Source organism: Achromobacter sp. JCM 18799, from assembly GCF_055395645.1.
Window position 1 is genome coordinate 276,841 of the sequence record NZ_AP043866.1, and the last position, 54,727, is coordinate 331,567.

The window sequence follows — 54,727 nt, forward strand, 5'->3', positions numbered from 1 at the left end:
GGCGAACAATTGCTGCGCCGGCAGGCCCAGGACCGATTCGATCCGCGGCGCGGCCGGCGGCCAAGTCGTGCTGGTGGCGGACTGCATCGTGTCGAGCATGGGGAAACTCCACTGCCGGGGCCTTGAAGGCTTTGATAGTAAAGCTGCGCCGGACAGGGCGGACTGGTGGAAAACCCGTCCAGAGGCAGGGGGCGCTATCCGTTTTTTGCGGCGGCTGTCCGGTGTGCGCAGAAAAACAGTCGAGATTTATATTGACAACCAGTTTCCATAGTTGGAAACTGGTTGTCAATTAAACCGAAAGACCGGGAGGCCAGCAATGAATCCAACCAAGGAAGAACGGCTCACCGGGGTGATCCTGACCTTGTTCCAGTTGAACGGCGCGCTGCTCGATTGGGGCGATGCCTTCGTCGCGCCGCAGGCGCTGACCAGCGCGCGCTGGCAGATGCTGGGCGCCCTGGCGTTGGCGGGACAGCCTCTGAGCGCGCCGCAGGTCGCCGCCGCCATGGGCGTGACGCGCCAGGGCGCGCAGAAGCAGCTCAACCTGCTGTCCGAGGCGCAACTGGTGGAGGTCCGCCCCAATCCGCAACACAAGCGCTCGCCGCTGTACCGGCTGACCGATGAGGGGCGGCGCGTCTATGGCGCCATCGACGCGCGCTGGAAGGAGCGCGCGCGCCAACTGGCCGGCGGCTTCAGCGCCGCTGAACTGGAAACGGCGGGGAGGGTGCTGGCGGGCCTGCTGGCCGCGCACGTTCCCGCGCACGGGGAGCAAGGTCATGAAACATAGAATCCATGCCGCTGCCGCCATGTCGACGCTGCTGTTTCTGGCGGCGTTCTGGATTTCGACGGTGGTGTCCGAACTGTTCCTGACCGCGTCCGCGGTGGCCCAGGTCAAGCTTGCCATCGCGTATGCGCTGTTGGGTTTCGTGCCCGTCATGATGCTGACCGCCGCCAGCGGTTTCCTGATGGGCGGCAAGGGCAGGCATCCGCTGCTGTTGGCCAAGCGCAAACGCATGCCTTTCATCGCGGCCAATGGTTTGCTGATTCTGGTTCCCGCGGCGGTGTTCCTGGCGCTGCGCGCGCAGGCGGGCTTGCTGGATGGGGTGTTCTACGGGGTGCAGGCGGTGGAGCTGGCGGCAGGCGCGGCCAACCTGACGCTGATCGGATTGAACATCCGCGACGGCCTCAGGCTGGGCCGCTTGCGGCGGGGCGCGCGAGAGCAGGGCCGGTCCTAGCCTCCCGTCCCGCTGTGCGGGGCGAGAGGCCAGCCGGCCCTGTTGCCTCAGTGCATCTTGCCGTAGCGGCCGGCGTTGAAGTCCTGGATCGCTTCAACGATCTCCGCCTGCGTGTTCATCACGAAGGGGCCGTAGCCGACCACTGGCTCGTCGATGGGCTCGCCGCTCAACACCAGGAACACCGCGTCGTTGTTGGCTTCGACGGTGATGTCCTCGCCCTCCAGGGAGAACAGCGCCAGCTGCGCATCGCGCGCCACGGTTTCGCCGTTGACCAGCACCGTGCCGCGCAGCACCACCAGCATGCTGTTGCGGCCCTCGGCGACGGGGAAGGTCGCCGACTTGCCGGCGGCCAGCCTCACGTCCCACACGTCCATCGGCGTGAAGGTGCGCGCCGGTCCCGCGTGGCCCGCGTAATTGCCCGCGATCACGCGCAGCGTGCCCGCGCCGTCAGGCAGTTCCACCGCCGGGATGTCCGCGTCGAGGATGCCCTGGTAGCCGGCCGGCGCCATCTTGTCCTTGGCGGGCAGGTTGACCCAGAGCTGCACCATTTCCAGCTCGCCGCCCTTGCGGGTGAAGGCGTGGGAATGGAATTCCTCATGCAGGATGCCGGAGGCCGCCGTCATCCATTGCACGTCGCCGGGACCGATGACGCCGCCGTTGCCGGTGGAATCGCGGTGCTCGACTTCGCCGCTATAGACGATGGTCACGGTTTCAAAGCCGCGGTGCGGATGCTGCCCGACGCCGCGCGGATGCTCGGCCGGCTCGAACTGCGCCGGTCCGGCGTAGTCCAGCAGCAGGAACGGGCTGGTGTTCTTGCCTTTGTCGTTGTAGGAGAACATGGAGCGCACCGGGAAGCCGTCGCCCACCCAGTGGGGACGGGGGCTGGCATGCAATCCGAGGATCTTCTTCATGGTCGTATTTCCTGTTGCGCGGCCCCATCGGGGCCGTTCGTCATGATTAATAAGATAAGGGCGCCACCTCTTCGGCGGTAGTCCCCGGCATTGATAAGCACTGTTCCATGAATCGGACAGTGGGGCCGGAACTCGCGGCTGGCGTATCCTTCGGGCATGGAAGACGGCATGAATACGGCCCTGGCGGGCGGCAACAACGATCAGGTCCAAGGCTTTGCCCCGGTGGCGGGGGCTGGCGCGCGCGTGCTGGTGCTGGGTTCGATGCCTGGCGTGGCGTCGCTGCGGCAGGGCCGCTATTACGCGCATCCGCGCAACGCCTTCTGGCCCATCGCGGCCAGCGTCTTCGGCTTCGATCCCGGCCTGGACTATGCGCAGCGCTTGCAGGCCCTGCAAGCCGCTGGCGTCGCCTTGTGGGACGTGCTGCAAGCCTGCGAGCGTCCCGGCAGCCTGGACGCCGATATCCGCGGCGACACCCTGGTCGCCAACGACTTCGCCGCATTCCTGGAACGCCACCCCGGCATCGTCCGGGTCTGCTTCAACGGCGCCAAGGCCGCGGCGCTGTACCGGCGCCACGTGCTGCCCGGGCTGGCCGCCCCGTTGGAATACATGGACCTGCCGTCGACCAGCCCGGCGCATGCGGCGGCGTCGTTCGAGCACAAGTTGGCTGCCTGGGGCCGGGCGCTCAAGATCGAGGATTGACGGGTTGGGCCGCAGACCGGCTCCGGGTTTACACTTATCCGTCCCCGGTTTGATACTTATCAAGCCCCTATATAACTCCAAGTGATAAGTTAATTCCTGTAACAGAATTAACGCTTGGAGAAGCACTATGAGTACCCCCGCCAGCCCCCCGGAACCGCCACTCCCGGGTAAACGTGGCTTCCTGAAGGGCTTATTGGGGTTGGGGGCCGCGGCCACCGTCATACCCATCCGCGCCGAGGCCGCCGGCATCAACGGCCAGCCGCCGCGCCGCCCCGGCATGGCGGGCAAGCGCTACGGCATGGTCGTGGACATGCGCAAGTGCATCGGCTGCCAGTCCTGTACGGTCAGCTGTTCCATGGAGAACCTGCCTCCGATCGGGCAGTTCCGCACCACCGTCCTGCAATACGAAGTCCTGCCCGACGCCGGCGGCCCCGCCTCCATGGTGATGCTGCCGCGCCTGTGCAACCACTGCGACAACCCGCCTTGCGTGCCCGTCTGTCCGGTGCAGGCCACCTTCCAGCGCGAAGACGGCATCGTGCTGGTCGACAACGAGCGCTGCGTGGGCTGCGCCTATTGCGTGCAGGCCTGTCCCTACGACGCCCGCTTCATCAACCACGAAACGCAGACCGCCGACAAATGCACCTTCTGCGAGCACCGCCTGGAAGCGGGGCTGCTGCCGGCCTGCGTGGAAAGCTGCGTGGGCGGCGCGCGCGTCATCGGCGACATGAACGATCCCGACAGCGCGATTTCCAGGCTGCTGGTCGAGCACAAGCAGGACATCAAGGTGCTCAAGCCCGAAATGAAGACCGATCCCCACGTCTATTACATCGGCCTGCCCGATGCGTTCGTCCATCAGGTCGACGGCCAGGCCGGCGTGCGGCTGGCTGGCGGCCATTGAGCCATTGAAGGGGATGAGCATGCAGATCTCTGAATTGTTGACGCCGGTCTACGACGCCGCCTGGCTGCCGTGGGCCGTGCAGTACTTCTTCCTCATCGGCATCAGCGCCACCACCGCGCTGACCGCCGCGTTTGCGGCCTTTGGCAGCGCGGGCTCGCCTGCCCGCCGCCTGCTGCCCGCGGCCGTGACGGTGCTGCTGGTCAGCGCCATCGCCGCGCCCGTGTCGCTGTTGGCGGACCTGCACCAGCCGGGCCGCTTCTGGCACTTCTACGCGCATGTCACGCCCTGGTCCTGGATGTGGCTGGGCGCCTTGCTGCTGCCGGTGTTCGTGACCCTGGCGCTGCTGTTCTGCGCCGCCTGGTGGTGGGGCCGCATCGGCTGGGTGCGCGTGCTGGGCATGGCGCTGGCGGTGTCGGCGCTGTCCATCCTGGTCTATACCGGCGCGGAAGTGATGGTGCTGCGTTCGCGGCCGTTGTGGCACACGGTGTTCCTGCCGGTGAACTTCGCGTTGACCGCCTGGCTGGGCGCGTTGGGGGCCATGTTCCTGGTGGGCCGCTGGCTGCGCGGCGGTACGCAGGCCATGCCGGTGGAACTGTTGCGCAGCCTGAGCGTGACCGCGGTGGTGATGATGGCGCTGGGCGCCGGCGCCTGGGCGCTGCTGGGCCTCTTGGGCATGGATCCTTCGTTCGACGCCGCGCTGCGGCTGTTCGCGGAGTTTCCGATCTGGCGCGTCAGCCTGGCGGGTGCGGTGGCGACCGGCTTCTGCATGATCGCGCTGTTGCAGCGTCCGGCGCGCACGCTGGCCGCGCCGCTGCCTTCAGCCGCGCTGGCGCTGACCATGCTGGCGGCCGCGTGGATCTTCCGCTGGGTGGTCTTCATGAGCGTGCAGGGCGTGCCGAAGTACGGCGCCGGCCTCTATCTGTACGACATGCCCTGGGGCAGCGATGGACTGCTGGGCATGGTGGGCGTGTTGGGCCTGTGCGTGGCGCTGATCGCCGCCGTGACCTACGCGCTGGAGCTGTTTCCGGCGCGCACGCGCGGCCTGGCGGCCTGAGCGCCGCCGCCTGGGCCTGTGTGTGCACAGGTCCTAGACGAAAGAACATGGAATGAAAGCAATGGACAAGCAACACGAAGACGACAAGCGCGGCGCCCCGCCGGACGAGGCCGCCGATCAACCGCGCGACGAGGCGCGGCGCAAGATGATGGTGCGCGGCGGCGTGGTCGCCGGCGGCATGGCGGCGTTCGCGGCGGGCTACGGCGAGACCGTGGTCCGGGCCGTGAAGGGCCTGGCGCAAGGCACGGCGGGCGTGCCCACGGCGCATGCCGTGCGCGGCAATTCGCTGACGCCGGAATTCCGCATCGATCCCTTGACCGGCGTGCTCAGCGCGCAGCCGGGCCAGACGGTCAGCCCCTCCAGCTGCCTGGGCTGCTGGACCCAGTGCGGCGTGCGCCTGCGCGTGGATACGCGGGAAAACCGCATCCTGCGCGTGGCCGGCAACCCTTACCATCCGCTGGCCACGACCCGGCCGGCCGCGATGGAAGCGCCGGTGCGCGAGGTCTACGCGCAACTGGGCGGCGACAACGGCCTGGAAGGGCGCGCCACGTCCTGCGCGCGCGGTTCGGCCATGCTGGAGCAGATGAACAGCCCGTTCCGCGTGCTGCAGCCGCTCAAGCGCGTGGGCAAGCGCGGCGAGGGCAAGTGGCAGACGATCTCGTTCGAACAGCTGGTGCAGGAAGTCTGCGAAGGCGGCGACCTGTTCGGCGAAGGCCAGGTGGACGGCCTGCGCGCCATCTTCGACCGCGAGACGCCGCTGGACCCGCAGAATCCCGAGTACGGCGCCAAGGTCAACCAGTTCCTGTTCACCGATGCATCCAACGAAGGCCGCACCCCGCTGATCCAGCGCTTTGCCGGGCAATCGTTCGGCACGGTCAACTTCAGCAACCACGGTTCCTATTGCGGCCAGAGCTTCCGCGTGGGAGCGGGCGCCGCATTGGGCGACCTGAAGGGGATGCCTCACGGCAAGCCAGATTGGGACAACGCGCGCTTCGGCCTGTTCATCGGCGCGGCGCCGGCGCAGGCCGGCAACCCGTTCCAGCGCCAGGCCCGCCAATTGGCCGAGGCCCGCGTGCGGCCGGAAGAGACTGGTTTCACCTACGTGGTCGTGTCGCCGATGCTGCCGGCCTCGTCCAGCCTGTCGGCCGGATCGGGCAATGAGTGGGTGCCGGTCAATCCGGCCGGCGACCTGGGCCTGGCCATGGGCCTGATCCGCTGGATCCTGGATAACGAGCGCTACGATGCCCGCGCGCTGGCGCAGCCCGGCCCAGCGGCCATGAAGGCCGCGGGCGAGGCGGCCTGGACCAACGCCACCCATCTGGTGGTGGCGGAACCCGGCCATCCGCGTCTGGGCAGTTTCCTGCGCGGCGCCGACCTGGGCTGGCCGCGCCCGGCCGATGCCGGCGAGAAGTGGGAAGACGTGTACGTCGTGCGCCTCGAAGACGGCACGCTGGCGCCGCATACCGCGGCCGCGCCCGCCACGCTGTTCGTGGACGACACGGTCGCCGCGCCCGGCATGGACGGCGCGCCGCAAGCGCTGCGCGTGCGCAGTTCGCTGTCGCTGCTGCGCGAGGAAGCGCGCCGCAAGACGCTGGACGAATACGCGGAACTGAGCGGCGTGCCGGCCGCCAAGATCGCGTCGCTGGCCGAGCGTTTCACCAGCTACGGCAAGCGCGCCGTGGCCGACGCGCACGGCGGCACCATGAGCGGCTCGGGTTTCTATACGGCCTATGCCATCGCCATGCTGAACACGCTGGTGGGGAACCTCAACGTCGAAGGCGGCCTGGTGCTGGACGCCGGCCCGTTCCCGCCCTACGGGCAGGGGCCGCGCTACAACATCGCCGGCTTCGCCAACCGCGCCACGCCCAAGGGCGTGGGCCTGTCGCGCAACCGTTTTCCATACGAGAAGTCCAGCGAGTTCAAGCGCAAGAAGGCCGCCGGCCAGCCGGCTTATCCGGCCGCCGCACCCTGGTATCCGGCCACCGGCGGGCTCAGTTCGGAAATGCTGGCGTCCGCGCTGGCGGGCTATCCGTACCATGCCAAGGTCTGGTTCAACCACATGAGCAACCCGATCTACGGCATCGCCGGCTTGAAGAGCGTCATCATCGACAAGATGAAGGATCCGCGCCTCTTGCCGCTGTCGGTATCGATCAACCCCTTCATCAACGAGACCAACGCGTTGGCCGACTACATCGTGCCGGACACGGTGACCTACGAAAGCTGGGGCGTCTCGGCGCCCTGGGCGGACGTGGTGGCCAAGGCGTCCACCGTGCGCTGGCCTGCCGTGCAGCCGCGCGTGGCCCGCACGGCCACGGGCGAGCCGGTCAGCCTGGAAACCTTCCTGATCGCCTGCGCCAAGCGGCTGGGCATGCCGGGCTTCGGCGCGGGCGCCATCTCCGACAAGGACGGCGTCAAGTACGCGCTGGACACGCCGGAGGACTTCTTCCTGCGCGGCATCGCCAACATCGCCTTCGCGGCCGGCAAGCCGGTGCCGGAGGCCAGCGATGACGACATGGCGCTCACCGGCGTGGACCGCTACGGTCCGTTGTTGCAGCAGAAGCTCAAGCCGGGCGAATGGCGCCAGGTGGCCATGGTGATGAGCCGTGGCGGGCGCTTCGACAAGATGCAGGACGCCTGGGTGGAAGAGGGCGGGACGCGCCAGACGCGCGCCGCCTACGCCAAGCCGCTGCAGGTCTGGAGCGAGGAACTGGCGGGTTTTCGCCATTCCATGACGGGCGAGCGCTATAGCGGCTGTCCAACCTGGTACCCGACGCGGCTGGCCGACGGCAGTGATATGCGCGCGCAATACACGCGGCAGGACTGGCCCTTCCTGCTCAGCTCGTTCAAGTCCAACCTGATGAGCTCCATGTCCATCGGCGTGAACCGCCTGCGCCAGGTGCATCCGCACAACCCGGTGTCGATCAACCGGCAGGACGGCGAACGCCTGGGCATCCGCAACGGCGATGCGGTGCGCATCGTGACGCCGGGCGGCGCGGTGACCGGGCTGGCGCTGCTGCGCGACGGCATCCAGCCGGGCGCGGTGGGCATCGAGCACGGCTACGGCCACACCGAGCTGGGCGCGCGCGCCCACGTGGTGGATGGCAAGCCCATGGCGCACGATCCGGCGCTGGCCGCGGGCGTGAACCTGAACGACCTGGGATTCGGCGACGCCACGCGCGGCGAGCATGCCAACGTCTGGATCGATTGGGTGTCCGGCGCGGCGGTGCGCCAGGGGCTGCCGGCGCGGATCGAGCGAGTCTGAGGGCGCAGGCGGCCGGTATCGTGTGCCTCAGGGCACGACGGTATCGGCCACCAGCGTCAGTCCGTTCGCGTGGACGCCGATGCCGGATAGCGCGCCGCCCAGGTCGCCCGCCCGCGCGGCCGCCGTGCCGGACTTGCTGACGCGGATCTCCACCCGCACCTTGCTGGCACGCGACAAGGTCGCGTCCGGCGACATGGCGCTGCTATCGTCCAGCACGAAATCCCGCGGCAGGTCCGAGACCTGCATGCGCAGGATGGCCAGCGGCATGCGCGATCCCTCCTCGGGACGCGCCAGGATGAACACGGTATCGGAGGGCTGGACCCGGCCGCGCAGCGCGTCGGCGATGCTGGCGCGTCCGCTGATGCGGGCGGCGGTGACTGCGGGCGTAGTCGCTGCGCCAGCGGCAGGAGCCGACGCCGAGACGGGGGCGGATCCGGGGGCCGAGGCCGTGGCAGTTGCACTGGCAGGCGCGCCCGCCATGGCGCGCGCCTGCGCGATGTTGGACTGGATCTGGCGCGCGGCCTCCGAGTCCGGCGGCAATTGCGCCTGCAGCCGTTCCCAATGCGCCAGCGCCTCGGCCGCGTCGCCGCGGCGCAACGCCATCATGCCGGCCAAGGCCAGGGCCTTGGGCTGGTCCGGCTGCGCGGCCAGGGCTTGCGCCACCGCCGCGATGGAGGCGTCGTCGGGGTTGCCCTGGTTGGCCGATAGCAGCGCGTCGGCCAGGTCGGCCAGTACCGCGGGCTGGCCAGGAACCAATCGCAGCACCTGTTGGTAAGCCGCTACCGCATCGGTATAGCGTCCCAGGGTTTCATACGAACGCGCCAGCATGTACCAGCCGTCGGCGTCATCGGGCGCGGTCCGCAGCCGCTGGGCCAGGGCATTGATGGCCAGCGTCATGTCGTTGCCGGCGTCCGCCGCATGCGGTTCGGCGGGTTGGCCCGCGCTGGCGCTGGCCGCCGCGCGCGGGTTGCCCAATTGGCCGTACAGCAGCACGGCCGCCACCGGAATCAGCACGGTCAGCAGGCAGGCGGCGGTGATCCCGGCGCGTTGTCCAGCCCAGGGCGCGCTGCGGCCGCGCCGCAAGTCCAGGTCCTGCAACAGGTCGCGCTGCAGCTCTTCCTCCGCGCGCATGCCGGCGGCGGCAGTGAGGCTGCCGTTGTCCATGTCCCGCCGCAATTGCTCGCGCTGCGCCAGATAGAACGCGCGCACATTGGCCTCGGACGCGGGTTGTGCGGCGGGCGCGCGCCGCAGCAAGGGCGGAATCAGGCAGAGCAGGGTCGCCAGCAGCAGGAGCACCACGATGATCCAGAGTGCGGTCATGAGCCGGTATCCAGGAAGCGCGCCGCGCGCGCGCGTTCGTCGGCGGTCAGGGGCGCGCGCGCGCCGGCGCGGCGCTTCAAGGTGCGTACCAGCACCACGAAGCCCAACGCCAGCAGCGCGAACGGCCCCAGCCATAGCAGCCAGGTGATGGGTTTGAAGGGCGGGTCGTAGCGCACGAAGTCGCCATAGCGGTCTTCGAAGAAGCGCATGATCTGCGCGTCGCTGCGGCCTTCGGCCAATTGATCGCGGATCAGCTTGCGCATGTCCTGGGCCAACGGCGCGTTCGACTCGGCCAGGGTCTGGTTCTGGCATACCAGGCAGCGCAGTCCGTGGGCCAGCTTGTCGGCGCGTTGTTCCAGGACAGGGGGCAAGGGCTGCGCGGCGCCGGCGTGGACCTGGGCGCGCGCGGCAGCGGTCAAGGCCAGCGCCAGCAGCAAGGCGCGCAGGGCGGTCCGCAACAAGCGGCAAGGCAGGGCGGCGGGCCGTTTCATTGCAGCGCCTCGATGGCGGGCTGGATGCGGTCGCGCCAGATCTCCGGCGTGATCAGGCCCAACTGCTTGTAGCGGATACGGCCGTCGCGGTCGATCACGAAGGTCTCGGGCACGCCGTAGACGCCATATTCGATGCCGACGCGGCCATCGATGTCGCTGGCGGACGCGATGTAGGGGTTGCCGTTGCGCGCCAACCAGGCTTCGGCTTCTTCCGGCTTGTCCTTGTAGTTCAAGCCATACAGCGGAATGCCGTGGCGCCGGGCGGCTTCGCGCAGCACCGGCAGTTCGTCCTTGCACGGCCCGCACCAGGACGCCCACACATTCAGCAGCCAGACCTGGCCGCGCAGCGATTGCACTTCCAGTTTCCTGCCGGGGTCCAGCAGCACGGGCAGGCCGATGGCGGGGGCGGGCTTGTCTATCATGGCCGATGGCACCGCGCGCGGATCGCGCGACAGGCCCATCGCCAGGAACACGGCCATCGCCAGGAAAGCGGCCAGCGGCACCAGGTAGCGCAGCATCAGGCGCCCTCCCGCGTGGGCCGCGCGGCCCCGGGCATGGTGGGCTGCGGCGCGCGCGCCGGCTCCTGCGCGCGGCGGTAGCGCTTGTCGCCGGCCGCAAGCAGGCCGCCCAGCGCCATCAGGATGCAGCCCGTCCAGATCCAGGTCATGAAGGGCTTGACCTGCAGGCGCACCGTCCAGGCCTTGTCGCCCACCGGTTCGCCCAGCGCCACGAACAGGTCGCGGGTGAAGCCGCTGTCGATGTCGGCCTGGCTCAGCGCCATGTCCTGCACCGTGTAGAGGCGCTTTTCCGGATACAGGGTGAGCACCGGCTTGCCGTCGCGGGTTACTGGGAACACGGCGCGCTGCGCGCTGTAGTTCGGCCCGGCAGCCGGGGCGATGCTGGCGAAGGTGAAGGCGTAGCCGCCGGCTTCCTGGGTGGCGCCCAGCTCCATCCGCAGCTCCTGCTTGACCTCATAGCCATTGGCCAGCGTGACCCCGGCGATGAAGACACCCATGCCCGCGTGTGCCAGCAGCATGCCGTACCAGGAGCGCGGCTGGCGCCCCAAGCGGCGCAGCCAGTTGCCGTCGCCGTCCGTCAGACGCTGCCAGGCGTGCGCGGCGGCGCTGGCGACCGACCACGCGGCCAGCCACAGGCCCAGCATCACCATGGGCGAGCCCAGCCGCGCCGGGCCCGGCATGGCCAGTGGCAGCAGCACGGCCGTGGCCACGCTGACCGCGAAGGCGATGCGCAGGCGGCGGCCCAGATCGGGCAGCTCGGCCTGTTTCCAGCGCGCCACCGGACCGACGCCCATCAGGAAGATGGCAGGCGTCATCAGCGGCACGAATACGGCTTCGAAATAGGGCGGACCGATGGAGATCTTGCCCCACTCCAGCACGTCCAGCACCACCGGGTAGAGCGTGCCCAGCAGCACCGATCCCGCCGCCACGGTCAGCACCACATTGTTGGATAGCAGCAGGGATTCGCGCGACAGCAGCGAGAATCCTCCGCCCAGGCCCACCGTGGGCGCGCGCCAGGCATAGAGCGCCAGCGATCCGCCCACGATCACCAGCATGAATCCCAGTATGTACAGTCCGCGGCCCGGGTCCACGGCGAAGGCATGGACGGACGTCAGCACGCCCGAGCGCACCAGGAACGTGCCCAGGATGCTGAGCGAAAACGTGCAGATCGCCAGCAGCACGGTCCAGCTGCGGAAGGCGCCGCGCCTCTCCGTGACGATGAGGGAATGGATCAGCGCGGTGCCAGCCAGCCAGGGCATGAAGGAGGCGTTTTCCACCGGATCCCAAAACCACCAGCCGCCCCAGCCCAGCACGTAATAGGCCCAGGCACTGCCCAGGAGGATGCCTATGGTCAGGAAGGTCCAGGCCGCCAGCGTCCAGGGGCGTACCCAGCGCGCCCACATGGCGTCCAGCTCGCCCGACAGCAAGGCCGCGATGGCGAAGGCGAAGGCCACCGAAAAGCCCACGTAGCCCATGTACAGCATGGGCGGATGCACGATCATGCCGGGATCCTGCAACAGCGGATTCAGGTCGCGGCCGGCCATGGCGGGCGGCATCAGGCGTTCGAAGGGGTTGGACAGGAACAGCAGGAACAGCAGGAAGCCCACGCTGATCCAGCCCATCACCGCCAGCACGCGGCCGACGAAGGGCAGGGGCAGGCGGCGGCTGCACAGCGCCACGGCCAGGGTCCAGGCGGTCAAGAGGTAAAGCCACAACAGCAGCGATCCTTCATGTCCGCCCCAGACGGCCGCGAAGCGGTAGGCGGCCGGCAGGTCCGCGTGGGAGTTGGCGGCCACGTACAGCACGGAAAAATCGTTGTCCAGAAACGCCCAGGCCAGGCAGCCTATGGCCACGGTGGTCAAGCCGAACTGGCCGATGGCGGCGGGCCGCGCCACCCGCAACCCCGCTTGCCAGCCCGTGACGGCGCCCACCAGCGGCAGCACGCCCTGCGCCAGCGCCACCAGCAGCGCCAGGATCAGGCTGAACAGGCCGATCTCGGGAATCATTGCGCCTCCGCGCGCATGGCGTTAGGCCCGGCGCCCGCGCGCTTGATCGCATCGGCGGCCTCGGGCGGCATGTAGTTTTCGTCGTGCTTGGCCAGCACCTCGGTCGCGCGGAACACGCCGTCAGATCCCAGCTTGCCGGCCACCACCACGCCCTTGCCCTCGCGGAACAGGTCGGGCAGCAGGCCCTGATACGTGACCGGCACGGTATGCGCGGTGTCCGTCACCACGAAGCGCAGCGTCAGGCCGTCGGCCTCGCGGCGCAGCGAGCCTTGCTCCACCAGGCCGCCGACGCGGAAGCTGCCGTTGGCGGGCGCTTCCCGCGCCACCACCTGGGTAGGGCTGAAGAAGAACACCAGGTTGGATTGCAGGGCGTTGAGCACCAGCGCGGCGGCCGCGGCCAGCAGGCCCAGGCCGCCCACGATGGCGAGCGCGCGGCGCTTGCGCGGGCTCATGGCGCCGTCCCGTCCACGCGGGCGGCAGCCTGCGCCGCGCGCCGGACGCGGCTGCGCCGCCACAGCATCAACGCTTCCAGGCCGATCAGCGCCAGCGTCACGCCATACGCGCCCAGCAGATAGGGACTATGGCCTTGCAGCGAGAACAGCGCGTCCCAGCTCATGCCGCCTCCCGCCGCGTCCTGTCCGCCCGGACCGCGCCCGGCTCGCGCTCGGCAATGATGCCGCGCACACGCGCCAGCGCCGCCGCCGCGCTGTAGAGCCAGAACGCCGCCACCATCAGCAGCATTGCGGTCACCATGATGTGGGCCATGCTGGGCGCGGTGGTGAGGTTGATCGACGCGCCCTGGTGCAGCGTGCTCCACCAGCGCACCGAGAAATAGATGATGGGCACGTTGATCACGCCCGCCAGCACCAGGATGGCGCCGCCGCGGTCGGCCCGCTGCGTGTCGTCGTCGGCGGCCGCCTGCAAGGCCATGAAGCCCAGGTACAGGAACAGCAGTATCAGTTCGGAGGTGAGCCGGGCGTCCCAGACCCACCAGGCGCCCCAGGTCGGCTTGCCCCACAGCGCGCCGGTCCACAGGGTCAGGAAGGTGAACAACGCGCCGGTGGGGGCCAGCGCCCGCATCATCATGAACGACAGGCGGGTGTTGAAGATCAGTCCCAGGGCGGCGTACAGCGCCATGACCAGGTACAGGAACATCGACATCCATGCCGCCCCGACGTGGATGAAGAGGATGCGGTAGACCTCGCCCTGCTGGCTGTCGGTGGGCGCGACCGCCAGCCCCACGTACAGGCCCGCGGCCGCGAACAGCGCGGCGCCCAGCGCCAGCCATGGAATCATGCGGCCGGCCAGCGGATAGAACGCGGCGGGCGAGGCGTATCGCAGCCAGCCCGCGCCGGCTGCCGCGGCGGGCGGATATGCGTTCAGGGCAGGGGGCTTGTGCATGGCGTCCTCAGTCCAGCGCCACGCGCAGCGCCGCCGAGGCGCTCCAGGGGCACAACAGGATGGCCAGGCACAGGCATGCGCCCAGCAATGACAATTGCGGTCCGGCGCCCATGCCCGCGTGCGAGGCCGACACCGCGCCCGCGCCGAAGATCAGCACCGGCACGTACAGCGGCAGCACCAGCAGCGGCAGCAGGGCGCCGCCGCGCAGGCCCAGCGTCAGCGCCGCGCCCAGCCCGCCCACCAGCGCCAGCGTCGGCGTGCCCAGCAGCAGCGACAGGACCAGGATGCCGATGGCCTGCGGCGACAGGCCGAACTGCAGCGCCAGCACCGGGCTGGCCAGGATCAGGGGCAGGCAGCTGCTGAACCAGTGCGCCGCCAGCTTGGCGCCCACCAGCAGCGGCAGCGGGTGCGGCGACACCAGCAGCTGTTCCAGCGCGCCGTTGTCGTAGTCCTGGGCGAAAGGCCGGTTCAGCGTCAGCAGGATGCCGAGCAGGGCGCAGACCCACAGCACGCCCGGTCCGATGGCCAGCAGCAGCGCGGGGTCGGGGCCGACCGCCAGGGGGAACAGCGTGCCGGCCACGATGAAGAACAGGGTGGCGCCCAGCGTGTCCGCGGGCCGTCTCCAGGCCAAACGGATTTCACGCAATGCCAACTGCGACAGCGTAGCCAGCATCCGCGTAGTCATCCATGTTCAGGGTTTGGGTATGCGTGGCGGCGGTGCCGGGTTCGCGGTGCGAAGCGAGCACCGCGGCGCCGCCGGCCGCGAGGTGGGCTTCCAGCGCCAGGCGCAGCTGCTCCAGGCTGGCCGCGTCCAGGCCGGCGTCGGGTTCATCCAGCAGCCACAGGGGCTTGGCGCCGAGCACGACCGCCGCCAGCGCCAGCCGCCGGCCCTGTCCCTGGGACAGGCGCAGGGCGGGCATGTCGGCACAGGATTCCAGGCGCCATGCGCGTAGGGTGCCCGATAAACGAGCTTCGGCCTGCGGCGTGCCGGCGACGTGCAGGGCGTAGCGCAGGTTCTCGGCGGCGCTCAGTTCGCCGCACAGGCCGTTACCGTGTCCCAGGTAGGCCATGCAGGCGCGGTAGCCGGCGGCATCGCGGCGCGCATCGTCGCCGCGCCACAGCACGCTGCCCGCCAGCGGCCGCAGCAGGCCGGCCAACATGCGCAGCAGGCTGGTCTTGCCGCTGCCGTTGGCGCCGCGCACGTGCAGCAACTGGCCGCCATGCAGCTCGAAATCCACGGGCGCGGAACATCCGCGGCGGCTGGCCAGGCCGCGCGCGCAAAGCATGGGCGGCGGCGCGTCAGCGGGCCGCATGCGCCACTTCCTTCGCCGGGCCTGCCGGCGCCGGCGCCATGGAGGTCGGGCCCGGCCCCATGTTGGGCAGCTTGTGGGCGATGCCCTTGTGGCAGTCGATGCAGGTCTTGCTCTTGTCCGCCAGATAGGTCGAATGCATGTTCTGCGCGCGTGGACTCTGGCGCGTGAAGTCCATGTATTCGTAGTTGTGGCAGTTGCGGCATTCCAGCGAGTCATTGGCCTTGAAGCGCGCCCATTCGTGCTGGGCCAGCTCCAGGCGCTTTTCCACGAACTTTTCGCGCGTGTCGATGGTGCCGAAGATCTTGCCCCAGACCTCCTTGGACGCCTGCATCTTGCGCGCGATCTTGTCGGTCCAGTTGTGCGGCACGTGGCAGTCCGAGCACAGCGCCCGCACGCCGGAGCGGTTGGTGAAGTGGATGGTGCCCTTCAACTCGGCGTACACGTTGTCGCGCATCTCGTGGCAGCCGGTGCAGAACTTCTCGGTGTTGGTGAGTTCCATGGCGGTGTTGAAGGCGCCCCAGAACAGGATGCCGCCGATGAATCCGCCGACCGTCAGGAAGCCCAGGCTGAAATGCACGCTGGGCCGTCGGATGATGTTCCAGTAGCGCTTGATGAGTCCGAGCATGGCTGCCTCCGTCGCTTACTTCTTGGCGGGCGCCGGGGCGGTCAGGCGCTTGAGGATCACATCGATGTCCTGGTAGGTATTGGACACCAGCGGCTTGGCCTCGGTCTGCGGCACGTGGCACTGCACACAGAAGTAGCGGCGCGGCGAGACTTCCGCCAGCACGTTGCTGTCGCGGTCCATGTAGTGGGTCACGCTCAGGGGCGGGGCCTGGGTCTCCTCGGTGTTCACGCGCGCGTGACAGGCCAGGCAGCGGTTGAAGTCCTTGTCGACCTGGTAGCCGTCGATCTTGTGCGGAATGGTGGGCGGCTGCATCGAATACGTGCGCATGCGCCGGATGTCCTTGTTTTCGACCGGGCTGATGAGCGGCGGGTCGGTTTCCTGCGCGACGGGGGTGGGGCCGCGCATGGGGTCTTCGACCTCCAGCGGCGGCGCCGCCCAGGCGGCCGAACCAAGGATGACGCATGTCGCGAGAGTAAGGGCGCGTAGGTTCATGGCTGTCTCCGGTTCGCCTTTCAGACCTTGACGATCTTGACCGCGCACTTCTTGAAGTCGGTCTGGAACGAGATCGGATCGGTGGCGTCCAGCGTGACCTTGTTGATCAGCTGGCCGGCGTCGAACCAAGGCACGAACACCAGGCCGCGCGGCGGCTTGTCGCGGCCGCGGGTCTCCAGGCGCGTGCGCATCTTGCCGCGCCGCGACACGACCTCCACCTCGACGCCGCGCCGCAAGCCCATTTCCTGGGCGTCGTCGGGGTGCATGAAACAGACCGCGTTGGGAAAGGCGCGGTACAACTCCGGCACCCGCCGCGTCATCGAGCCGGAATGCCAGTGCTCCAGGACGCGTCCGGTGGACAGCCAGAACGGGTATTCCTTGTCCGGCGATTCGGCGGGCGGTTCATAGGGCAGGGCGTAGATCACCGCGCGGCCGTCGGCGTTGCCGTAGAACTCGAAGCCGGCGCCCGGCTTCACGTAGGGGTCGCTGCCTTCGCGGTAGCGCCACAGCGTTTCCTTGCCCTTGACCACGGGCCAGCGCAGGCCGCGCACTTCATGGTAAGTATCGAACGGCGCCAGGTCATGCCCATGGCCGCGCCCGAATTCGGCGTATTCCTCGAACAACCCCTTTTGCGCATAGAAGCCGAAAGCCTCGGCTTCCTGGTTGGCGTAGTCCTTGTCGCGCTCGGTGTTGGGGTAACGATTGACCTTGCCGTTGGCGAACAGCACGTCGAACAGCGTCTTGCCCCGGTACTCGGGCTTCTTGGCCAGCAGATCCGCGGGCCAGACCTCCTCGACCTTGAAGCGCTTGGAAAACTCCATCAGCTGCCACAGGTCCGAGCGCGCCTCGCCCGGCGCGTTGACCAGCTGGTGCCAGAACTGGGTGCGGCGTTCCGCGTTGCCGTAGGCGCCTTCCTTTTCGACCCACATGGCGGTGGGCAGGATCAGGTCGGCCGATATCGTCGTGACCGTGGGGTAGGCGTCCGAGACCACGATGAAGTTCTCGGGGTTGCGGTAGCCGGGCAGGCCTTCGTTCATCAGGTTGGCCGCGGCCTGCATATTGTTGTTGACCATCACCCAGTAGGCGTTGATCTGGCCATCCTTGAGCATGCGGTTCTGCAGGACGGCATGCGCGCCCACCTTGCTGGGGATGGTGCCGTCGGGCAGTTGCCAGATTTCCTCGGCGTGCGCGCGGTGCTTGGGATTGGTCACCACCAGGTCGGCCGGCAGACGGTGCGAGAACGTGCCCACTTCCCGGGCGGTGCCACAGGCAGAGGGCTGGCCGGTCAGCGAGAATGGGCTGTTGCCCGGGGTGGAGATCTTGCCGGTCAGCAGATGGATGTTGTAGGCCATGTTGTTGGCCCACACGCCGCGCGTATGCTGGTTGAAGCCCATGGTCCAGAAAGAGGTCACGCGTACTTTCGGGTCGGCATAGAGTTCGGCCAGTTCCTCCAGTTGCTTCTTGGGCACGCCGCTCAGCTTGGCGGTGTAGTCCAGATCGTACTTGGAGACGAATTTGGCGAATTCGTCGAAAGTCATCGGCTTGGAGCCGCCGGCATCGCCGGCGTTCTTGGCGGCTTTTTGCAGCGGATGGTCGGGGCGCAGCCCATAGCCGATGTCGGTATTGCCTTCTCGGAATGTCGTGTGTTTGTCGACGAAGTCGCGGTTCACGCGCTTGGTCTGGATGATATGGTTGGCGATGTAGTTCAGGATCGCCAGGTCCGTCTGCGGCGTGAACGTCAGCGCCATGTCGGCCAGCTCGTAGGAGCGGTGCTCGAAGGTGGACAGCACCACCACCCGGGTCTTGGGGGCGGACAGCCGGCGGTCGGTCACGCGGGTCCACAGGATGGGGTGCATCTCCGCCATGTTGGAGCCCCACAGCACGAAGGCATCGGCGTTCTCGATGTCGTCGTAACAGCCCATGGGTTCGTCGGCGCCGAAGGTGCGCATGAAGCCCACCGCCGCCGAGGCCATGCAGTGGCGTGCGTTCGGGTCCAGGTTGTTGGTCCGGAAGCCCGCCTTCATCAGCTTGAGCGCGGCGTAGCCTTCCCAGATGGTCCATTGCCCCGAGCCGAACATGCCCACGGCCTCGGGACCCTTGTCCTTCAGCACTCGCTTGAATTGCTCGGCCATGACGTCGAAGGCCTGGTCCCAGGACACCGGCGCAAATTCCCCGTCCTTGGCGTACTTGCCGTCCTTCATGCGCAGGAGCGGCGTGGTCAGCCGGTCGTTGCCGTACATGATCTTGGACAGGAAATAGCCCTTGACGCAGTTCAGGCCCTTGTTCACCTCGGCGTTGAAGTCGCCGTGCGTGGCCACGACCTGGTTGTCCTTCACGGCGACGTTCACGCCGCAGCCGGTCCCGCAGAACCTACAGGGCGCCTTGGACCACTTGAGCTTGGCGGCCTCGGATTCGGTGACGATGTTCTGCGTGTAGCCGACGATGGGTATGCCGGCCACGGTGGCGGCTGCTGCGGCGGCGGATTGCTTGATGAAGTCTCTACGAGCCATTGCCATCGTCAATCTCCTCGTTCATCGCGTCCAGCGAGTCGGCGTGCTGGTAGACCAGCGCCGAAGCCAGCACGCCATCCAGGCGCTGGATCTCGGAGATCCGGGCCATCATGTCGTCGGTGGAGGGGGCTTCCAGGGTGACCACCAGTTTTCCGGTGTCGGAAGCGCCATGGATTTCCGCTCCGGAGATCGCAAGAATCGCCAGGCGGACGTCGGGCAAGCGGCGCGGCGCGGCGTGCACCACCATGCTGGCGATATGCAGCTCTGGCGGCGCCGCAGGCGGCGCGGAATGAGGGAGCGCGGACATGGGAGGGGTTCCGTCGCGTCGCATCAGCTACCGGGGGGGCCGGCGATCAGCTGATAGAACCAGACGAGGAAACCGTAACCTGCCACGATGATGACCGACAGGACGGGGGCCATGACGGCCGTCAGGAACAGGAAACTTCGAAGTTCCTGAGGCTTGGTGTAGCCATCGGACTCGTTTTGCACACAGCACCTCACTACGACAGTTGGGGCATTGCGTTTAACGTGCGGATATCGAAGCTTTTAGCAGATGGCTTTGAAAGGCGTCAATGTTGCACCACGGCGTAACAATGTGCGCGCGGCGCTGTATAGCAAGATGCAAAACGGTCAGGCTGGCGATGAAAAAAATCCGTCATTGAAAGATCTGGCTGCAGCTGGATGATCCGAAGGCGCGCCAAGGCGCTGAGACCGACGCGCGGTTCAAACCGCGGGCTGGAGCAGCGCCGGAATGTCCCGCTTCAGCAGTTCCAGGACCGCCCGCACGCGTTGCGGCATCGGACGCAGGGGCGGAAGCAGCGCGTTGAGCGGAAGCGGCGGCACGCGATAGCCGTCCAGCAGTTCGACGAGGCGTCCTTGCGCCAATGCCCTGGCGCACGCGGGATGCTGCAGGATGCCGATGCCGCCGCCAGCGAGGATCAGATCGTACATGGGGCGCCAGTGGCTGACGGTCATGGCGGTCTTGATGCGCGTCTGGGTCACCGGGCCGTTCTCGCGCGCCAGCGGCACTTGATCGTTCGCGAAAATAGCCTTCAAACGGATGAACGGATGGGACGCCAGGTCCGCCGGCGCTTCTATTGGGCCGTGAGCCGCAAGGTAAGACGGCGCCGCTACCAGCTTGCGGGCCACCCAGCCAAGCGGAAAGGCAATGTAGCCCCCGTTTTCGTTGAGACGGCCCAGGCGCAGCGAAATGTCGAGGCCTTCGGTGACCGGGTCGGCGATGGTGTCGTTCAGCATGAGATCGATGTGCAGATCGGGGTGGGCCGTGCGCACGTTCATCAGGGCTTTGGGAACCACGATCTCGCCCAGGCACTGCGGCACGGCGAGTCTCAAACTTCCTTGTATCTGAAAGTTGCTTAACGATACTGAATTTATCGTCATTTCCGCCGCTTCCAACAACTGCTTGCCCTGTTCGTAGAACGTCCGGCCTTCAGCGGTGCAGCTCAGTTTGCGCGAACTGCGCACCAAGAGGCGGGCACTGAGGAAACGCTCCAGCTTGTCGATGCGTTCGCTCACTGACGGTTGGCTCAGGTCGAGATCTCGTGCCGCGCCCGAGATGGTTCCGCGTTCCACCACGCGGAGAAAGATGCGTATCGCTGCCAGCAAATCCACGGAACCGCTCCTCAAGAAACCCATGCCCCGATCCACAGACGGATGAGCGGTCCATTTGTTTAGTGGGCGCAGCGGCGGGCATGTCAGCTCCGGCTGTTACCCGCTAGCGGCCTGCCGGTATAGGCAGGCTAAGCCGATACGTCCCATAGGCCCGAGTGCAATGTGCGATTGCAATTGCGCGCCGTAGTCTTGGTCTCAATGCATCACCCGATGCAGTCGCTGCGGGACTCCTCCGCCGGCAAGCGAGGCGTCCCGCGATAGTTCCGACGCATTTCCTTTTCCATCTCCATCAATAGATCGACCGCTTGCGTGGCGCAGTTGGCGAGAGCCCGGCTTCGGCCAGAGCGCTTGCGTAGCCGGGTGGCGTGAGTCGCCGCAGCGTGTTCACGGTGCCGTCAGCGCCGCAGGGAATGGCTGCGAAGACGAGAAGTTCCCTAGAGTTTTTGAACTGGAGCACCCATTCATGAACAAGATACTCAGGAACGTTTGGATCAGTGCGGACGAAGACAGGGCGGCAGGCGGGCAATCCGTTCGGAAGCGCCCGAAGCTGAACATGAGGCTCGATATTGCAGCGGGACTTGCGGTACTGGCCAGCCTGGTGGGAACGAGTCCGCAAGTTCATGCGGCAACGTACAACCCGAATGGTTGCGCTTCTCCCAAAGCGACGGGACCTGACGGCATAGCCTATCCTGCGGGTAAGGGTCCGCGCGATGGATCCGGCCTGTGGTCCAACGTGATTGGATGCGATGCCGATGGCGGCAATTTTGTAGGCGTGCAGGTCCTGGGTTTTCAAGCGACGGCGACGGGCAATGCCGCGACCGCCCTGGGGTTTGCGGCTACGGCGGCAATCCGCAGCACAGCCGTAGGCATGCAGGCGGGAGCCCTCGCCCTGGGCTCGACCGCTCTTGGCCAATGGGCGCGCGCCACGGCGGTCGGCAGCGTCGCCATCGGCGGCAATAACTCCTCCAATACCGCGGCGGCGGGGGCGCAGGCTTCGGGTCTCAATGCCGTCGCGATCGCAGGGGAGTCGCGTGCCATGGGGGCGGATTCCGTTGCGATAGGCACGCGTGCGCAGGCACGGCGCGATGGCGATGTGGCCGTCGGCATCGACAGCGTGGCGGATGGTGCCACAGGGAATTTCTCGGCCGTGGCCATCGGCCGCGGTAGTTCGGCGATCGGTGAAAACTCGGTGGTGTTGGGCAACGCCAATCGGGCCACCGGAGCCGGGGCCGTCGCGCTGGGCAATAGCTCGGCGGCTGCGGGCGCCGCGGCATTGGCTGTTGGCAACGATGCCAACGCGCTGGCCGCGCGCAGCATGGCGTTGGGGTTCGATTCGGTCGCAACCAACTCGGACGACGTCGCGCTGGGGGCGGGATCGGCCACCTCGGCAGCCGTCGGCACGTCCGGCGCCGCAATCGCGGGGCGATCCTACTCGTTCGCCGGGGCGACGCCCGCCAGCACGGTCAGTGTGGGCAGCACGGGTGTGGAGCGCTCCATTACGAACGTTGCGGCAGGGCGGCTCGGCGCTCTCAGCACGGATGCCGTCAACGGCTCGCAGCTTCATGCCACGAATCAGGCGGTGAATGCCTTGGGCGACCGGGCGGTGACCTATGACGGCAACGAGGGCGATCCCAAGAGCCTGATCACATTGGCGGGTTCCGCGTCCACGGACGGCGGCGCGACCGGCGGCACCAGGCTGGCCAATCTCGCACGGGGGGCGTTATCGGCCACCAGCACCGATGCCGTGAACGGCGCGCAGTTGCATGAGACGAACCAGGACGTGCAGCGCGTGGGCGACCGGGTGACGACCATGGGCGACACGGTGACCAGCATGGGTAACACCGTGACGACGATGGGTAACACGATGACGACCCTGGGTGACACCGTGACGAACCTCGGCGACACGGTCACGACCATCGGAGGCACCGTCACGACCCTGAACGATACGCTCACCAGCCTTGGCGGCTCGTTGGCGAACCTGACCGGCGATACGAGTGCGACGTACACGGACGCCAACGGTCTGGGCATCCGCTATGCGCGGACCAACGAACGCGGACTCACGCCCAGCGACGCCTACGCGCAGAACCCGGGCAGCACGGCGTTGGGCTATAACGCGCGGGCCGCGGCCGACAACGCGTTGGCAGTTGGGCGCGAAGCTCAGGCAAGCCATGCTGGCAGCGTGGCGTTGGGCGCGAACGCGGTCGCCAACGGCGCGACGCTGGGCGCGGCGGCGTACCGGTCAGGTACGGCGGCGGTGGCGGGCGCGGCGCCGGTGGGCGAGGTGAGCATAGGCTCGGCGGGCGCAGAGCGCCGCATCACTCACCTGGCTGCAGGCGCGTCCGATACGGACGCGGTGAACGTAAGCCAGCTCAAGTCCGTGGCCGAGAATGTCGGCAGCCTGGGCGACCGGGCGGTGACCTATGACGGCAACACGGGTGATCCCAAGAGCCTCATCACGCTGGCGGGATTGGCATCCCCGGACGGCGGCATGACGGGCGGCACCAAGCTCACCAACCTGGCGCGGGGGACGCTGTCGGCCACCAGCACCGACGCGGTGAACGGTTCGCAACTGCACGAGACGAACCAGGACGTGCAGCGCGTGGGAGACCGGGTGACGACCATGGGCGATACGCTCACCAGCCTTGGCGGCTCGTTGGCAAACCTGACCGGCGACACGAGCGGGACGTATACCGACGCCAATGGCCTGGGCATCCGCTATGCGCGGACCAACGAGCGCGGGCTTACGCCCAGCGATGCCCATGCTCAGAACCCCGGTAGTACGGCGCTGGGCTACAACGCGCGAGCCACGGCTGACAATGCGCTGGCAATTGGGCGCGAAGCCCAGGCAAGCCATGCCGGCAGCGTGGCGTTGGGCGCCAACGCGGTCGCCAACGGCGCAACGCTGGGCGCGGCGGCGTACCGGTCGGGTACGGCGGCGGTGGCGGGCGCGGCGCCGGTGGGCGAGGTGAGCATAGGCTCGACGGGCGCGGAGCGCCGCCTCACTCACCTGGCTGCGGGCGCGTCGGACACGGACGCGGTGAACGTAAGCCAGCTCAAGTCCGTGGCCGAGAATGTCGGCAGCCTGGGCGACCGGGCGGTGACCTATGACGGCATCGCGGGTGATCCCAAGAGCCTCATCACGCTGGCGGGATCGGCATCCACGGACGGCGGCATGACGGGCGGCACCAAGCTCACCAACCTGGCGCGGGGAACGTTGTCGGCCACCAGCACCGATGCGGTGAATGGTTCGCAACTGCACGAGACGAACCTGGACGTGCAGCGCATGGGCGACAGGCTGACCGACCATGGCGATACCTTGACGACCATGGGCGACACGTACACACACTTGACGGGGAACCCCAACCTGACCAACAAGGCCGACAACGGGCTGGGCTTACGTTATGCGCGGACCAACGAATCGGGGCTGGCGGAAGATGACGCCTACGCGCAGGGCGTGGGCAGCACGGCGCTGGGCTACAACGCGCGGGCCTCAGCCGGCAACGCGCTGGTGCTGGGCCGTGAGGCCCAGGCGAGCCAGGACGGGAGCGTGGCGCTGGGTTCCGGTTCCGTGTCCGCCCGGGCGTTGACGCCGACCACGGGCAGTCTTGCGGTCGGCAGCGGCGGCGCCCTGGTGCCGTTCAACACGGCGGATCTCACCTTGCTTGGCGCGGTATCCGTGGGCCACGATGGCGCGTACCGCCAGATTACCAACGTGGCGGACGGTACAGACGAGCATGATGCGGTGACCTTGCGCCAACTGACCGGCGCGATCGGCTCCTTGACGACCACGGGGACTCAGTACTTCCATGTCAACTCGGCGGCTTCCGATTCCCTGGCGGTGGGGATTGAGTCGATCGCGGTCGGACCGCAGGCGGTGGTCAATGGCGACCGCGGTCTGGGGATCGGGGATCGGGCTGTGGTGGATCAGGGCGCGCCCGGCGGCATCGCCCTGGGACAGCAGGCGCGCACGACGTCGGCGGATGGCATCGCGATGGGAACGCAAGCCTTGGCTGACGCGGCCCAGGGAGTCGCCTTGGGCGCGGGCAGCCAGGTCGTCGCGGGCGGTGGCGTAGCGCTGGGCGCGAGATCGGTCGCCAAGGCGGTGGCCGGGGCAGCAGGGTATGTGCCCCTGGGCGCCAATGGCGCGGCCGTGAACGCCACGCGCAGCACCTTGGCCGCGTTGTCCGTGGGTGACGCCGATACCGGTATGTATCGGCAGATCAACGGGGTGGCTGCGGGTACTGTGGATTCCGACGCTGTGAACGTCAGCCAGTTGAAGGCGCTGGCCTCGAATGTGAGCGGGCTCGAAGCGGGAGGGGTGAAATATGACCTCAATGCGGACGGCACCACCAACTACGCCATGGTGACCTTGAACCCCGGCGGCGCAGCCTCGGTGCTGAGGAACGTGGCGCGGGGCGCGCTGTCGGCGGACAGCACGGAGGCGGTCAATGGCTCGCAGCTGTTCGAGACCAATCAGTACGTCAAGTCGATCGGCGATACGGTCGATAACTTCACCAAGGGAGGCGCTGGGATCAAATACTTCCATGCCAATGGCGGGGCGTCGGCGATGCTGCCGGACTCGCAGGCCAACGGCGTCGGGAGTATTGCAATGGGACCGGGTGCGGCGGCCAATGGCGGCGACTCGGTTGCCTTGGGCAATGGCGCGGCAGCGGGCAAGGATGGCGATGTCGCACTGGGCGCAGGCGCCGTGGCGGACAGGGGCGCGGAGAACTACGCCGGCAAGTATTCGGACACGCAAAACAAGTCGGTCGGCACGGTATCCGTGGGCTCGTCGGGGGCGGAGCGCACGCTCAGCAATCTGGCCGATGGCCGCGAGGCCACGGACGGCGTGAATCTGCGGCAGCTGGACGGCGCGCTCAAGCAGGCCAACGACTATACCGACAAGCGCTTGCAGGATGTGGCAGGCAATGTGCTGCAGGTCGGCGACCAGCTCACCGCGCTGGATGAGCGCGTGGCCAATGTCGAAGACGATGTGACGAGCATCAGCAATGGCGCCGCCGGCATGTTCCAGACCAGCCAGGAGGAAAAGGCGGCCAAGCCGCCCAAGGCCAGCGGCAGCAATTCGGCGGCGGGCGGTGCAGGCGCGGTGGCCTCGGGCAAGAACAGCACCGCGATCGGCAATGGCGCGCAGGCAACCGGCGCGGGAACCACCGCGTTGGGCAACGGCAGCAAGGCGTCGGGCAGCAATGCCGTGGCGCTGGGCGCGGGGTCTGTCGCCGACCGCGACAACACGGTTTCGGTGGGCTCGGCCGGGGCCGAACGCCAGATCACGCACGTGGCCCGCGGCACCGCCGGAACCGATGCGGTGAACGTGAACCAGTTGCGGGAAGTCGCGAGCGGCTTGAGCAACCAGGTGGCGGGCTTGCGCAAGGACGTGCAAGGGCTGGACAACCGGTTGAGCGCCGGCGTCGCTTCCGCCATGGCGATGTCGGCGCTGCCTCAGGCCTATCTGCCCGGCAGGAGCATGCTCAGCATGGGCGGCGGCACGTGGCGCGGGGAAAGCGGCTTCGCCATGGGGCTGTCCACGGTGTCCGACAGCGGCAGATGGGTGGTGAAGGGCCTGGCCAGCAGCAGTTCGCGCGGCGACTACGGCGCGAGCGTGGGAGTGGGATATCAATGGTGAATACATGCCGCACGAACGCAGGCTCGCGGCCCGCTGCCGCGGCCTCAATGATTCATGAGAGGTATACAGCCATGACACGTCGCATCATTCTTCCGGCTTTGATTGCATCGAGCGTATTGCTGGCGGCTTGCCAGCCCATGGCGCCTCAGAAGGGCGCGAATGCCGCGACCTCTGCCATTCTGCCTGCACCGCAAGACACCGCGGCGCAGGCGCGGACTGCCACGCCGGCGGTCGAGTTCCGCCTGGCCCAGGACCGGCCGGGCGCCGATCTGCGCGAGTTGCGCATGTCCGACAAGACCTACTACTTCCTGCTGGCGCCCGCGCTTACCCGGGCGGATCTGAATGCCGCCACGCCCATGAAGACCCGGGATGGACAGCCTTTCGTCAGCCTGCGGTTCACGCCGCCCGGTGCGCAGAAGCTGGCGCAGATCGGCCGCCAGTACCCGGGAAAGTGGCTGGTCTTCACCATAGACGGCAGGCTGGTGGGCGTGCCGCGCATCGCAGGCCCCATGGAGGAGGGCATCCTGAACCTGACGATGAACTCGGAGGAACAGGCAATCAACGTTGCGCAGGCGATAGAAGGGGCGGCGCAGTAGCGCCGCCCAGGCCGCGTCAGCCGATCGCCCCATAGATGCGGCGCGCGTCGGCGGCCGTGGCCAGCGGGCGGCCCAGCGCCTGCGCGCCTTGCGCGGCCTGCAGCACCAGCGCCGAATTGCCCGGCGCGGTGCTGCCGTCGCGCAGCTTCAAGTTGTTTTCGAAGCCCACGCGCATGTGGCCGCCGAACGCGGCGGCGGTGGTGACGCAGGCGTTCTCCTCGGGGCCGAAGGCGCAGACTGCCCAGGGCAGGGACTGGTCGTACGCGGACAGGAAGGGCAGCAGGTCATAGGCCGAAGAGGTCTGGCCCGCGCTGTAGCGGCCCAGCACGAACAGCACCGACCATGCGCCCGGAGGCACCAGGCCGCGCGCGCGCAGCGACAGCCAGCGGCGCACGTCGCCTTCGTCGTACAAGATGATCTGCGTCATGATGCGGCGTTCGGCGATCCAGGCCAGGAAAGCCGCAAGCTCGCTTTCCGGGATATCCGGCACGGCGATCTCGCGCAGTCCGATGGACACGGCCTCGGGTTGCAGCTCGCGCACCAGGGCGATCTGCTCTGCCGCCTTGTAGACGCCGGCGGCCTCGCTGGTCACCTGCACCAGCAGTTCGTCGCCCACGGCGCCGTGCACCGCGGCCAGGGCGTCGCGGTAGGCCTGCGCGTCCAGCAGGTGGCTGCCGTCGGGTTTGCGCACGTGCATGTGCATCATGGCGGCGCCGGCGTCCAGGCAGGCGCGCGCTTCGCGCGCCAGCGCCTCGGCGGTAAGCGGCACGGCCGGATGGTCGGCGGCCTTCTTGTAGGCGCCATTGGGCGCCACGGTGATGATGACGGGCGAGTCGGCCAGCGCGGCGCGGGGCAGGGGGGTGTTGCTCACGGCTTGATCTCCGGCAGTTCGGGGGCAATCAGGTCCAGGCCCGCGCGCAACAGGCGGTCGTAGCGCGCGCGTTCGGCACTGATGGTTTCGGGCGTCCAGGCGTAGAAGCCCTCGCCCGTCTTCATGCCGTGGCGGCCGTCCTGGGCGCGTTCGGTCAGGCAGCGCGCCGGTTCGCTGGCGTTGCAGAACGTGGGGTACATGGTGGCGCCGGCCGCGGCATGCACGTCGATGCCGGCATGGTCGCGCTGCATCACGGGGCCGGCCGCCAGAAAGCGGAAACCGAAGCCGAAACGCACCGCCGCGTCCACGTCTTCCGGCGAGGCGATGCCGCGGTCGATCAGGTCGAAGGCTTCGCGCGACAGCGCGTGCTGCAGGCGGTTGGCCAGGAAGCCCGGCAGGTCCTGGCGCACCTTCACCGGCACGCTGCCGCAGCGCCGCATGAATTCGATCAGCGTGTCGGCGCAGGCGTTGTCGCTGGCTTCGCCCAGCACCACTTCCACCAGCGGCACCAGATGCGCGGGCATGAAGAAGTGCAGGCCCAGCATGCGGCCACGGGTATCCAGGCCCTGGCTGATGGCGCTGATCGGGAAGCTGGAACTGTTGCTGGCCAGGATGGCGTCGGGCCGGGCGCGTTGCGCCAGGTCCGCGAACAGCGCCTGCTTGATGTCCAGGCGTTCGGGGATGCACTCGATGACCAGGTCCACGCCGGACCAGTCCACCTCGTCCAGGCTGGCGGCGGTGGACAGCAGGGCGGCGTTCGCCTCCCGGCCTATGGTCTTGAGGTTTTCCGCGACGCGGGCGGGCACGCCCGCCGCGCGCCCGGCATTCGATTCGATCACCGTCGTGCGGCAGGCCGCGCGGGTCAATACCACGGCCACGTCGGCTCCCATGGTGCCGCCGCCCACCACCACCGCATGCGCCGCGCCCGGATTGGGCAGCGCGATCGCGTCCGTCTGCATGGTTTGCTCCTTCATCTGAAACTACGCTGCAGGCGAGTGTAGAGAACCCGCTTTGATTGATGAATCAGATTTTTTGGATAGAATGATCTTGTATTTAGATCAATAGAGAGGCCGCGCCCGGCATGCAGATCAATCTTTCGATGCGCGATATCGATACCACGCTGGTGCTGGGCCGCACGCTCAACTTCCGCCAGGCGGCGGCGCAGCTGCACCTGTCGCAGTCGGCCCTGTCCACGCAGATCCAGCGTATCGAAGACGCGCTGGGCGTGCGCCTGTTCGACCGCACCACGCGCACCGTCCGCCTCACCGCCGCGGGCGAGGTTTTCATGCAGCAGGCTGCCGCCCTGCAAGCGGCCTTCCGCGACGCCATTGCCGCGGTCAGCGGCATCGTCAATGCGGAACAGGGCCAGGTATCGGTGGCGGCCTTGCCCTCGATTGCCGCCCGCCTACTGCCGCGGGTGCTCATGGCCTATCGCCAGGCCCATCCGCTGGTCGCCCTGAAGGTGCGGGACACCTTGTCGGGTCCGGCTTTCGACCTGGTGCGCGCGGGCGAGGTCGACTTCGCCCTGACCGCGGCCGACCCGCAGCACGGGGATCTGCACTACGTGCCGCTGATGTCCGACAGTTTCCTGCTTTTGATCCCCGAAGCCCATCCGCTGGCGCGCGCCCGCGGGCCGCTGCGCTGGGCCGATACGGCGGATGCGGCGCACGTGTCCATGGTGCAGCCCAGCAGCGTGCGGCAGTACACGGAATGGGCTTTCCTGCAGAACCGGATACGCTTTACGCCTGCCTTCGAGGCCGAGCATCTGACCACCATCGTCGCCATGGTCGAATGCGGATTCGGCGTCGCCGCGCTGCCCGAAATCGCTGCCGCGGCGGTGGCGCAAAATGGCATCGTGCAGCGTCCCCTGATCGGACCGGTGGCCGAGCGTTCGATCGGGCTGGTCACGGCGCGCAACCGCAGCCTGTCGCCCGCCGCGGCGGCGCTGGTGCAGACGTTGAAGGAATATCTGGCGCAGCAGGCGCGATAGGTCGGGTGGCTGGTTCCGCGGCTGCGTGCTGTGCGGTTTTGATTTCACGCAAGCGTCGGCAGTGTGCCGCTCGACAGGCGGGAGGCGGTGGTATTATCCTCAGTACACTAACTAAACTGGAGCTGCCTCAACGTGCCGGATGTACAGAAAAAGACGACGTCCCAGAAGCGCGTCGCAACTCATAAGGCAGACACCAAGATCTTCGATCCGGCCAAGCAGGTGCTTTGGTCGCGTCCTGGATATCTGGTGCGGCGCCTGAACCAGATCCACTACGCCATGTTCTACGAGGAGTGCAAGACGCAGAACGTGACGCCGGTGCAGTATGGCGTGCTGACCGCGCTGTCGCTCAGCCCCTGGCTGGACCAGACCGCCATCGGCATGGAGCTGGGCCTGGATCGCACCACCACGGCGGATGTGGTCAAGCGCCTGCAGGAACGCGGCCTGGTGGAGCGGCGCATCAATCCCAACGACAAGCGCTCGCGCCAGGCCGTCATCACCCAGGAAGGCCTGCGCATCATGGGCATCTTGCAGGAGGGCATGGCCCGCGCCCAGCAGCGCCTGCTGGAGCCGCTGTCCACGCGCAACCAGGAAATCTTCATGAAGCTGCTTTCCACCCTGGTGGAAGCCAATAACCAGTACAGCCGCACCACGCTCAAGCCCATGTAGGACAGGGGCCTGTCTGCTTCAGCCTGGCAGCGCGCTGGTTTGGGGCGCGCTGCGGGCGGCCTCGCCGTCGCCCAGCGTATTACGGACCCAGATCAGTTCGGCGGCGATCGCCACCGCAATCTCGGCCGGCGTCTTGCTTGCGATGCGCAGGCCCACCGGGCCGTGCAGGCGCGCGATCTGGCTGTCGTCCAGGTCGAACAGCCGCAGCCGTTCGCGGCGCTTCTGCTGGTTGGCGCGCGAACCCAGCGCGCCTACATAGAAGGCCGGCGATTTCAGCGCTTCCAGCAAGGCCATGTCGTCGAGCTTGGGATCGTGGGTGACCGCCACGATGGCGGTGCGTTCGTCGGTGCCGATTTCCAGCACGGCGTCGTCGGGCATGCTGGTGAGCAGGGTTGCCTGGGACAGATTCCAGTCGCCGTAGAACTCCTCGCGCGGGTCGCAGACCGTGACGTGGAAATCCAGCGTGGCGGCGATGTTGGCCAGCACCTGCGCGGTCTGGTTGGCGCCGATGATGAGCAGCCGCCAGCGCGGACCGTAGACGCTGCGGAAGATGCGGCCGTCGAAATCCGGGCCGTCGGCCGGGCCGGCGGGAGACACCGAGCTGCTGCCGTCCTGCAGGTCCACCGTGCGCTGGATCAGGCCATGGCCGCGTATGGCTTGCAGCACCAGGTCCAGCCATTGGGTGTCGCGCAGCGGTTCGCTGATCAGGCGCAGCGTGCCGCCGCAAGGCAGGCCGAAGCGTGCGGCCTCGTCGCGGGTGACGCCGTAGGTCAGGCGCGCCGGGGCGTCCGCGAGCGTGCCTTCGCGGGCGCGCAGCATCAGGTCGTCTTCGATGCAGCCGCCGGAAACCGAACCGACCATGCGGCCATCCTCGCGCACGGCCAGCATGGCGCCCGCCTGGCGCGGGGCCGAGCCCCAGGTCTGCACCACGGTCACCAGGTGCACGCGGCTGCCCGCGGCTACCCAGTCCCGCGCATGTTGCAATACGTCCAGATCCAGAGCGTTCATCGGCTTCTCACAGTGAAAGGCCGCGGTGCTGCCACGGCTTATATTCACTATACTGATCATTATGGCGACTGTCTCTAGTGTCTATCCCTACCCGGGCCCCGCGCGCGCCGGCATCCTGCTGGCGGCGGGGCAGGGCTCGCGCTACGCCGCGCAGCGGCCGGGCGCCGACAAGCTGCTGGCGCCGCTGCCGCAGGGCGTGTGCGTGGCGGCGGCCAGCGCCCGGACGCTGCGCGCGGCGGTGGACATGGTCGTCGCCGTGGTGCGGCCCGGCCGCGCCGCGCTGGCCGGATTGTTGCGGGCGGAAGACTGCGTGGTGTTGGAGACGGACCGGGCGGAGGAGGGCATGGGGGCCAGCCTGGCCGTGGCAGCGCAGTATCTGCAGGGCCTGCCCGGCACGCCTGCCGCGGTGCTGGTCGCGCTGGCCGACATGCCCTGGATCCGCCGCGCAAGCCTGGAGAGCGTGCTGGATGCGCTGCGCGATGCGCCGATGGCCGCGCCCGCGTACCAGGGGCAGCGCGGCCATCCAGTGGGATTTCGCGCGGAATTGCTGCCGCAGCTGGCGGCGCTGAGCGGGGACGAAGGCGCGCGGCGGCTGCTCAAACAGCCCGGACTGCAATGGGTCCCCACCGAAGATCCCGGGGTGTTGCGCGATGTCGACACGCCTGCCGACCTGGACGAAGGCGGCTGAACACCGCCTGTAGGCCAGGCCGCCGCGGCGGCCTTTTTTTGCGCTCCGGGATTTCCCTAATTTGTCAGTACGCTGACTATAAAGTCAGTATACTGACGTAAATTTGGAAGCCCTCGCAGGACTTTTCCCAATGGAAAAGCGGCTGCGCGCGATTCCGATTGTTCCGATGTAATAGTCAGTGTACTGATAAACAATGCTGACGCGCCGTGGCAGGACAGGGTCCGCGCCATCAAACTGGGAGTAGGGGAATGAGCAAAGTACGCAAGATCGCGTTTGAGGAGCACTACACCGCGGTCGGATTCAAGGACTATTCGAAGAGCTTCGCGCAGCACATCGATCCCGCCGTGCTGGCCGACCTGGCCGCGCGCCTGGTGGATTTCGACGAAGTCCGGTTGGGCGAAATGGACCGCGGCGGCATCGACTACGTCATCCTGTCGCAGACCGGGCCGGGCGTGCAGGCCGAAGCCGACGCCGCCGTCGCGCTGCGCCGCGCCAAGGAAAACAACGACTTCCTGGTCGAGCAGGTGGCCCGCCACCCGACGCGCTACGGCGCCTTCGCCACCGTGCCCATGCATGATCCGCTGGTCGCCGCAGCCGAACTGGAGCGCTGCGTCAAGCAGCTGGGCTTCAAGGGCGCGCTGATCAACGGCCACACCAATGGCGTGTACTACGACGGCCGCGCCTACGACCCGTTCTGGGAAAAGGTGCAGGAGCTGGACGTGCCCGTCTACCTGCACCCGTCCGATCCCTACGTCATTCCGCAGGCCTACTCGGGCCACCCCGAGCTGGTGGGCGCGTGCTGGGGCTGGGGCGTCGAAACCGCCACCCATGCGTTGCGCCTGCTGTTCGGCGGCGTGTTCGACCGGTTCCCCGCGGTCAAGCTGATCCTTGGCCACATGGGCGAAGGCCTGCCGTTCCTGCGCTGGCGCTTCGACAGCCGCTTCGCGGTCTATTCGCACGGCATCAAGCTGGCGCGCGCGCCTTCCGAATACCTGGGCAGCAACATCCTCATCACCACGTCCGGGGTCTGTTCGCCTCCCACGCTGATGGCCGCCATCGCCGAAATGGGCCGCGAGGCCGTGATGTTCTCGGTGGACTATCCCTACGAATCGACCGCGCTGGCCGTGGAATTCATCGAGCAGACGCCGATGGACGACGCGACCCGCGAACTGATCTGCAACGGCAACGCGCGACGCCTGTTCAAACTCTGAGCCCAGCCCGGGAGACTGACATGAGCAACTTCCTGTATGGCGGCAACGTCCATGCCAATGGGATCCGCCAGCATTATCTGCGCTACGGCGGCGAACGCGGCGCTGGGCGCGATCCAGTCATCATCGTGCCGGGCATCACCAGCCCGGCGGTCACCTGGGGTTTCGTCGGCGAGCGCTTCGGCGCGGCTTTCGACACCTATGTGCTGGACGTGCGCGGCCGCGGCCTGTCCGCAGCCGGCGCCACGCTGGACTACAGCCTGGACGCGCAGGCCGCCGACGTGCTGGCCTTCGCAGAGGCGCTGGGCCTGGCGCGCTACAGCGTGGTCGGCCATTCGATGGGCGGACGCATCGGCGTGCGCGCCGGGCGCGGCCAGCCGGCAGGACTGAGCCGCCTGGTCCTGGTGGACCCGCCGGTGTCCGGTCCCGGCCGCCGGCCGTATCCCGCCAAACTGCCCTGGTATGTCGATTCCATGGCGCAGGCGCGCCACGGCATGGACGCCGAGGCCATGCGCGCGTTCTGCCCGACCTGGACCGAGGAGCAGCGCCAGCTGCGCGCCGAATGGCTGCACACCTGCGACGAGCGCGCCATCATCCAGAGCTTCGAGGCCTTCCAGAGCGACGACATCCACGCCGACCTGCCGCTCCTGGACGTGCCGGTCCTGCTGATCACGGCGGAGCGGGGCGACGTGGTGCTGGACGCCGACGTGGCCGAGATCCAACGCCTGGCTCCCGGCACGCAACATCACCGCGTGCCCGCCGCCGGCCACATGATTCCGTGGGACAACGAGGAAGGCTTCTATGCCGCCTTCGGCGATTTCCTGGGCGCGCCGCTGGCGCGTGGCTGAAGCGCGCGACCGTCAAGCAAGGAGGGCATCATGCCTATAAGCGACTACGAAATGGTGAAGGCCTGGCAGCAGGTATTGACCCTGTCCAAGCTGCAAGCGGGGCAGACCGTCACGGTGCTGACCAGCGCGGCTACCCATCCGCAAACCCTGGCGACGGCGTTGATCGCGACGCAAGCCATGGGCGCCATCGTGAACCGTCTGGACCTGCCGCCCGTCAATGGCGAGCGGGCGCTGAGCCGGGACTCGCTGGCCTACCTGGGCACCACGCCGTTGACCGGCAACAAGGCCGCCATTGCGGCCCTGAAGGAAAGCGACCTGGTGCTGGACCTGATGACGCTGCTGTTCTCCCCGGAACAGCACGAGATCCTGGCCACCGGCACCAAGATCCTGCTGGCGGTGGAGCCGCCGGAAGTGCTGGCGCGGCTGGTGCCGACCGAGGCCGACCGCGCGCGGGTCAAGGCGGCGGCCGCGCGCATCGGCGCGGCGCGCGAGATGAGCGTGGTATCGGAGGCGGGTACGGACTTGCGCTGCCCGCTGGGCGAGTTCCCGGCCATCAGCGAGTACGGCTTCGTCGATGAACCCGGGCGCTGGGACCATTGGCCCAGCGGCTTCGTGCTGACCTGGCCGAACGAAGGCGGCGCCAACGGCAAGATCGTGATCGACGTCGGCGACATCCTGCTGCCGCAGAAGCTCTACGTGCGCTCGGCCATCGAGCTGACCGTAGAGAACGGCTACGCCACGCGCATCGACGGCGGCGTGGATGCGGAACTGCTGCGCGAGTACGTGGCCTCGTTCAAGGATCCGGAAGCCTACGCGATTTCGCACATAGGCTGGGGCCTGCAGCCGCGCGCGCACTGGACCACGCTGGGCCTGTACGACCGCGAAGCCACTATAGGCATGGACGCGCGGGCCTATGAGGGCAACTTCCTGTTCTCGCTGGGCCCCAACAACGAAGCGGGCGGCAACCGGACCACCACCTGCCACATCGACATCCCCCTGCGCGCCTGCACGGTGCGGCTGGACGGGGAAGACGTAGTGCGCCAGGGCAAGGTGCTGGACGGCGCCGGCCCCCAGGCTTAGCACGCAATCACCGTACTAGGAGTTCCCTACATGAATGACGATATCTCGGCCTACGCGCGCCAGGGCTTCGGCACGGCGATGGCGCCCAAGGCGCCCTACGGCCTGCTGATCGTGGACCTGGTCAACGGCTTTGCCGATCCGGCGGTGTTTGGCGGCGGCAATATCCCCCAGGCCATCGAACAGACCGTGGGCCTGTTGGCGCATGCGCGCAAGCAGGGCTGGCCGGTGGCGCACAGCCGCATCGTGTTCGCCGATGACGACGCGGACCACAACATCTTCACCTTGAAGGTGCCGGGCATGCTGACGCTGAAGGAAGCGGACCACAACAGCGCCATCGTGCCGCTGCTTGCGCCCGCGGCCGGCGAGCTGGTGGTGCGCAAGACGGTGCCCTCGGCGTTCTTCGGCACCAGCCTGGCGGCCTGGCTGTCGCAGCGCGGGGTGCAGACGCTGCTGGTGGCGGGCGCGGTCACCAGCGGCTGCGTGCGGGCCAGCGTCGTGGATGCCATGCAGTACGGCTTCCGGCCGCTGGTGGTGTCGGATTGCGTGGGCGACCGCGCCATCGGCCCGCATGACGCCAACCTCTTCGACATGCAGCAGAAGTACGCCACCGTGCTGACGCGGGACGAAGCCGTGCGCGCCACGCAGGCCTGAACCGGCGCGGCGTGCGGGAAAAAAAAGGGTTGCGCCTCGCCGGCGCAACCCTTTTGTGTTGGTCTCCCGCGTTCTAGACGGGATAGACCAGGTCGTTGGCCAGGATGGTGGTGTCATACACCACCTGCCGTTCCTTCAGCTTGAGCACGCCGTCCTGCCGCGTGTAGCGGTCGTAGTAGGTGCCGGCCAGGTGCAGCGTGGTGGGGCCTTCCACCAGCGTCTGCATCAGCATGAACGCGGCCTGGGACTCGATCTCGCCGTTGGCGGATTCGCTGATGACGCGGGTATTGCTGACCAGATGCAGCATGTAGCGCGGGGCGAACATCTGGGTGCGTGAAATGGCCACGGCGCGGTCATGCATCATGGCGCGGCCTTCGGAGTACACCAGGCCGACGGGCAGGCCCAGTTCGGCGTTCTCGCGCGCGGTGACGCGGTACAGGCCGTCCTCGGTGAAGAAGTCCGGCCAGGCCTCGACCTGGCCCGCATCCAGGGCGGCGCAGTAGTCGGCGTGGAATTCCTCGATCTCCAGTCGCAGCGCGATGGCGCGCGCGGGATCGATCTTGCGGGGGGAGTATTCGAATCGGGTTCTCATGTTTCCTGGTTCCTGCCTCAGAAGCCCATCACGCTGCGGTAATAGCTGTACATGGAGCGGATCGCGGCTTCCGAGATCAGCGTGTTGGAGGTGCCTTGCTTGCCGGACTCCAGCTTCAGCACGTTGACGTCGGTGCTGGCGCGGCGCACGCCTTCCTGCACGAACTTCATGGCTTCGTTGTCCTCCAGGCCGAGGAAGCCCGCCGGCCCCATCAGGTTGCCCTGGCGCAGACGGTGGCGCTCCATCTCGGGCGTGTCGTCCTCGTAGCCGAACATGGTCCATTGCATGATCATGCTGTCGGGTCCGTTGGGCACGATCTGGCGCACGCCCAGCGTGTTCATTTCACGTTGCACGATCAGGTTGGGCCAGACGGTCTGCATGGTGACCGACCAGGGCGAATCGAATTCCTTGACGAACTCCAGGAAGCGGTCGTCCTGCAGGTGCAGGCCATCGTGGAAGGAGCGCATTTCCTTCTTGTTCTCTTCGCTGACGTTGGCGTATTTGTCCTCGCTCTTGGCCGAGGCCATGGTGCCGTGGCGGCCATGCACCGGGTCGACCAGCATGGCGGACTTGTTGCCCGCCACCAGCAGCCCGAACACCACCAGGAACGAATGCAGCAGCGTCGCGTGGTACGGATCCTTCAGGTTCTCGTGGTACATCTTCCAGTTGCACGGCAGCTCGTTGCGGTAGTAGCCGTGGATCTTGAGCTTCTTGCCCGGGAAGACGGTATCGAAATCGGCCAGGATCTCCGGCGTCAGGTATTCCTCGATGGGTTCGACCTCATCGCTGTAGGACGCGAAGATGACGCCGTTGCGCGTGGTGACGCGCAGCTTGCGCAGGCCGTGGTCTTCGTTCTTGAAGTCCTTGGGCATGCCGCCTTCGCGGTTCACGCCGCGCTTGAAAGGGATGCCCTGCAGATTGCCCTTGAGGTCGTAGGACCACTGGTGGTAGGGGCAGACGAATTCCTTGGCGTTGCCCTGGCTGTGGCGGCAGAACTCCGCGCCGCGGTGGGCGCAGCGGTTCTCGAACACATTTACCGAGCCATCTTCGGCGCGCGACACCACCACCGGGGTCGGCCCGACGTAGGACCGCTTGTAGTCGCCCGCGTTCGGCAGCTCGGCTTCCAGGGCCACGTAGTTCCAGGTCTTGCCGTGAAAGATCTTCTCCACTTCCTGGTCGTAGACGGCGCGGCTGGTGTAGACCCAGTCCGGGATGTAGTGCAGCGCGTCTTCCGGCCAGACACAGTCGGCCAGGGCAGTGTCCTTGGACGCCATCGTAAGGCCGATGACGGTTTGCGATTGATACATGAAAAGCTCCTGTCGATGCGGGGGCGGTATTGGTGGGGTTCAGGACGCGGCGGCGTTCTGCTGGCAGGCTTTCACCAGCGGCTTGAGCGCCACGGTTTCGTCGGCGTAGCGCTCGGGATCGATGGCGATGCCTTGTTCGAACAGCACGCGCAGCTGGCGCAGGTCGCCGCCGGCGTTGATGGCGATGGCATGCACCGGCACGCCGTCGCGGTGGCCAAGCCAGATGAACTTGGGCGCCTCGGCCTGCGCTTGGGGCACGCCGCGGCAGGCATAGACGAGGTCCGGCTGGGGCAGGCCCAGCATCTGCACGTTGCAGCCGTATTGGTCGGTCCAGAACCACGGATAGGGCTCGGCCGGCGCGGGCTGGTCCAGCATGCCGGCCGCGGCCGCGCGCGCCTGTTCGTTGGCGTTCTGCCAGGATTCCAGCCGCAGCGCCATGTTCAGGTGGCGCCGGTGCTGGCTGGCGCAATCGCCGGCCGCATATAGATAAGGGTCGCTGCTGCGGCAGGCGGCGTCCACCGCGATGCCGCCATTGGCGGGGTCCAGCGCCAGGCCGGCCTGCGCGGCCAGCGACACGTCGGGCACCAGGCCGATGGCCACGACCACCACGTCGGCATCGATGGAGGAGGCGTCCTGCAATCCAATGTTGAAGCGCGCCTGATGCCGCACAGCGGTATCCGCATGGGGCTGCCAGTCGGTGCGGACAATGCGCGCATCCAGGCGCAGGTCCACGCCGGCGTGGCGGACGCGTTCGGCCAGCCAATCCGACAGGGCCGCGGGCAGCACGCGTTCCAGCAGGCGAGGCGCGCTTTCCAGCACGGTGACTGCGGCGCCCAGGGCGCGTGCGGTGGACGCCACCTCCAGGCCCAGGAAGCCGCCGCCGATGACGGCTACGCGCGCCTGCGGCGTAAGGCCGGCGCGCAGCGCCGCGGCATCGTCCAGCGTCCTGATGTAATGCACGCCCGGCGTGCCGCGCGGCAGGCTGGGCAGTTCGCGCGCGCGCCCGCCGGTGGCGAGCAGGCAGCGGCTATAGGGGAGGCTGCGGCCGTCGGCCAGTTCGACCAGGCGCTTGGCAGCGTCGATCCGCAAGGCCTCGATGCCGGTCAGCAGGGTGACGCCTTGCTGTTCATAGAAGTCTTGGGGGTGCACTGCGGTCTGGCCGTGCGCGCCGGGGTTCTGCAGCACGTCCTTGGACAGGGGCGGACGCTCGTAGGGCGCGTGCGCTTCCTGGCCGATCAGCGTGATGGGGCCAGCGTGGCCCAGGCCGCGCAGCGTGGCCGCCGCCACCGCGCCGGTCTGGCCGGCGCCGATGATGAGGATCGGATCTGCGTCAGCCATGGTCAGCCTTGCAGGTTGGCATAGATGTCCTGGCCTTCGACCTTGACCGGATAGATGCGGATGCCGGTGGTGGCGGGCGCGCACATGGCCTGGCCGGTGCGGATGTCGAATTTGGCCTGGTGCAGCGGACATTCGATGCAGCCGTCTTCCAGATAGCCGTCCGACAGCAGCGCGTAGGCGTGGGTACAGACATTGTCGGAGGCGTGGAACTCGCCTTCGATGCGATACAGCGCAAGCTGTTTTTCGCCGGCGGCGACGGGGATCACCTCGTCGTCTTCGGTCAGTTGGTCGGTAGAGGCAATGCGGATCCAGTTCATATCAACTCGCTCGTCAGTATACTGAGTAATTGTCGTCAGTGTACTGCCTAAAAAAACAAGTCAGGAGCTAGGGATTTCCCCGACAGGCGACGGGTCGAAGGGCGGCGGCGGGGGCCTATTATGCACGGCGTTCGCAGCCCGCAATCGCGGCCGTCCGCTATATGTAAGGAGTACCCGCAAATAGCCCTCGGAGTCGTGAAAAAAATTCGCCGAAATGAGTGCAAACCCAGGCGTTTCGCGGGCGTCGGCAGTGGGGATTTACCTTGTTGACACTCAAAATTACTGTCAGTATGCTGATCAACAATTCAGTGTGCTAACGTTTTTTTCGGGTGTACGCGAGTGGCGTTGGCATGAGTTGAGGCGGGTCCAAGGGGACTCAATCGAACCAGATCGGGAGCAATGAATGCAACGACGCCGTTTCCTCGCACAAGCCGCCGGCGCAGCCGGCGCGGGCCTCGCCACTGTGGGCATGCCTGCCGTGGCGCAATCCGCGCCGTCGGTGCGCTGGCGCATGTCCACCAGCTGGCCCAAGAGCCTGGACACCATCTACGGCTCGGCCGAAGAACTCTGCAAGCGCGTGGCGCAGCTGACCGACGGCAAGTTCGAGATCCGCGCCTTTCCCGGCGGCGAACTGGTGCCCGCGGCGCAGAACATGGACGCGGTCAGCAATGGCACGGTGGAATGCAACCACGTGCTGAGCACGGCCTACATCGGCAAGAACACCGCCCTGACGTTCGACACCGGCCTGTCCTTCGGCCTGAGCGCGCGCCAGCACAACGCCTGGATCGCCTACGGCGGCGGCTTGAAGATGCTGCGCGCGCTCTACAAGAAGTACAACATCGTCAACCACGTCTGTGGCAACGTCGGCGTGCAGATGGGCGGCTGGTACCGCAAGGAAATCAAGTCCGTCGCCGACCTGAAGGGCCTGAACATGCGCATCGGCGGCATCGGCGGCATGGTGCTGTCCAAGCTGGGCGCGGTGCCGCAGCAGATCCCGCCGGGCGACATCTATCCCGCGCTGGAAAAGGGCACCATCGACGCGGCCGAATGGATCGGCCCCTACGACGACGAGAAGCTGGGCTTCAACAAGGTGGCGCCGTACTACTACTCGCCGGGCTGGTTCGAAGGCAGCGCCTCGATCACCAGCATGGTGCACGACAAGGCATGGGAAGCCCTGCCGCCGGCCTACCAGGCCGCGTTCGAGGCGGCGGCCGGCGAGCAGACCATGCGCATGCTGGCCAATTACGATGCGCGCAATCCGCTGGCGCTGCGCAAGCTGATTGCCGGCGGCGCCAAGGTCAGCTTCTTCCCCAAGGAAGTGATGGACGCGGCGTACAACGCCTCGCAGGAACTGTGGGTCGAGCTCTCGGCCAAGAACCCGGACTTTGCCGCCATCTTCCCCGATTGGAAGAAATTCCAGGCCGAGCAGGCGGCCTGGTTCCGCGTGGCTGAAAGCCCGCTGGACAACTACACCTTCGCCGCCGTGGCGAAGGCCCAGGCCAAATAACAAGCAGGAGATAAAGGGTAGTCATGACGACAGCAAACGCCGATACGCACGGCCGGCCAGGCAAGCCGCAGGGAGTAGGCGCGCGGGTGCCGCGCAAGGAGGACGCGCGCCATCTGCACGGCAAGGGCAATTTCGTGGCCGACATGGCCATGCCCGGTCTCTGCGAGGTGGCTTTCCTGCGCAGTCCGCTGGCGCATGCGCGCATCGCCTCGGTGCGCGTGGCCGAGCAGATCGCGGACAAGGCGTTTGTGCGTCAGGCCATGGCCGACGCGCGCGACATCGTGGCGGATTCCACCTTGCCCAGCTACCAGGTCTCGGCCCAGCCGCCGCTGGCCTCGGGCAAGGTGCGCTTCGTGGGCGAGCCCGTGGCCATGGTGTTCGCGCCGACCCGCGCCGAAGCCGAGGACTACGCCGAGATGATCGAGGTCGACTACGACGATCTGCCGGTGTATGCGGACGTCGTCAGCGCCCAGGCCGCCCAGGGCGATTTCGTGCACGAGCAGTGGCGCGACAATGTCTTCGTCACGCTCAACGTCGACAAGCAGTTCGACGAGCTGGCGGCGCAGGCCGACGTGGTCGTGCGCCGCAAGATCGACCTGTCGCGGCAATGCATGGTGCCGATGGAAGGAAAGGCCGTGCTGGCCTACTGGGACCATCAGGCCGACCAGCTGGTGGTGGTCAGCGCGACCCAGGTGCCGCATATGATCCGCAGCGTGCTGGCCCAGTGCCTGGACCTGGAGCAGGGCCGGGTGCGGGTGGTGTCGCCGGACGTGGGCGGCGCCTTCGGCTACAAGTGCGTGCTGCAGCAGGAAGAGCTGTGCGTGGCCTGGCTGGCCAAGACCTTCAAGAAGCCGTTCCGCTTCATCGAAGACCGCCGCGAACACCTGACCGCGGGCGCCAATTCGCGCGAGCACCATTATGAAATGGTGGCCTACGCCGACCGCCGCGGCAAGCTGCTGGCGCTGGACGCCAAGATCACCATCGACGGCGGGGCCTATTCGGTCTGGCCGTTCACCATCGGCCTGGAACCGGGCCAGGCCATCGGCAACCTGCCGGGACCTTATGCATTCAAGGGCTATCGCTGCGTGACGCGGGCGGTGGCCACCAACAAGCCGGGCTTCGTGCCGTATCGCGGCGTGGCGCGCACCGGCGTGTGTTTCGCCATGGAACTGACGATGGACGCGATCGCCCGCGAGGTCGGGCGCGAGCCTTGGGAAATCCGCCAGGAGAACCTGGTGCAGGGCGAGCAGATGCCCTATGTCAACGTCACCGGCAAGCACCTGGACAGCGGCGATTATCCGGCCAGCCTGCAGCAGGCCATGGACATGATAGGGGTGGACGCCGTCCGCGAGCGTCAGCGCCAAGGCGAGGCGGACGGCCGCCTCATCGGCGTGGGCCTGGCGACGTACACCGAGCAGGCCGCGCATGGCACTTCGGTGTTCGCCGCCTGGGGCACGCCCGTGATACCGGGCTTCGACCAGGCGACCGCGCGGGTCACGCCGGACGGCGGGCTGGAACTGCGGGTCGGCGTGCATTCACACGGGCAGGGCATGGAAACCACCTTCGCCCAGATCGCCAATGAGATCCTGGGCGTGGACGTCGCCAGCATCAAGCTGCTGCACGGCGATACGGGGCAGACGCCGTTTTCCACCGGGACCTACGCCTCGCGTTCGCTGGTGATGTCCGGCGGCGCCGTGTCGCAGGCCTGCAAGCGCCTGCTGCCGCGGCTCACGCATATCGGCGCGCATCTGCTGCAGGCCGACCCCGCCAGCGTGGCCTGGAACGGCGACCGGCTGGAAGCCGGCGGCAAATCGGTGTCGGTCAAGGACGTGGCCGACGCATGGTACTTGCGGCCGCAATTGCTGCCGCCCGACGTGGACCCCGCCGGCCTGGAAGTCACCGTGGGCTACAAGCCCAAGGTCGACACCGGCTGTTTCACCTATGCCACCCATGCGGCGGTGGTGGCGGTGGACCCGGGCACGGGCGGCGTGGAAATTCTGGATTATGTAGTGGTGGAGGACTGCGGGACCATGATCAACCCCATGGTGGTCGAAGGCCAGACCATAGGCGGCGTGGCCCAGGGCATAGGCACCGCGTTCTACGAGGAAACGCCTTACGACGACAACGGCCAGCCGCTGGCTTCGACCCTGGCGGACTACATGCTGCCTGGGGCCACCGAGGTTCCGAACATGCGCCTGCACCACTTCGAGACGCCGTCGCCGCATACCGAATTCGGCGCCAAGGGCATGGGCGAGGGCGGCGCCATCGCGCCGCCGGCGGTGCTGTTCAATGCGGTCAACGACGCGCTGCGGCCGTTGGGCGCGGCCGAACTGCTGCGCACGCCCTTGTCTCCGACCCGGGTGCTGGCCGCCATCGCTCAGGGCAGCCGCAAAACCGCAACCGTCGCCGCGGAGGTGACGGCATGAAGGCCGCCGCATTCGAATATTCTCGCCCGGACACGCTGCAGGACGCCTTGCGGGCGCTGCGCGGGCACGAGGGCCGCGCCAAGCTAATGGCCGGCGGCCAATCGCTGGGTCCCATGTTGAACCTGCGCCTGGCGCGTCCGCCCGTCGTCATCGACATCTCCGGTTTGTCCGAACTGCGCACGGTCTCGCGGCAGGATGGCAGGCTGCGCGTCGGCGCGGCCGTGACCCATGCCGAGATCGAGGACGGCGTGCACGAACTGTTGCGCGGGACGCCCATGCAGCAGGTGGCGCCGGGCATCGCCTATCGCGCCATCCGCAACCGCGGCACGCTGGGCGGCAGCCTGGCGCATGCCGATCCGGCCGCCGACTGGGTGCTGACCGTGGTCGGCCTGGGCGCGACGCTGGAGATCGCCGGGCCGGACGGCGTGCGCATGCTGCCGGCGGAAGACTACATGCAGGGCGCCTACACCACCGGGCTGCGTGAAGACGAGCTGATCGCCGCGGTGCACATCCCGGAAGCCGGGCCGCAGGCGCGCTGGGGCTACTACAAGTTCTGCCGCAAGACCGGCGAATTCGCCGAGGCCAGTTGCGCCGCGTGGTTCGATCCGTCCTCGAAGACGGCGCGCATCGCGGTGGGGGCCCTGGACGGCGCGCCCAGATTGCTGCCCCAACTGGCCGCGCGCATCGCGCAGCACGGACTGACGGGCCTGGATGAAGCGCTGCTGGCCAGCGAGCTGGCCGGCGTCATGCAGGACAAGGATGAACACCATCGCAAGCTGCACGGGACCGCGGTGACGCGCTGCCTGGCGCAGGCCTTGGGTTGACAGGAATGAGCATGGTTCAGGTGACATTGGAAGTAAACGGCAAGCGCGTGTCGCACGAGGCGCCAGCGCGCATGCATCTGGGGGATTTCCTGCGGGATCAGGCGCGCCTGACCGGCACCCATCTTGGCTGCGAGCACGGCGTCTGCGGCGCCTGCACGGTGCTGGTGGATGGCGCGCCGGTGCGCTCCTGTATCTCCTTCGCAGTGGCCTGCGAAGGCCGGCAGGTGACCACCATCGAAGGCTATGACGCCGATCCGGTGATGCAGCGGCTGCGCGCGGCCTTTACCAGGCACCACGCCTTGCAATGCGGTTATTGCACCCCGGGCATGCTGGCGACCTCGCGCGATATCGTGCTGCGCTTGCCGGATGCGGACGAAGGCCGGGTGCGTGTCGAGCTGTCCGGCAATCTGTGCCGCTGCACCGGCTACATGGGCATCGTCGCCGCCGTCATGTCGGTGCTGGCCGAGCTCCGGGAACAACCCGACCCCGCGGTAGAGGCGCTGCGCGCCGCCCAGGCGCAGGGCCGCGGCGCCGCGCCTGCGGCGGAAAAGCCGGTGGCGTTCGCGGGGTTCACGCCGGCCGCGGCCAGCCAGCCGGCTGCAAGCGCCGCTGCGGCGCCGGCTCCGGCAGCCGCCCCGGCCGGTAGGAAGGAAGGCAAGAAGGAAGGCCGTGGCAGCCAGATCGACGGCGGCTTCAAGGTGCCTTTCCCGGCTGCGGAGGTCTGGGCCTTCATGGTGGATCTGCCGGCCCTGGCCAGCTGCCTGCCGGGCGCCTCGATCGAGGAGCACGAGGGCGACCGGGTCAAGGGCAAGATCGCGATCAAGTTCGGCCCCATGTCCGCCGCCTTCAATGGCGCGGCCCGCCTGGAACGCGACGACGCCGCCATGCAGGCGGTGTTCCGCGGGGCAGGGCAGGACTCGCTCAGCCAGTCGCGCGCCAACGGCGACATCACGTATCGCGTGGAGGCGCTGTCGCCTACGGAAACGCAGGTCCACGTGAACCTGCTGTATTCGCTGCAGGGACCGTTGGCGCAGTTCTCGCGTTCCGGCCTGGTGCAGGACTTCGTGCGCCGCATGATCGCGGATTTCGGCAACAACGTTACCGCCCGGCTGCGCCGGCCCGCCGCCGCGGGCGAAGCGCCGGTCCAGGCCAGTTTCAATCCCACGGCCATGTTCTTCAGCGTGCTGTGGGCGCGCATCAAGCGGTGGTTCGGCCGCGGCGGCTGAACACGCGTGGTACCGGCGGCCGCGGGCGCGGCCGCACAGTGTCGACACATAACGGGGAAAATCATGCTCGCGGTATTCGCAAGAAACTGGCGCAACGCATTGTTGGGCCTGGCCGCTGTCGCGCTCAGCGCGCCCGCCTGGTCCCAGGCTTTGGAGCCTTTGAAGGTGCGGCTGGACTGGACGCCCTGGGGCGTGCACGGCGCGTTCCACCTGGCGCAGCAGAAAGGCTGGTACAAGCAGGCCGGCCTGGACGTGACGCTGGAAGACGGCAACGGATCCGTCACGACGGTGCAGATCGTCGGCGCCGGCGACAGCTTCGACCTGGGCCATGCCGCCCTGGCTTCGGCCATGATCGCCCGCGAGAAAGGCATGCCGGTCAAGGCCGTGGCCGTTTTCGCCCGGCAGAGCGATATCGGGCTGCTGGTCCCGGCCGACGCCGGCATCACCGGCCCGGCGCAGCTCAAGGGCAAGAAGGTGGCCTATACGGCGGGCTCGCTGGAAGCGCCGTTCATCGACGCCTTCCTGGCCGCGGGCAAGCTCAAGAAGAGCGATCTGGAACTCATCAACGTGGATGCCGCCAGCAAGGCATCGACCTATGCCGTGGGACGGGCCGACGCGGCATTCTCCACCATTCCGTTCTTCCTGCCCGTGGTGTCGCAGAACCGCCCGTCCAGCGCGGTGCGCTTCGCCGATTACGGCCTGAACATGCCCAGCTTCGGCCTGTTTGCCAATGAGTCCAAGCTGGCACAGCGGCGCGATGCCATCGCGCGCTTTGCCAGCGTCAGCGCGCGGGCCTGGGAGTACATCTACGCGGGACACCAGGACGAGGCGGTCGCCGCCATCCTGGCGCAGCGGCCGCAGGCGCGGCTGGACAAGAAGGTGCTGCGCGGGCAGATCGACGCCTTGCAGCCGTACTTCGGCCAGCCGGCGGCGGGCGCGCGGCTGGGCGCCATCGTGCCGCAGGACTGGACGCAGGCCGTAACGACCTTGTCGACGGTCGGGTTGATCAGCGCCAGCGCGCAGCCCGCCACGTTCTATGCGCCCGACCTGGTGCATCCGGAACGCTACGACAGCCTGGTGCAGCCATGACGCAATGGGCCGTGTCCGCCAAGGACGTGCGCAAGCGCTACCCGGGCGCGGCAGGCGTCGAAGCGCTGGCGTCGGTGTCGGTAGACGTGCCGCGCGGCCGCTTCGTCAGCATCCTGGGACCCAGCGGCTGCGGCAAGAGCACGTTCCTGCGTTGCGTGGCCGGGCTGGAGACTGTCTCCAGCGGCGAGCTGCGGGTGGAGGGCGTGCCGGTGCAGGGGCCGCCGGACGGCATGGGCATGGTGTTCCAGCGCGACGCGCTGCTGGAATGGCGCAGCGTGCGCCGCAACATCCTGCTGCCGGTGGAATTCGCACACAAGCCGGTGGCCGCCTATGCCGACAAGGTGCGCGCGCTGCTGGCCCTGACCGGGCTGGAGAAGTTCGCCGAGAGCTACCCGCGCGAGTTGTCCGGCGGCATGCGCCAGCGCGCCGCCATCTGCCGGGCGCTGGTGGACGATCCGAAGCTGCTGCTCATGGACGAACCCTTCGGCGCGCTGGATGCGCTGACGCGCGACCAGATGAACGTCGAGCTGCAGCGGATCTGGATGGAAACCCGCAACACGGTGCTGTTCGTGACGCACGGCATCGCCGAGGCCGTGTTCCTGGGCGACGTGGTGATGGTGTTCTCGCCGCGCCCGGGCCGCATCCTCGAAACCATAGAAATCGACCTGCCGCGGCCCCGGCCGCTGGCGCTGCGCGAGACGCCGCAATTCGGCGAATACGTGCGGCACATCCGCGGCATGTTCCAGAGCATGGGCCTGATAGACGAGGGCGCGCGCGCCGCGTCCGGCGTGGAGTCCGTCCAATGAGCGCGCTCTTGAAAGGCGCGGGCCGGCGCATGGCCGGGCTGGTGTCGGTGTTGGTCTTCCTGCTGCTGTGGGAAGCCGCGGCGCGGATTTTCCATGTGCGCGCCATCATGCTGCCGCTGCCTGGCCAGGTGGCGCTGGAGCTGGCCGCGGAATGGAGCTGGTACGCCGGCCATGCCGCCTACACGCTGATGACCACGCTGGCCGGCTTTGCGCTGGCGGTGGTGGCCGGCGTCGCGATCGCCGTCATGCTGGTGGGATCGCGTTGGTTCGAACGCTTCATCTATCCCTTGATCGTGGCCCTGAACAGCGTGCCCAAGGTCGCCATCGCGCCCTTGTTCGTGATCTGGATGGGCACGGGCGCCGAACCCAAGATCGCCATTGCCTTCCTGATCGCCGTGTTCGCGATGATCGTGGACACCGTCCACGGCCTGCGCTCGGTGCCGCAGGACGTGCTGGACCTGGGCCGCGTGCTGAAAGGTTCGCGCCGCGATTTCTTCTTCAAGGTGCGGCTGCCGAGCGCGCTGCCTTCGATCCTGGCGGGCATGAAGGTCTCGATTTCGCTGGCGCTGGTGGGCGCCATCGTCGGCGAGTTCGTCTCCTCGCAGCGCGGTTTGGGCTACGTGATCATGAGCGCCCAGGGCACCTTCGACACGGTGCGGGTGTTCGCCGCGATCTTCGTGCTGGCCCTGATGGGCATGCTGCTGTTCGCCTTGCTGGGGTGGCTGGAAAGGCGCGTGACGCCCTGGCTGCGCCACCACCGCGAAGACGACTGACAGGTTCAAGCCCGGGGCACCACGGGCTGAATGTGGGGCAGGTGCGTGATTAGAAACGATTCTGGGGAAAACAGATGCAAGCACTACTCGCCTTGTCGCGTGGCATAGACGCGATCAATCTGCGCATGGGCCGGGCCGTGTCCTGGGTCACGCTGCTGGTTGTGCTGGTGAGCGCCGGCAACGCCATCATGCGCAAGATATTCCATGACAGCTCGAACGCCTGGCTGGAGCTGCAGTGGTACATGTTCGGCGCCATGTTCCTGCTGACCGCAGGCTACACGCTGCTGAAGAACGACCACGTCAGGGTGGACATCATTGCGTCGCGGCTGTCGCGCCGCGCCCAGATCGGGATCGAGATCTTCGGCGTGCTGTTCTTCCTGCTGCCCGCCTGCCTGCTGATCATGTACCTGTCCTGGCCGGTGTTCATGGATTCGTACCTCAGCAACGAGCATTCCTCCAATTCCGGCGGACTGATCCGCTGGCCGGTCAAGCTGTTGATTCCGGTGGGCTTCGCGCTGCTGGTGCTGGCCGGCGTGTCGCACCTGATCAAGTGCGTGGGCTTCCTGATGGGACGCTGCCGCGATCCGCGCGAACGCGAAGGCGCCAAGAGCGCGGAAGAAGAACTGGCCGAGGAAATTGCCCGCGAAGCGCAGGCGCGCGAAGCGGCCGCGCAGAACGAACTGGATAAGAAGGGCCGCTGATCATGGAGTTTCTCATTGCCAATCTGGCGCCGATCATGTTCGCGACGCTGATTATCTTTCTTCTGTTGGGCTTTCCGGTGGCGTTCGCGCTGGCGGCCAACGGCATTCTGTTCGGCCTGGTCGGCATGGAGCTGGGTCTGCTCAACTCCTCGCTGTTCCAGGCGCTGCCGCAGCGCGTGTTCGGCATCATTTCCAACGACACGCTGCTGGCGGTGCCGTTCTTCACGCTGATGGGCCTGGTGCTGGAACGATCCGGCATGGCCGAGGACCTGTTGGAGACCATAGGCCAGCTGTTCGGCTCGATCCGTGGCGGCCTGGCCATCGCGGTGGTCTTCGTGGGCGCTATGTTGGCGGCGACCACGGGCGTGGTGTCGGCCTCGGTCATTTCCATGGGCTTGATCTCGCTGCCCATCATGTTGCGCAACGGCTACGACCGCAAACTGGCCAGCGGCGTGATCGCGGCGTCCGGCACGCTGTCGCAGATCATTCCGCCTTCGCTGGTGCTCATCATCCTGGCGGACCAGCTTGGACGTTCCATCGGCGACATCTACCGCGCCGCCATGGTGCCGGGCTTCATCCTGGCGGGCCTGTACATCGTCTACGTCGTCATCATGAGCCTGCTGAAGCCGGATTCGGCGCCCGCGCTGCCGGAAGAGGCGCGCCGCTTCCAGGAGCCGAACGGCGGCCGCGGCGGACGTTCACTGCTGGTGCTGATGACGATTTCCGCCGTGTCGGCCTACTTCCTGGGACTCTGGGTCGAGAACAACACCGCGCCGATGGACGAGCGCATCGTGGTGGCGCTGCTGTTCTGGGGCGCGACCGCCTTCGTCATCGCGCTGGTGAACAAGGCGCTGGGCCTGGGCCTGCTGTCGGCCCTGGCCGAACGCGTAACCTTCGTGATGATCCCGCCGCTGGCGCTGATCTTCCTGGTGCTGGGCACCATCTTCATCGGCGTGGCCACGCCCACGGAAGGCGGCGCCATGGGCGCGGTGGGCGCCATCCTGATGGCGGTGGCGCGCCGCCGCCTGTCGCTGGACCTGCTCAAGCAGGCCATGGACACGACCACCAAGCTGTCCTGCTTCGTGGTGTTCATCCTGGTGGGTTCCACCGTGTTCGGCCTGACCTTCCGCGCCGTCAACGGCGACCTGTGGGTCGAGCATCTGCTGACCGGCCTGCCGGGCGGACAGTGGGGCTTCCTGATCGTGGTCAGCATCCTGACCTTCGTGCTGGCCTTCTTCCTGGACTTCTTCGAACTGGCGTTCATCATCGTGCCGCTGCTGGGGCCGGTGGCCGACAAGCTGGGCATCGACCTGATCTGGTTCGGCGTGATCCTGGCCGTCAACATGCAGACCTCGTTCATGCACCCGCCGTTCGGCTTCGCGCTGTTCTACCTGCGATCCGTGGCGCCGCGCGACCGCTACAAGGACCGGGTCACGGGCAAGATGATCGAGCCGGTCACCACGGGACAGATCTATTGGGGTTCGGTGCCGTTCATCGTGATCCAGCTGTTGATGGTGGCCGCGGTGATGGCGTTCCCGGGCATGGTGATGCACTACAAGGGCACGGCCGCCGTCGTCGATCCCAGTTCGGTTTCGCTGGAGGTCGGGGGCAGCGGCTACGGGGGCAGCGCCTACGGCGCGGATGCCAATCCGTTCAAGTGATGCGGCAGGGGCGCCCAGGGGGCGCCCCTTGATTTTCAGGGCTTGACCGCGTGTGTGGCCAGGAACGTCGGCAGGAAACGGTCGATCAGGAAGCGCGGCTGAGGCTGCTCATCCTCATAGAATCCCTTCAACAGGAATCCGGCTTCCAGCTGGCCGCCGATCTGTTCGCCCAGACTGTGCCCGAACACCAGCGCGTCGCCCCGGCCCTGCTTTTCGGCCAGTTCCGATGCGCTCAGGTCGCGCAGGTCGGAGTAGGGCAGCCGGAAGCGCGGCCGGATCAGGCCCTGTTCGGCCAGTTCCGGCGCGCGGTCTCCGACGAACACGACCGGGTTGTAGAAGCTGCTGAGCAGCCTGCCGCCATGCTTCAGCACCCTGAAGCACTCCCGCCATACGGGCCGCACGTCAGGCACGTACAGGTTGGAGATCGGATGCACGATGCAGTCGAAGGACGCGTCGGCGAACGCCGAAAGATCCCGCATGTCTCCCTGCGCGGTTGCGAGCGCCAGGCCGTCGCGGCGCGCGACCATCTCGTCCTGGGCCAGCTGCAGCGGCGAAGCGTCGAACACGGTCACGTCCGCGCCGGCGGCGGCCAGCACGGGAGCCTGTTGGCCGCCGGCGGAGGCCAGGCACAGGATGCGCGGAGCCGGAGTCATCGCCGGCAGCCAATCCGCGGGCAGGGCGCGCGGCGTGATGTGCACCCGCCAGTCGCCGCGGCGCGCGGCCTCGATCGTTTCGGGGCCGACCGGTTGCGACCAGGCGCATTGCTGCGCGGCCTGGCGGTCCCAGGCGGCGCGGTTGTGTTGATAGATATCGATGGTGGTGTCAGTCGCAGGCATTGCGTTTTCCTTGTGTGAAGGGGAAAACTGCCGATGCGCGGAATCCGCGAGCCTGAGCCTTGCTGGGGCAATCCGCGGCGCGCCGATGGGCGCCGGGTCCTGCAAGACATCAGAATGGAACAAGCAATGCGGCTCGCGCGCCAGGCAGCGCGGGGAGTCAAGATGCGCGTGGGCATCCCGGCATTTACTTGTTCACTCTGAGTGCTCCGGTGAAAGGGGAGAGGGTTGCAAGCTTAACCCGGGCAGCGCGGCGGGGACAAATGACGGTCTGGAACCGGCGCAGGCTCGACGCGGCGCCGGACCCGCCACTACGCGCCGCGCGGCGCCGTGATGACATGCGCCTGGATTCTTCCTGTGATGGGACCCGCGCCGTAGCGCGCACGCAGCGCGTCGGCCGCCGCATTGACGGCCTGATCCAGCATGTCCGCGCCGCGGGCCTCGATCTCGTTGCGCAACGGCGTACCCTGGCAATAGGCCATGGCAGCCGTTTGGGGCGTGTCCGCACGGCTTTCGAAGGCAACGGTTTCCAGCGTCTGCCGGTCGGTGAATCCGGCGCGGGCCAAGTCGGCTCTGATGACGGCCGCGTCGTAATAGCCATGGGGAATCCGGCTCATGAACCGGGGCGGGTCGCCGGGGAACAGCCGAGCCAGGGCCTGCTCCACCGTATCGGCAAACGCGTTGTCCTCGATGCGGTCCCAGACGTTGAACAGGAAGGCGCCGCCGGGCCGCAAGACCCGGCGCGCTTCGGCGTAGGCTGCGGCCTTGTCCGGCAGGAACATGTAGCCGAACTGGCAGACCACGGCATCGAAGGTCTGGTCCTCAAACGGCAGCTTCAGGGCGTCGGCCTGGCGCCAGGTGACGGCGCGGCTTGTGCCCAGGGCCTGGGCCTGTTCCAGCATGGCCGGATTCAGGTCGGTCGCGACGATGGCCGCGCCAGCGGGCAATTGGTCCGCGAGCTGGCGCGTCACCGCCCCGGTGCCTGCGGCGACCTCCAGCACGGCGGAAGGGCGCAGCGCTGCGGTTCGCGCGGCGATGTCCGCCGCATAAGGTTGGAAGACGAGAGGAACCATGTACCGCTGGTAGAACTGCGGAATGGATCCGGAGAAAACACGATCGCCAGGGGTGGTGTTCATGATGTTCGACTCCAAAGCGGCCGCGCGGAGCGGTCTTCAGATTGAACTTGGCCCTCGTCCGGTGTCGGACGGGAATTCTATTTTAGGCAATGCGAGTAGGTGTGGCGAAGAGAGGAACGATGCGAGAGGCTTACATCCTTGTAGCCCCTGGGCCTCATATTCCGGGAGTCAGCCTGATTTTGTAGCCCCTGGGGAGTGGAATGGTTGGCTGGCGCATATAGTTTAGTTCGATCCATTTTGTGCCTTTTGGGCTACAAAATGGATAGAATGTCCTTGTTTTGATGCCCAGGGGCTACAAATGACGACTTTAGGTGATGTGGCGGAAATGCTGAAGAACGTCCGTAAGCAGAATCGCCTTTCCCAAGACGAACTGGCCTCTCGCGCTGGCGTTGCTCGTACGACGGTTACGCGCATGGAAACGGTGGCGCGTGGGGACATGAGTGTGTCCGCGCTGGTTCGTTTACTGGATGCTGCGGGTTATGACCTCAAATTCGTAAAGCGCGGCCATGGCCGGACCGTTGAAGACATACTTGCTGAACAGCGACGCGGAGAGTGAGCTATGCGGCTGGACGTGTACGTTCTCGGGCAGCAGGTCGCCAAGCTCTATCGCGAGGCTGACGAGTATGTTCTTCAATATGAGCCGGACACGCCGGACAGCAGTTTCGTCAGTCTGGCGATGCCGGTACGCCAAGAGGCGTGGCGTTGGCCACGCGATTTGCATCCATTCTTTCGCCAGAACCTGCCCGAAGGCTACCTGCTCGGCGTGATCCGCGAACTGTTTGGACCTCTTCTGGATGGGACTGATCTTTCACTGTTGGCCGTGGTCGGGGCGGCCGGTATCGGCCGGGTGGCCGTGACTGTGGAAGGTGCCGCGCCGGGTGTCGACCTCAGTCCGTTGAACATTGAAGAGCTGCTTACCGCCGAGAAATCAGCTGCCCTTTTTGAAGAGCTGGTGCGCCGTTACGCGCGTAGTGCGGTATCAGGCGTGGTGCCAAAATTTCTTGCACCAGAAGAACGGTTGGGCGCGGGGAAGGACGCAGGCAAGACGACGTTGCGCACTGCCCAGCACATCATCAAAGGTTCGGATAAGGCGACCGACTTCCTGGGTTTCAACGAGCACTACACATTGAAAGTGCTCGCACGCCTGAACGTTGTGCCGGTGGTTCAAACACAGATGTCCGCGGATGGACGGATCCTGGTGGTGGATCGCTTCGATGTGGACACTGAAGGACGTCCTGCCTATGGGGTGGAGGACGCCTGCAATCTGCTCGGCCTGCCGCCGCACGAAAAATACAGTCCGTCGACAGAACGGGCGCTGAGCGCGACCAGGGCATATATTCCGTCTGCCATCAGACGCCAGCAGAACTTGCTGTTTGCTTGGCAGACGCTTGCAAACTACGTCGTGCGAAACTCCGATTGCCATGCCAAGAACATTGCCGTGTACTACTCAACCCTTGGGGATGTGCGCTACACGCCGGTGTATGACGTGGTGACGACCCAGGCGTATCCACAATTCAGCAGCGCGCCGGGCTTGGCCGTGGCTGGCCGGAAGACCTGGTCGCCGGGCAAGGCGCTCTCGCGATTTTGCACCGCTCGGCTGGATATCTCGCCCAGGGACTACCAGGACATGGTCGAACAGCTCTGTGAGTCTGCTGTGGAGGTCGGCAAGGAGATCATAGAAGCGGCCAAGAATGAACCGCGATGGAAATGGATCGCCAGACAGATGGTGCATGCTTGGAATGAGGGCATGTGCTCGCTTCGGAGCGCTCAACTGGAAAGGAAGTACCGCGGACTTGAAGCTGCCATAGAGAATGCCGGGCTCGGGGCGCCAGATGTTCCAGCGTCCGCCAACGCGGCTATAGGACGTTCTGAAATGATCGCTCCGCCCGCCCGAAAGCGGACATGACGAACGAGGGTAGCGGCGTCATGTCCATGAACGGAAGTCGAGGTCTCCCGCGCGATGGGCAAGAATGGCGGTTGCGGCCGCCTAAGCGCCCAGCCGCGCCTGTTCCGCCGCCAGATAAGCGTCCCGCGACGGCAGCAGATGCTCCCGGCACAGCGCCATCAACCCCTCCCGGTCGCCATCCCGCAGCGCGTGGATCATGGCCCAGTGTTCCTGGCGGGCGCGTTCGCGGTAGCCGGCGGCGGCTAGCGAGCCGAAGCGGATGGGGTGGGTGCGGCGGGCGTATTCCTCGATGGCCTGGCCCAGCACCGCGTTGTCCAGCAGGCTGAAGAACTCGCGATGAAAGCGCTGGTTGCTGCGGAACACGCGACGCGCGTCGCCATCGGCGACCGCGGCATCGTGTTCACGCTGCACGGCCACCAGCGCCGCCAGCCGCGCCTGCGGCACGGGCAGCGGGATCTGGCTGGCGGCATGCACTTCCAGCACCTGGCGCAGCGCGTACAGCTCCATGACTTCGCGCACCGCGTACGCGCGCACGACCGCGCCGATGTTGCGCTTTTTCTCCACCACGCCCAGCGCCTCCAGGTCGGCCAGCACCTGGCGCACCACGTGGCGCTTGAGCGCGAAGCGCGCCATGAGTTCGTCTTCGGTCAGGCGCTGGCGCGGGTGCAGCC

General features: G+C 67.3%; 54 protein-coding genes (2 of these 54 running past the window's edge). 27 read left to right on the forward strand and 27 right to left on the reverse strand.

All coding sequences use genetic code 11. The features are described from left to right. On the reverse strand, window positions 1-99 hold the beginning of the coding sequence (locus tag ACZ5YA_RS01575) for an AraC family transcriptional regulator (RefSeq protein ID WP_464091911.1). The gene continues 930 nt to the left of window position 1, outside the view; only the first 99 of its 1,029 coding nucleotides appear in the window; it begins with the start codon at window positions 97-99; its stop codon lies off the left edge, out of view. A 217-nt stretch (window positions 100-316) separates the two neighbouring features. On the opposite strand from ACZ5YA_RS01575, the gene ACZ5YA_RS01580 reads away from it, so the two are divergent. Then, on the forward strand, window positions 317-784 hold the full coding sequence (locus ACZ5YA_RS01580; RefSeq protein WP_118933967.1) for a MarR family winged helix-turn-helix transcriptional regulator: 468 nt from the start codon (window positions 317-319) through the stop codon (window positions 782-784). Then, entirely contained in the window at window positions 774-1,232 is a 459-nt protein-coding gene (locus ACZ5YA_RS01585) for a hypothetical protein (protein ID WP_118933966.1), read from the forward strand. The genes ACZ5YA_RS01580 and ACZ5YA_RS01585 overlap by 11 nt, the downstream gene beginning before the upstream one ends. Before the next feature lie 47 nt (window positions 1,233-1,279). On the opposite strand, the gene ACZ5YA_RS01590 is transcribed toward ACZ5YA_RS01585, so the two are convergent. Beyond that, window positions 1,280-2,143 carry a pirin family protein gene (locus ACZ5YA_RS01590; RefSeq protein ID WP_118933965.1) on the reverse strand — a complete coding sequence of 288 codons (864 nt, stop codon included), beginning with the start codon at window positions 2,141-2,143 and terminating at the stop codon, window positions 1,280-1,282. 168 nt (window positions 2,144-2,311) lie between these two features. On the opposite strand from ACZ5YA_RS01590, the gene ACZ5YA_RS01595 reads away from it, so the two are divergent. The 4 genes from ACZ5YA_RS01595 (at window position 2,312) to ACZ5YA_RS01610 (ending at window position 8,056) form a co-directional block, all read left to right on the forward strand. Further along, entirely contained in the window at window positions 2,312-2,842 is a 531-nt protein-coding gene (locus ACZ5YA_RS01595; protein WP_464091912.1) for a DNA-deoxyinosine glycosylase, read from the forward strand. A 127-nt stretch (window positions 2,843-2,969) separates the two neighbouring features. Further along, window positions 2,970-3,740, forward strand: a complete 771-nt coding sequence (gene dsrO, locus ACZ5YA_RS01600; protein WP_059379375.1) for a sulfate reduction electron transfer complex DsrMKJOP subunit DsrO — start codon at window positions 2,970-2,972, stop codon at window positions 3,738-3,740. A gap of 19 nt (window positions 3,741-3,759) precedes the next feature. Then, entirely contained in the window at window positions 3,760-4,794 is a 1,035-nt protein-coding gene (gene nrfD, locus ACZ5YA_RS01605; protein ID WP_059379390.1) for an NrfD/PsrC family molybdoenzyme membrane anchor subunit, read from the forward strand. A 61-nt stretch (window positions 4,795-4,855) separates the two neighbouring features. After that, window positions 4,856-8,056, forward strand: a complete 3,201-nt coding sequence (locus ACZ5YA_RS01610; protein WP_464091913.1) for a molybdopterin dinucleotide binding domain-containing protein — start codon at window positions 4,856-4,858, stop codon at window positions 8,054-8,056. A 27-nt stretch (window positions 8,057-8,083) separates the two neighbouring features. Here ACZ5YA_RS01610 and ccmI read toward each other — a convergent pair whose 3' ends face one another. From ccmI to napE, 14 genes are read right to left on the reverse strand one after another with little or no spacing between them, the layout of a single operon-like run. After that, window positions 8,084-9,376 carry a c-type cytochrome biogenesis protein CcmI gene (gene ccmI, locus ACZ5YA_RS01615; RefSeq protein WP_306633017.1) on the reverse strand — a complete coding sequence of 431 codons (1,293 nt, stop codon included), beginning with the start codon at window positions 9,374-9,376 and terminating at the stop codon, window positions 8,084-8,086. Then, window positions 9,373-9,867 carry a cytochrome c-type biogenesis protein gene (locus ACZ5YA_RS01620; RefSeq protein ID WP_118933963.1) on the reverse strand — a complete coding sequence of 165 codons (495 nt, stop codon included), beginning with the start codon at window positions 9,865-9,867 and terminating at the stop codon, window positions 9,373-9,375. The genes ccmI and ACZ5YA_RS01620 overlap by 4 nt, the downstream gene beginning before the upstream one ends. After that, the gene (locus tag ACZ5YA_RS01625; protein ID WP_059379378.1) at window positions 9,864-10,385 is read right to left on the reverse strand and encodes a DsbE family thiol:disulfide interchange protein; all 522 of its coding nucleotides are present in this window, start codon (window positions 10,383-10,385) and stop codon (window positions 9,864-9,866) included. The genes ACZ5YA_RS01620 and ACZ5YA_RS01625 overlap by 4 nt, the downstream gene beginning before the upstream one ends. Next, window positions 10,385-12,391, reverse strand: a complete 2,007-nt coding sequence (locus ACZ5YA_RS01630) for a heme lyase CcmF/NrfE family subunit (RefSeq protein WP_464091914.1) — start codon at window positions 12,389-12,391, stop codon at window positions 10,385-10,387. Before ACZ5YA_RS01630 ends, ACZ5YA_RS01625 begins: the two co-directional genes overlap by 1 nt. Next, window positions 12,388-12,843: a cytochrome c maturation protein CcmE gene (ccmE, locus tag ACZ5YA_RS01635; protein ID WP_464091915.1), complete on the reverse strand. Its 456-nt coding sequence runs from the start codon at window positions 12,841-12,843 to the stop codon at window positions 12,388-12,390. The genes ACZ5YA_RS01630 and ccmE overlap by 4 nt, the downstream gene beginning before the upstream one ends. After that, entirely contained in the window at window positions 12,840-13,007 is a 168-nt protein-coding gene (gene ccmD / locus ACZ5YA_RS01640; protein ID WP_306633011.1) for a heme exporter protein CcmD, read from the reverse strand. The genes ccmE and ccmD overlap by 4 nt, the downstream gene beginning before the upstream one ends. Next, window positions 13,004-13,792: a heme ABC transporter permease CcmC gene (gene ccmC / locus ACZ5YA_RS01645; RefSeq protein ID WP_464091916.1), complete on the reverse strand. Its 789-nt coding sequence runs from the start codon at window positions 13,790-13,792 to the stop codon at window positions 13,004-13,006. Before ccmC ends, ccmD begins: the two co-directional genes overlap by 4 nt. A gap of 7 nt (window positions 13,793-13,799) precedes the next feature. After that, window positions 13,800-14,465, reverse strand: coding sequence for a heme exporter protein CcmB (ccmB, locus tag ACZ5YA_RS01650; RefSeq protein WP_013393089.1), 666 nt, complete (start codon window positions 14,463-14,465; stop codon window positions 13,800-13,802). After that, window positions 14,431-15,105 (reverse strand): heme ABC exporter ATP-binding protein CcmA, encoded by a 675-nt coding sequence (gene ccmA, locus ACZ5YA_RS01655; protein WP_118933959.1) that lies wholly within the window; start codon window positions 15,103-15,105, stop codon window positions 14,431-14,433. The genes ccmB and ccmA overlap by 35 nt, the downstream gene beginning before the upstream one ends. Next, window positions 15,092-15,730 carry a cytochrome c3 family protein gene (locus ACZ5YA_RS01660; RefSeq protein ID WP_059379383.1) on the reverse strand — a complete coding sequence of 213 codons (639 nt, stop codon included), beginning with the start codon at window positions 15,728-15,730 and terminating at the stop codon, window positions 15,092-15,094. Before ACZ5YA_RS01660 ends, ccmA begins: the two co-directional genes overlap by 14 nt. Window positions 15,731-15,745: 15 nt before the next feature. Then, on the reverse strand, window positions 15,746-16,222 hold the full coding sequence (locus ACZ5YA_RS01665; protein ID WP_059379384.1) for a nitrate reductase cytochrome c-type subunit: 477 nt from the start codon (window positions 16,220-16,222) through the stop codon (window positions 15,746-15,748). A gap of 20 nt (window positions 16,223-16,242) precedes the next feature. Next, window positions 16,243-18,738, reverse strand: coding sequence for a periplasmic nitrate reductase subunit alpha (napA, locus tag ACZ5YA_RS01670; protein WP_059379385.1), 2,496 nt, complete (start codon window positions 18,736-18,738; stop codon window positions 16,243-16,245). Continuing rightward, window positions 18,722-19,039 carry a chaperone NapD gene (locus tag ACZ5YA_RS01675; RefSeq protein WP_059379386.1) on the reverse strand — a complete coding sequence of 106 codons (318 nt, stop codon included), beginning with the start codon at window positions 19,037-19,039 and terminating at the stop codon, window positions 18,722-18,724. Before ACZ5YA_RS01675 ends, napA begins: the two co-directional genes overlap by 17 nt. Window positions 19,040-19,062: 23 nt before the next feature. Then, a complete protein-coding gene (napE, locus tag ACZ5YA_RS01680) occupies window positions 19,063-19,221 on the reverse strand; it encodes a periplasmic nitrate reductase, NapE protein (RefSeq protein ID WP_013393095.1) in 159 nt (52 codons plus the stop codon). A gap of 70 nt (window positions 19,222-19,291) precedes the next feature. Between napE and ACZ5YA_RS01685 the strand changes: the two genes are divergently transcribed. Beyond that, the gene (locus ACZ5YA_RS01685) at window positions 19,292-19,417 is read left to right on the forward strand and encodes a hypothetical protein (protein ID WP_262422090.1); all 126 of its coding nucleotides are present in this window, start codon (window positions 19,292-19,294) and stop codon (window positions 19,415-19,417) included. A 38-nt stretch (window positions 19,418-19,455) separates the two neighbouring features. Here ACZ5YA_RS01685 and ACZ5YA_RS01690 read toward each other — a convergent pair whose 3' ends face one another. Beyond that, entirely contained in the window at window positions 19,456-20,364 is a 909-nt protein-coding gene (locus ACZ5YA_RS01690; RefSeq protein WP_464091917.1) for a LysR family transcriptional regulator, read from the reverse strand. Between the two features lie 868 nt (window positions 20,365-21,232). Here ACZ5YA_RS01690 and ACZ5YA_RS01695 point away from each other — a divergent pair. Both ACZ5YA_RS01695 and ACZ5YA_RS01700 read left to right on the forward strand, forming a co-directional pair. Next, complete coding sequence (locus ACZ5YA_RS01695; protein ID WP_464091918.1) at window positions 21,233-26,008, forward strand: YadA-like family protein; 4,776 nt, start codon at window positions 21,233-21,235, stop codon at window positions 26,006-26,008. A gap of 71 nt (window positions 26,009-26,079) precedes the next feature. Continuing rightward, window positions 26,080-26,604 (forward strand): SecDF P1 head subdomain-containing protein, encoded by a 525-nt coding sequence (locus ACZ5YA_RS01700; RefSeq protein WP_464091919.1) that lies wholly within the window; start codon window positions 26,080-26,082, stop codon window positions 26,602-26,604. A 16-nt stretch (window positions 26,605-26,620) separates the two neighbouring features. Here ACZ5YA_RS01700 and ACZ5YA_RS01705 read toward each other — a convergent pair whose 3' ends face one another. Continuing rightward, window positions 26,621-27,475 (reverse strand): beta-keto acid cleavage family enzyme, encoded by an 855-nt coding sequence (locus ACZ5YA_RS01705; RefSeq protein ID WP_118933956.1) that lies wholly within the window; start codon window positions 27,473-27,475, stop codon window positions 26,621-26,623. Continuing rightward, window positions 27,472-28,434, reverse strand: coding sequence for a 3-hydroxyacyl-CoA dehydrogenase family protein (locus tag ACZ5YA_RS01710; RefSeq protein ID WP_118933978.1), 963 nt, complete (start codon window positions 28,432-28,434; stop codon window positions 27,472-27,474). The genes ACZ5YA_RS01705 and ACZ5YA_RS01710 overlap by 4 nt, the downstream gene beginning before the upstream one ends. A gap of 122 nt (window positions 28,435-28,556) precedes the next feature. Between ACZ5YA_RS01710 and ACZ5YA_RS01715 the strand changes: the two genes are divergently transcribed. Continuing rightward, the gene (locus ACZ5YA_RS01715) at window positions 28,557-29,465 is read left to right on the forward strand and encodes a LysR family transcriptional regulator (protein WP_059378440.1); all 909 of its coding nucleotides are present in this window, start codon (window positions 28,557-28,559) and stop codon (window positions 29,463-29,465) included. Between the two features lie 198 nt (window positions 29,466-29,663). Next, window positions 29,664-30,131 (forward strand): MarR family winged helix-turn-helix transcriptional regulator, encoded by a 468-nt coding sequence (locus ACZ5YA_RS01720; RefSeq protein ID WP_370127811.1) that lies wholly within the window; start codon window positions 29,664-29,666, stop codon window positions 30,129-30,131. A gap of 18 nt (window positions 30,132-30,149) precedes the next feature. Here ACZ5YA_RS01720 and ACZ5YA_RS01725 read toward each other — a convergent pair whose 3' ends face one another. Next, window positions 30,150-31,139, reverse strand: coding sequence for an XdhC family protein (locus ACZ5YA_RS01725; RefSeq protein ID WP_464091920.1), 990 nt, complete (start codon window positions 31,137-31,139; stop codon window positions 30,150-30,152). Between the two features lie 61 nt (window positions 31,140-31,200). Here ACZ5YA_RS01725 and ACZ5YA_RS01730 point away from each other — a divergent pair, with 61 nt between their 5' ends. The 5 genes from ACZ5YA_RS01730 (at window position 31,201) to ACZ5YA_RS01750 (ending at window position 35,614) form a co-directional block, all read left to right on the forward strand. Continuing rightward, the gene (locus ACZ5YA_RS01730; protein WP_187774054.1) at window positions 31,201-31,827 is read left to right on the forward strand and encodes a nucleotidyltransferase family protein; all 627 of its coding nucleotides are present in this window, start codon (window positions 31,201-31,203) and stop codon (window positions 31,825-31,827) included. Between the two features lie 248 nt (window positions 31,828-32,075). Continuing rightward, entirely contained in the window at window positions 32,076-33,038 is a 963-nt protein-coding gene (locus ACZ5YA_RS01735) for an amidohydrolase family protein (RefSeq protein WP_059378445.1), read from the forward strand. 20 nt (window positions 33,039-33,058) lie between these two features. Beyond that, window positions 33,059-33,883: an alpha/beta fold hydrolase gene (locus ACZ5YA_RS01740; protein WP_118933897.1), complete on the forward strand. Its 825-nt coding sequence runs from the start codon at window positions 33,059-33,061 to the stop codon at window positions 33,881-33,883. Window positions 33,884-33,913: 30 nt separating this feature from the next. Continuing rightward, window positions 33,914-34,963 carry a hypothetical protein gene (locus tag ACZ5YA_RS01745; RefSeq protein ID WP_059378448.1) on the forward strand — a complete coding sequence of 350 codons (1,050 nt, stop codon included), beginning with the start codon at window positions 33,914-33,916 and terminating at the stop codon, window positions 34,961-34,963. A gap of 30 nt (window positions 34,964-34,993) precedes the next feature. Beyond that, window positions 34,994-35,614, forward strand: coding sequence for an N-carbamoylsarcosine amidohydrolase (locus tag ACZ5YA_RS01750; protein ID WP_251880699.1), 621 nt, complete (start codon window positions 34,994-34,996; stop codon window positions 35,612-35,614). 73 nt (window positions 35,615-35,687) lie between these two features. Here the strand turns inward: ACZ5YA_RS01750 and ACZ5YA_RS01755 are convergent, their stop codons facing one another. Genes ACZ5YA_RS01755 through ACZ5YA_RS01770 form a run of 4 tightly spaced genes read right to left on the reverse strand, consistent with a single transcriptional unit; the run spans window position 35,688 to window position 39,168 of the window. Then, window positions 35,688-36,206: an aromatic-ring-hydroxylating dioxygenase subunit beta gene (locus tag ACZ5YA_RS01755; RefSeq protein ID WP_059378451.1), complete on the reverse strand. Its 519-nt coding sequence runs from the start codon at window positions 36,204-36,206 to the stop codon at window positions 35,688-35,690. Between the two features lie 17 nt (window positions 36,207-36,223). Then, window positions 36,224-37,513, reverse strand: a complete 1,290-nt coding sequence (locus tag ACZ5YA_RS01760) for an aromatic ring-hydroxylating dioxygenase subunit alpha (protein WP_059378452.1) — start codon at window positions 37,511-37,513, stop codon at window positions 36,224-36,226. 39 nt (window positions 37,514-37,552) lie between these two features. Then, window positions 37,553-38,851 carry an NAD(P)/FAD-dependent oxidoreductase gene (locus tag ACZ5YA_RS01765; RefSeq protein ID WP_464091921.1) on the reverse strand — a complete coding sequence of 433 codons (1,299 nt, stop codon included), beginning with the start codon at window positions 38,849-38,851 and terminating at the stop codon, window positions 37,553-37,555. Between the two features lie 2 nt (window positions 38,852-38,853). Then, window positions 38,854-39,168 (reverse strand): non-heme iron oxygenase ferredoxin subunit, encoded by a 315-nt coding sequence (locus ACZ5YA_RS01770; protein WP_054459045.1) that lies wholly within the window; start codon window positions 39,166-39,168, stop codon window positions 38,854-38,856. Between the two features lie 403 nt (window positions 39,169-39,571). On the opposite strand from ACZ5YA_RS01770, the gene ACZ5YA_RS01775 reads away from it, so the two are divergent. From ACZ5YA_RS01775 to ACZ5YA_RS01815, 9 genes are all read left to right on the forward strand, one after another. Beyond that, entirely contained in the window at window positions 39,572-40,675 is a 1,104-nt protein-coding gene (locus ACZ5YA_RS01775) for a TRAP transporter substrate-binding protein (RefSeq protein ID WP_059378455.1), read from the forward strand. Between the two features lie 23 nt (window positions 40,676-40,698). Further along, window positions 40,699-43,101, forward strand: a complete 2,403-nt coding sequence (locus ACZ5YA_RS01780; protein WP_118933892.1) for a xanthine dehydrogenase family protein molybdopterin-binding subunit — start codon at window positions 40,699-40,701, stop codon at window positions 43,099-43,101. Continuing rightward, the gene (locus ACZ5YA_RS01785; RefSeq protein ID WP_306632992.1) at window positions 43,098-43,925 is read left to right on the forward strand and encodes an FAD binding domain-containing protein; all 828 of its coding nucleotides are present in this window, start codon (window positions 43,098-43,100) and stop codon (window positions 43,923-43,925) included. Before ACZ5YA_RS01780 ends, ACZ5YA_RS01785 begins: the two co-directional genes overlap by 4 nt. A 5-nt stretch (window positions 43,926-43,930) precedes the next feature. Then, window positions 43,931-45,151 carry a xanthine dehydrogenase family Fe-S subunit gene (locus tag ACZ5YA_RS01790; RefSeq protein WP_419342954.1) on the forward strand — a complete coding sequence of 407 codons (1,221 nt, stop codon included), beginning with the start codon at window positions 43,931-43,933 and terminating at the stop codon, window positions 45,149-45,151. A gap of 63 nt (window positions 45,152-45,214) precedes the next feature. Next, window positions 45,215-46,240, forward strand: a complete 1,026-nt coding sequence (locus ACZ5YA_RS01795; protein WP_059378459.1) for an ABC transporter substrate-binding protein — start codon at window positions 45,215-45,217, stop codon at window positions 46,238-46,240. After that, window positions 46,237-47,046, forward strand: a complete 810-nt coding sequence (locus tag ACZ5YA_RS01800) for an ABC transporter ATP-binding protein (protein ID WP_059378461.1) — start codon at window positions 46,237-46,239, stop codon at window positions 47,044-47,046. Before ACZ5YA_RS01795 ends, ACZ5YA_RS01800 begins: the two co-directional genes overlap by 4 nt. Then, complete coding sequence (locus tag ACZ5YA_RS01805; RefSeq protein WP_175163640.1) at window positions 47,043-47,819, forward strand: ABC transporter permease; 777 nt, start codon at window positions 47,043-47,045, stop codon at window positions 47,817-47,819. Before ACZ5YA_RS01800 ends, ACZ5YA_RS01805 begins: the two co-directional genes overlap by 4 nt. Window positions 47,820-47,893: 74 nt before the next feature. Beyond that, window positions 47,894-48,520 carry a TRAP transporter small permease subunit gene (locus ACZ5YA_RS01810; protein WP_118933888.1) on the forward strand — a complete coding sequence of 209 codons (627 nt, stop codon included), beginning with the start codon at window positions 47,894-47,896 and terminating at the stop codon, window positions 48,518-48,520. 2 nt (window positions 48,521-48,522) lie between these two features. Then, entirely contained in the window at window positions 48,523-50,181 is a 1,659-nt protein-coding gene (locus ACZ5YA_RS01815; RefSeq protein WP_059378465.1) for a TRAP transporter large permease, read from the forward strand. 35 nt (window positions 50,182-50,216) lie between these two features. On the opposite strand, the gene ACZ5YA_RS01820 is transcribed toward ACZ5YA_RS01815, so the two are convergent. Both ACZ5YA_RS01820 and ACZ5YA_RS01825 read right to left on the reverse strand, forming a co-directional pair. Further along, the gene (locus ACZ5YA_RS01820) at window positions 50,217-51,017 is read right to left on the reverse strand and encodes a class I SAM-dependent methyltransferase (RefSeq protein WP_464091922.1); all 801 of its coding nucleotides are present in this window, start codon (window positions 51,015-51,017) and stop codon (window positions 50,217-50,219) included. Window positions 51,018-51,325: 308 nt separating this feature from the next. Further along, window positions 51,326-52,150 carry a class I SAM-dependent methyltransferase gene (locus ACZ5YA_RS01825; RefSeq protein ID WP_118933886.1) on the reverse strand — a complete coding sequence of 275 codons (825 nt, stop codon included), beginning with the start codon at window positions 52,148-52,150 and terminating at the stop codon, window positions 51,326-51,328. A 298-nt stretch (window positions 52,151-52,448) separates the two neighbouring features. On the opposite strand from ACZ5YA_RS01825, the gene ACZ5YA_RS01830 reads away from it, so the two are divergent. Beyond that, window positions 52,449-52,706 carry a helix-turn-helix domain-containing protein gene (locus ACZ5YA_RS01830; RefSeq protein ID WP_013393124.1) on the forward strand — a complete coding sequence of 86 codons (258 nt, stop codon included), beginning with the start codon at window positions 52,449-52,451 and terminating at the stop codon, window positions 52,704-52,706. 3 nt (window positions 52,707-52,709) lie between these two features. Further along, window positions 52,710-54,056: a type II toxin-antitoxin system HipA family toxin gene (locus tag ACZ5YA_RS01835; protein WP_464091923.1), complete on the forward strand. Its 1,347-nt coding sequence runs from the start codon at window positions 52,710-52,712 to the stop codon at window positions 54,054-54,056. A gap of 81 nt (window positions 54,057-54,137) precedes the next feature. Here ACZ5YA_RS01835 and ACZ5YA_RS01840 read toward each other — a convergent pair whose 3' ends face one another. Next, window positions 54,138-54,727: the 3' portion of a GntR family transcriptional regulator gene (locus tag ACZ5YA_RS01840; RefSeq protein ID WP_280014927.1), read on the reverse strand. The gene runs 94 nt beyond the window's last position; the window shows 590 of its 684 coding nt (coding positions 95-684); its start codon lies off the right edge, out of view; it ends in the stop codon at window positions 54,138-54,140.

Excerpts from the sequence above, each read along its gene's own strand:
- ACZ5YA_RS01580 (WP_118933967.1), top strand. The coding sequence starts at position 317 with ATGAATCCAACCAAGGAAGAACGGCTCACCGGGGTGATCCTGACCTTG.
- ACZ5YA_RS01585 (WP_118933966.1), top strand. The coding sequence starts at position 774 with ATGAAACATAGAATCCATGCCGCTGCCGCCATGTCGACGCTGCTGTTT.
- ACZ5YA_RS01590 (WP_118933965.1), bottom strand. The coding sequence starts at position 2,143 with ATGAAGAAGATCCTCGGATTGCATGCCAGCCCCCGTCCCCACTGGGTG.
- ACZ5YA_RS01595 (WP_464091912.1), top strand. The coding sequence starts at position 2,312 with ATGAATACGGCCCTGGCGGGCGGCAACAACGATCAGGTCCAAGGCTTT.
- dsrO (WP_059379375.1), top strand. The coding sequence starts at position 2,970 with ATGAGTACCCCCGCCAGCCCCCCGGAACCGCCACTCCCGGGTAAACGT.
- nrfD (WP_059379390.1), top strand. The coding sequence starts at position 3,760 with ATGCAGATCTCTGAATTGTTGACGCCGGTCTACGACGCCGCCTGGCTG.
- ACZ5YA_RS01610 (WP_464091913.1), top strand. The coding sequence starts at position 4,856 with ATGGACAAGCAACACGAAGACGACAAGCGCGGCGCCCCGCCGGACGAG.
- ccmI (WP_306633017.1), bottom strand. The coding sequence starts at position 9,376 with ATGACCGCACTCTGGATCATCGTGGTGCTCCTGCTGCTGGCGACCCTG.
- ACZ5YA_RS01620 (WP_118933963.1), bottom strand. The coding sequence starts at position 9,867 with ATGAAACGGCCCGCCGCCCTGCCTTGCCGCTTGTTGCGGACCGCCCTG.
- ACZ5YA_RS01625 (WP_059379378.1), bottom strand. The coding sequence starts at position 10,385 with ATGCTGCGCTACCTGGTGCCGCTGGCCGCTTTCCTGGCGATGGCCGTG.
- ACZ5YA_RS01630 (WP_464091914.1), bottom strand. The coding sequence starts at position 12,391 with ATGATTCCCGAGATCGGCCTGTTCAGCCTGATCCTGGCGCTGCTGGTG.
- ccmE (WP_464091915.1), bottom strand. The coding sequence starts at position 12,843 with ATGAGCCCGCGCAAGCGCCGCGCGCTCGCCATCGTGGGCGGCCTGGGC.
- ccmD (WP_306633011.1), bottom strand. The coding sequence starts at position 13,007 with ATGAGCTGGGACGCGCTGTTCTCGCTGCAAGGCCATAGTCCCTATCTG.
- ccmC (WP_464091916.1), bottom strand. The coding sequence starts at position 13,792 with ATGCACAAGCCCCCTGCCCTGAACGCATATCCGCCCGCCGCGGCAGCC.
- ccmB (WP_013393089.1), bottom strand. The coding sequence starts at position 14,465 with ATGCTGGCTACGCTGTCGCAGTTGGCATTGCGTGAAATCCGTTTGGCC.
- ccmA (WP_118933959.1), bottom strand. The coding sequence starts at position 15,105 with ATGCGGCCCGCTGACGCGCCGCCGCCCATGCTTTGCGCGCGCGGCCTG.
- ACZ5YA_RS01660 (WP_059379383.1), bottom strand. The coding sequence starts at position 15,730 with ATGCTCGGACTCATCAAGCGCTACTGGAACATCATCCGACGGCCCAGC.
- ACZ5YA_RS01665 (WP_059379384.1), bottom strand. The coding sequence starts at position 16,222 with ATGAACCTACGCGCCCTTACTCTCGCGACATGCGTCATCCTTGGTTCG.
- napA (WP_059379385.1), bottom strand. The coding sequence starts at position 18,738 with ATGGCAATGGCTCGTAGAGACTTCATCAAGCAATCCGCCGCCGCAGCA.
- ACZ5YA_RS01675 (WP_059379386.1), bottom strand. The coding sequence starts at position 19,039 with ATGTCCGCGCTCCCTCATTCCGCGCCGCCTGCGGCGCCGCCAGAGCTG.
- ACZ5YA_RS01695 (WP_464091918.1), top strand. The coding sequence starts at position 21,233 with ATGCAGGCGGGAGCCCTCGCCCTGGGCTCGACCGCTCTTGGCCAATGG.
- ACZ5YA_RS01700 (WP_464091919.1), top strand. The coding sequence starts at position 26,080 with ATGACACGTCGCATCATTCTTCCGGCTTTGATTGCATCGAGCGTATTG.
- ACZ5YA_RS01710 (WP_118933978.1), bottom strand. The coding sequence starts at position 28,434 with ATGCAGACGGACGCGATCGCGCTGCCCAATCCGGGCGCGGCGCATGCG.
- ACZ5YA_RS01715 (WP_059378440.1), top strand. The coding sequence starts at position 28,557 with ATGCAGATCAATCTTTCGATGCGCGATATCGATACCACGCTGGTGCTG.
- ACZ5YA_RS01725 (WP_464091920.1), bottom strand. The coding sequence starts at position 31,139 with ATGAACGCTCTGGATCTGGACGTATTGCAACATGCGCGGGACTGGGTA.
- ACZ5YA_RS01730 (WP_187774054.1), top strand. The coding sequence starts at position 31,201 with ATGGCGACTGTCTCTAGTGTCTATCCCTACCCGGGCCCCGCGCGCGCC.
- ACZ5YA_RS01735 (WP_059378445.1), top strand. The coding sequence starts at position 32,076 with ATGAGCAAAGTACGCAAGATCGCGTTTGAGGAGCACTACACCGCGGTC.
- ACZ5YA_RS01740 (WP_118933897.1), top strand. The coding sequence starts at position 33,059 with ATGAGCAACTTCCTGTATGGCGGCAACGTCCATGCCAATGGGATCCGC.
- ACZ5YA_RS01745 (WP_059378448.1), top strand. The coding sequence starts at position 33,914 with ATGCCTATAAGCGACTACGAAATGGTGAAGGCCTGGCAGCAGGTATTG.
- ACZ5YA_RS01750 (WP_251880699.1), top strand. The coding sequence starts at position 34,994 with ATGAATGACGATATCTCGGCCTACGCGCGCCAGGGCTTCGGCACGGCG.
- ACZ5YA_RS01755 (WP_059378451.1), bottom strand. The coding sequence starts at position 36,206 with ATGAGAACCCGATTCGAATACTCCCCCCGCAAGATCGATCCCGCGCGC.
- ACZ5YA_RS01760 (WP_059378452.1), bottom strand. The coding sequence starts at position 37,513 with ATGTATCAATCGCAAACCGTCATCGGCCTTACGATGGCGTCCAAGGAC.
- ACZ5YA_RS01765 (WP_464091921.1), bottom strand. The coding sequence starts at position 38,851 with ATGGCTGACGCAGATCCGATCCTCATCATCGGCGCCGGCCAGACCGGC.
- ACZ5YA_RS01770 (WP_054459045.1), bottom strand. The coding sequence starts at position 39,168 with ATGAACTGGATCCGCATTGCCTCTACCGACCAACTGACCGAAGACGAC.
- ACZ5YA_RS01775 (WP_059378455.1), top strand. The coding sequence starts at position 39,572 with ATGCAACGACGCCGTTTCCTCGCACAAGCCGCCGGCGCAGCCGGCGCG.
- ACZ5YA_RS01780 (WP_118933892.1), top strand. The coding sequence starts at position 40,699 with ATGACGACAGCAAACGCCGATACGCACGGCCGGCCAGGCAAGCCGCAG.
- ACZ5YA_RS01785 (WP_306632992.1), top strand. The coding sequence starts at position 43,098 with ATGAAGGCCGCCGCATTCGAATATTCTCGCCCGGACACGCTGCAGGAC.
- ACZ5YA_RS01790 (WP_419342954.1), top strand. The coding sequence starts at position 43,931 with ATGAGCATGGTTCAGGTGACATTGGAAGTAAACGGCAAGCGCGTGTCG.
- ACZ5YA_RS01795 (WP_059378459.1), top strand. The coding sequence starts at position 45,215 with ATGCTCGCGGTATTCGCAAGAAACTGGCGCAACGCATTGTTGGGCCTG.
- ACZ5YA_RS01800 (WP_059378461.1), top strand. The coding sequence starts at position 46,237 with ATGACGCAATGGGCCGTGTCCGCCAAGGACGTGCGCAAGCGCTACCCG.
- ACZ5YA_RS01805 (WP_175163640.1), top strand. The coding sequence starts at position 47,043 with ATGAGCGCGCTCTTGAAAGGCGCGGGCCGGCGCATGGCCGGGCTGGTG.
- ACZ5YA_RS01810 (WP_118933888.1), top strand. The coding sequence starts at position 47,894 with ATGCAAGCACTACTCGCCTTGTCGCGTGGCATAGACGCGATCAATCTG.
- ACZ5YA_RS01815 (WP_059378465.1), top strand. The coding sequence starts at position 48,523 with ATGGAGTTTCTCATTGCCAATCTGGCGCCGATCATGTTCGCGACGCTG.
- ACZ5YA_RS01820 (WP_464091922.1), bottom strand. The coding sequence starts at position 51,017 with ATGCCTGCGACTGACACCACCATCGATATCTATCAACACAACCGCGCC.
- ACZ5YA_RS01825 (WP_118933886.1), bottom strand. The coding sequence starts at position 52,150 with ATGAACACCACCCCTGGCGATCGTGTTTTCTCCGGATCCATTCCGCAG.
- ACZ5YA_RS01830 (WP_013393124.1), top strand. The coding sequence starts at position 52,449 with ATGACGACTTTAGGTGATGTGGCGGAAATGCTGAAGAACGTCCGTAAG.
- ACZ5YA_RS01835 (WP_464091923.1), top strand. The coding sequence starts at position 52,710 with ATGCGGCTGGACGTGTACGTTCTCGGGCAGCAGGTCGCCAAGCTCTAT.